Source organism: Leptospira ilyithenensis (genome assembly GCF_004771005.1).
Classification (GTDB): Bacteria; Spirochaetota; Leptospiria; order Leptospirales; family Leptospiraceae; genus Leptospira_A; species Leptospira_A ilyithenensis.
The window spans coordinates 115,344-161,268 of the sequence record NZ_RQHV01000007.1; the positions used below are offsets into that span (position 1 = coordinate 115,344).

Consider the following 45,925-nt stretch of genomic DNA (forward strand, 5'->3'; position numbering starts at 1 on the left):
TAACGATGCAACCGAATCGAAATCTTCCAACCCACCTAAAAATGCCCGTTTTCACGATAAAAAAGTTTTAGTAGCGGAAGACAATCCCACAAACCAAATCGTAGCGTTGGGTTTGTTGAGGAAAATCGGAATAGAAGCAAAACTTGTAAATAATGGAAAAGAGGTTTTGGAAGAACTATCCAAAAATAGTTACAATCTGGTTTTAATGGACTGTCAAATGCCGGAAATGGATGGGTTTGAGGCGACAGCTAGAATTCGTTCTCAGACGGAGGAAAATTTCCAAACGAATATTCCCATCATTGCACTTACCGCCTACGCTATGAAAGGTGATCGTGAAAAATGCATCAATGCAGGTATGAACGATTATCTTTCCAAACCGATTCAGCCGACGGAACTTGCATTATTGATTGAAAAATGGTGTTGATCCGACACTAGCCGCAGCCGCCTGACGAACTTTGTTTATCAGCTGAACAAAAAATAGAATCCGAATGTGATTCCCAAAAGCAATCCCGCAAGCAATCTATCTTCTTTCCAAAATGCCTGTATCCTTTTTCCCTTTGGTTACAAACCAAGTAGAGTTCAATCCGTTTCACGCAGAACGTTTGTTTGATGGGACCTTTGCTTTGGCGCAGGAGTTGGGTTTTTCTCCTATGGTTTGGTCTCCTACAGCAGGGGAATCATATTCTCCCCGAAAGAAGATAAAGAGAAAAAGGTCTTAGCCGTCCTTACTGAAATCGCAAACAAATACGGCAAACAACCGAATCCTATCCTAAACCCGGTGGTATATGATTTTTACTCCGCCTGCTTCTCTGCCTTCGGGAGAAAAATTTTCCGCTATGATAAGGATTTGATTTTCATCGATTTTTTGGATCGTTGTTTTCCATCCCCATTTGGAATCGGAAGAAGGATCTTCGTAATGACCTAAAAAGGAAATGTCCGTTTCTGAATGGTTTCCTTCCGAAAACATAATGGCTGTCCCCATTCCGAAACTTTCGATCCATACCGATTCGAATTTTTTCCGGTCGATATGGTATCCATAAATGGCGATCCCTTCAATAGGATCGTCTCCGAAGCTGCTTTTGTATTCATGCAGGATAAATCTTCCACCTAATACAAGTTTCATGGATCCGGAAACATCCGCTTCATTTACTATTTTTCCATTTTCGAACATGGTGAACATTCTTCCCTGCCACTCTCCCGCAAGAGAAGCGAGTTCTTTATGAATTCCTTCTTTCTTAGATAATTCGAATTTTTCTTTACTCATATGACTACATCCATTTTTTATTGTTAGTTGAAAGCTATTACCAGGGGATTTCTTTTTTATCTCTGAAGAATTTACCTGTTGCTCCCGTTTCAGGTAATAATGCCGCCCAAACAATGGTTTCTGCACCTTGTTCGATCGTGCGTTCCGCACTAGGACCTCCCATATCCGTTCTCACCCAACCAGGGCATACCGAATTGACTTTGATATTTCTTCCTATTGTTTCTTTGGAAACGATGATTGTCAGCGCGTTTATCGCAGATTTGGAAATCCGATAGGCTGGATAACCCCCGCCCATATCCGACATTTGTCCCATCCCTGAGCTAACATTAACAATACGACCAAAACCGTTTTCTATCATCATAGGGAGGAACAACTGGCAGAGACGAAGCGGGCCAACTAGATTTGTTTCCAAGGTTTTCCCAGTTTCTTCTCTGGTAGTTCCGCCGAAACCGTCATGATCCAGATAAACTCCTGCGTTGTTGATAAGTATGTCGAGTCTGGTATAAGTCTTTTTGATATAATCAAATAAACTCAAGGCGCTTCTTTCATTAGAGACATCCAAGGGAAAAAAATCGGCCTTTCCTCCTCTGCCTATGATCTCTTCCTGTGTTAGTTTTCCTTCCGCTTTATTTCTGGAAGTGACAATGACAAAGATACCTTCTGCGGCAAGATCAAGCGCCACTTGTTTGCCTATCCCTCGGTTGGATCCTGTTACGATTGCAATTTTTTCTTTCCGATTCATTCTGCCTCCGAGTCCGGATTTTTATCAGATTAAACCGAAAAATCAGGAAATACAATCTGATTTTTTCCAATACAAGAATGCGGTTCCCAATTCAATTGGGAAAATTCTATGATATCTACAACTTCTTTTCCGATTCAAATTCGCTGGGCGGACATTGACCAAAACCATCACCTAAGACATTCCGTTTATTATGATTATGGTGCGATTGCAAGGATTCAATTTTTATCAAACTACGGTTTGACGAGTAGTAAATTTACTGAATTGAAAACAGGGCCGATCCTGTTTCGGGAAGAGGCGATCTTCAAACGGGAGATTCATTTCGAAGATAAGATTACAATCAATGCCGTTTTGACAAAAGCAAGGCCTGATTTTTCCAGATGGAGCATTCAACATAGTATCATTAAGAACGAAGATATACTTGCCGCCGTGATCAATGTAGACGGTGCTTGGATTGATACTGAGATACGAAAATTAATCGTTCCGAGTGAGTTTGTAAAAGAGGCTTTTTCCAAATTCCCAAAGGCTCCTCAATTTGAAGTTTTGGATTGAAAAATTTATTAATTACTGTTAGTTTGTCCGGATTCATAAGAAAAATTCTTATCTTTTCCGCACATGCCAGGATACAGACAATCGGTTTTCTCCACGTCTAACCTGAATGATTTTGCATCCGCTTGTTTTATTTTGACACCTTGCCAAAATACGGATGCATCATCCTTTGCATAATCCGAATCCATGGAAATTTTGGAATCCAACGGATTGGGATAAGTCAACGGTTTGAAATCCTTTGTGTTACAGGAAAACGCATGGACTGCTAGAACATTGAAATAATAACATCCTCTTTTGTCTTTCGCATAGCTATCGTATAACAAGAATGTTTCGGGATCGGCGTCTTTGATTTTTTCTCCTTTATAGTAGATGGAATTTTTCGTTTTGATGATATCATAAAATTTCGAATCCAAAACACCGACAGAATCCTTATTTCTTTCTTCCAACTTGATTCCTTCATAATACAAATGTTTTTCGTCCGTTCCATAATCCGTATCGAGCCCCCGGCTTTTTAAGATTTGAAATGTTTTGGGATCGGAATCTTCCAAAGGAACTAAAACCAATTTGTCTTCCGTCCAAACTTTCAAATCCAAGGGAATAATGATGATCCAGGCTTTCGGAGAATTGGTTTTTAATTCGGTTTGAGTGGAAATATAATATACACTCTTCTTATCTGAAAAATGGGTATGATTCAAAATTTGAAAGGACTTCGGATCTATGTCCGTCAATCGGTTCTCTTTGTAATAGATATGATCGTTGTCTTTGGCAAAATAACGATCTAAAATGGTAAATCCTTCCCTATTCGTTGTATCGATTTTATTATTTTCATAATAAGGAAAAAACCAATACTTATAATAGTACCCATTTGAACAGGATACAAATAGAAGGATTAAAATTAGATAATATTTTCCGAATTGCATTATGGATTTTTCAGACTCTTTCAGTTTTGTAGATAGTAAGAAGATTTTATTTTCAGGAAATGGAACTCATTTGCGAAATTCAAGACAATCTTCCCGCAAATGAGCAAAAGTAATTGATTCCGGTTTATTTGAGTTTAGCCAAGTCTTTGATCCATTTTGTGGTCTCAGTTTCGATAAACTTTTTGTCAGTGACGACCCATCTGGACATCAGTACATGCATTCCATCTTCCACTCTGACTTCCCGATTCAAAGGATTCGGATTTTTGTCGGCGCCAAACTGAGTAAAGGCGGATCTCATTGCAGAGACGCTTGCGGTAGGATCCTGTTCCGTTTCCGATTTATAATAATATAGAAGCAGTACCGGACTTGAAATTTTTCCAAATACCTCAGGAACTGCGGCATAATTTTTCAAATCGTTTACACCAACTAACGCAGAGTAATACTGTTCGGGATACCAATAGTCGTTTCTTTGCGGTAATACCTTCGGATTGTCGTTATGACTTGAGCTTCTGATTTTACCTTTAAGTATATGTACAAATGTCAAACCGCCGGGATAATTGTACAACCCGAGCCCTCCCGCAGTAGGAGCATAAAAGGGATTTCCCAATACAAGTCCGTCTACTTCTTCCGGAAATTCGGAAGCGAGCCAAGTGCCTAGTAGTCCTCCGAGCGAAGATCCGAATACAACCACTTTGTCCCCTTGGCCCTGCATCATATGCAACGCTTCACTGGCAGAATCCAGATAATCCGAAAATTTTTGCGCTGCCTGGTCTTCTTTGTTGGTTCCGTGACCCGGGAGTCGGAGCAGATAGGTATTTGCTTTGAAAGTTTTCGCCAGTTTTTCCATCACTTCTTCACCTTCTGCCCGTGAGGCGCCGAAACCGTGAATGTATAAAAAAGCCAAAGGAGTTTTTTTGCCGAAGCTAATGTATTTTTCTTCGTTGCCCGGTCTGTGTCCCTTTTCCTTGCTCAATCGGAGTTTTGTCTGGTAAAATTCTTCAAAACTGATTTTAGGAACATCTTTTTTGGGAGTATAATTCGGTCTCCCGGCACAAAAAGAAAAAATGACAAAAACGGCTGTTAGTGTGACAAATCGGAGAAAAAATCTTCTCCTGGAAATTAGAGCATTCTTAGCATTCATAACTGCCATAAGGTCTCCCGCTGTCAAAATCCTGTAAAGACGGAAAAATTGTGGAAATTTATATCAATAGAGAATTGCGTTCTCTTTCGGTTTCCGCCAGGAAAAATCCTTTGCACGAGAGAGCGTGTACGGAAAAAGGTAGTAAATACCCCATCGTTAGAAGGAACATCCCTGAATGTATACCCAATTCACTGAACAACAACTGGAAATCAGAGACTTAGTTCGCAATTTTGTTAGAAAAGAAATCCCTCATGAAGTTGCTTTACATTGGGATGAAAAAAATGCCCACCCCACCGAACTCATCAATAAAATGCGTTCCGAACTTGGAATTAACGGTCTAGTCATCCCGGAAGAATACGGCGGATGGGGACTAGGTGCCATCGAACAGTGCCTCGCCATTGAAGAATTATCTCGTGGTTGTTTGGGGATTTCTCTGGGGTTTGCCTATACTGGTCTTGGAATCCTTCCTATTTTGAAAGGTGCCACGCACGAACAAAAATTGAAATGGCTTCCTCCCATCGCTGATGGAAAATTAGGAGTTTCATTCTGTTTATCCGAGCCAGGTGCCGGTTCCGACGTTCCCGGTATGAGCACTCGTGCTGAGAAAAAAGGGGACAAATGGATCATTAACGGTGCAAAACAATGGATCACCGGTGCTTCCGATGCACAGGCATTCACTGTATTTGCTTATACAGACCGTAACCGAGGAACTCGCGGAGTATCCTGTTTCTATGTTCCGAGAGATGCAAAAGGTTGTATCGTCGGTAAAAAAGAAGATAAATTGGGAATCCGTGCATCTTCCACCCACCAAGTTATTTTTGAAGATTGTGAAGTTCCTGAAGAGAACTTGATCGGAAAGGAAAACCTTGGATTTGTTTACGCGCTTCAAACATTGAATGCTTCCCGTCCGTTCGTAGCCGTTATGGGTGTGGGTGTAGCACAAGCGGCACTTGATCATGCAGCGCGTTACGCACGTGAAAGAGAGCAGTTTGGAGTTAAAATCTCCACTTTCCAAGCAGTTCAACACATGTTAGCCGATATGGCGATCAAAGTGGAAACTGCAAGAGAAATCACTTACAAAGCAGCTCGTTTATCCGATGCCAACGATCCTACTCTACCGAAATATTCCGCAATTGCAAAAGCTTACGCTTCCGAATGTGCGATGCAGTGTGCTACGGATGCAGTTCAGATCTTCGGCGGATACGGATATACGAAAGAATATCCGGTGGAAAAACTAATGAGAGATGCAAAAATTCTTTGCATCTTCGAAGGAACCACTCAAATCCAAAAGAACGAAATTGCAGCTTACGTAATCAAAGACGCAGCTTCCAAAAAAGAATAATTTCTACGGATAGTTTATCTTTCCTCCCGAAGGCCGCTAGGACACTGAACAATGTGGAATAGCGGTCTTTTTTTATTCAAATTCACTCTTCAACTTCTGTCGAAAAGATATTAAAAAACCCAATGCAAAAAATTATTAAAAAGCAAAGACGAATACGGAGAATTGGTGATCGCTTTCGCCAAAACCAACCAAAACACCAAGAAAGTATTAATCAGTGTTTTGCGATCCGCGGAAGAAGTCGCCGTTCTTTCGGAGAAAATACATTCTGCGATTCAAAATATTTCCGCATCTATAAAAGGGATCGTATCCATGTCGGAGAAAGCCTCCAAGGCTGCTGACTCCGGTTTCCGTTATAAATGAAACAAGGCAGGATTTATTTTTCGCAGTTTACAAAGAAGCAAATCAAAAAGGTTTTTTTAAATAAGAGATAGAGTTGATCTATCCTGCTTGCCCGCCATAACAAGGTTATGCGGGCGAGAGATCTGTGGTAAATGCGAACCGATTTAATCTGTTAAGTTTAAAGCGGATCGGTTTCCGGTACGACTGTAGGACCATTCTCCTGATTGGAATTCAAAGGTTTGGCATTTTCGTTCGTATTCGTAGATGAATTGTTGTTTTGAGGAATGTAAGGATCGTTTGTGTTCTGGTCGGATGAAAAAGGATTTTTGAATCCGTCAGCACTGTTCAACCAGGTATTGTCTTCTTTCGGTTTGTCTTCACTCGGAAAACTGTCAATCGGTCGGATGGTAATGGAAATGTATTGGATCGCCTTTTCGTCTTTTACCGGATCCAGATATGCCAGACTGTCATTTCTCCATCGGTAGCGGGCCCTAGGTTCCATCCTGAATGTTTTCATAATCAGATCCAAATCTCTTGCATAAACTCCATATTGTTTTCTGGGGGTCTTTGCCTGAATCACATAATACATGTTACCTTTCTTATGAAATAAAAACCTATTGGAAACAACTACTTTGTTTTCCACATAATGTAGAACTAAAAATACAGTTTCATCGAAACCGGGGATTTCTTCTTCCAGGCTTTTTTCCCGAACCACTTTCAGGTCGGGATACTTTTGCAAAAATGTATCAATCGATTCTTCGATGAAACGATCCAAATCGTAATCTTTGGTTCTGCGAACCACATCGATTTGAAGGATTGCCTCTCTGTTTGCTTTTGCAAATTGAATTCTGGCAGTATCATGGTTGCGAAGCACGGCCTTCGACCAACCTCTCGGGTATTCAAAGGCAAATCCCAAAGAATCTTCGATCCAAGTTCCTGCAAAAACGGGAACACTGAAAACCAGTAGTAGGGTGGTGAGAAAAACGCGCGCATTCATCATATTTAATATCGGCCTAATCCCTCTCTATTATTTATACTGGGCTGTACCTTTTCGCAAGTCCCATTTGGGGATTAAGTGTAAATCTCTCCAAGATTCCTCGGAATAGGCTTCTATGGAATGAAGTAAAGGCCCCAGAGGGGATTCATGGTAGGGAAGCCGCTGCAGCTTTCGCAGAATCTTGTAAAATAAATCAAATATGGGAACAAAAAAAGGAAGCACTGGCAAACCAAGGAGCCCCCATCTCGGCTTTCTATGAGTTTTAAATTCTTCTATGACCTGCTGGATGGTAACGGATTCCGGATGGGATAAGACATAAACCGGTTGGATGGAAGCACCTGTCAAAGCTCTGTCGATCCAAGCTGAAATAGCAAGGTTCAGATCTTCTATGTGGATGATGGATTTCGGGCTTTGATTTTTGATTTTGGGATAAAATCCTTTTTTGTACAAAGAAAATAATTTTTGTATGAAACTTTTTGAACTCAACCCATAAACAGATGCTATACGGAATATGGAATAGGGTATCCTCGCGTCTCTAAGATACTCTTCCGCTGCTATTTTTGATCTTGCATACACAGTGGAACCTAACATGGGACTTGTGGTATAAATCGGTTCTTCTTGCGCTCCGTATACGGATACTGAACTTGCGAGTAACATCGCTTTGGAATGTTTTTCCTTTGCAAATGCTGCCAGATGTTTGGTAGATTCCGCATTGATTGTGAAAAAATCTTTTTCGGATAATTTCGATCCCGATACCGCCCCTGCCAAATGTATGATCAGATCGATCGGCTCGGCAATCTGAAAATCTTTTGTCGATTGGATTGCGGTTAAATCCCTTTCGTAAAATTTAAAATTCTTATGATGCCGGATGGTTTCCGAGATCCTTCCGTATTCTTTGCCTATGGCAATGATTTTATACTTTTCTAAAACGGATTCAATGAGTCTTCGTCCTAGAACTCCTGAACCTCCTGTGATTAGCACATTCATCTTTTTCATAAGATCTATAGAAAATAAATTTGGGACCAACCCACTACCGCTCCCAACGCGGCACCCACAAGAATCAAAAGCATCTCGTCTTCCTGGAAAGCGGATCTGAGTATCGATTCAAATTCATCGGGAGGCAAACTTGCCATTCTTTCTCCCATCGTTTTTTCCAGTTCCATTGCCTCTCCCAAATAAGTCTCTAATTCGGAAGAATTTTGAATGGCAGTTTCGGACATTGTCTTTGCAATCTTTTCTTTCACGACTTCATAGTTTTCCCATCTACCCGAGGCATAAAGAATCGGTTTGGCAAGTGTAGTGATATTGTCGACTTGTTTGAGTATTGCCCTGCGAATGGTTTCTAAAATTTCACCAGCTGCCTTTCCGAAAACCAATTCTTCCATGATATTTTTAGGTGTGAGTATTTTTTCTGCAACTAACTTTGCATAAAGTAGAGAAACTGCCCTTTGGCGTTTTAGAAAAAGTCCCTGGTAAGTAAATATTCCCAAAATTTTTGTAGGGTAGAGCGGTCTGAATATCATTTCCAGCGCCAGATAATTTGTCAGATACCCGACGATTACACCTTGCAGCGGCAAAGTCCACCAAATGGGGAAATACATCCAAATCACCATTTGAATGAGCCCGAGCAAAAATCCGAAATAAAATCCCGACCTTTCGATGAATTTGAATTCAGGTGCGCCCACTTCCTGAAAAAGTTCAACCACCAAACTCACATTATCTCCCGATAGCTTTTTCAAAACCAATGTTTTTACATCAAACAAGGAATCAATATCAGCTTGTAGTTTACGGATTACTTTTCGGATGGTAAACCCGGTTTCTCTTTTTACTTTATGATAAATTTCCTCTTTTACCAAATCGGGCAACATAGGCCAGATTCTGGAATCCATACTTTCCGCAAATTCATACATGGATTCTTTGATGGAGGGATCAATCGAAGGTAAAAATTCCTTTTCAGCGCGAACGGGATCGACTTTTAAAAACACTTCTTGAATGTTTAACAACCGTTCCGTGATTACGTCCACGGACTTACTCGCCATCTTATGGGCTTTTCTGGGAATGATCCCCTGCCAGCCCAAGTAAGGAGGAAACCCCCAAAATTTGATAGGGTAAAATGTCATCTTCAGGGCAAGCCAATTGGTCACCCAACCTACGAACCCATAAGTGAACGGAATGCATAATAGTTTCAGGGTTTCCAGACTCACTAGTTCGTGCGGCATTGTGGAATCCAAAGGATGGGGGATTTCCCATAATGAAATCCATTTCTCATCTCCATTTACGAAAAAAATCGTATTTTTTATACTCAATGCGACATAGTATCGGCAAATATTTGACACAAAAGACAAAAATTGTTTGTGTTTTGTACAATTAAAACTAGTATCTACGCAGAAATGAAAAAGTAGCGAAATTCCGTACTTTTAATTTGTAAAAGAAAGCGAATCTTTTGAGGGGAAAATTTATGAACCAACGAGGGATATTTTTATTAGTACTTACCCTCTCTTTTCTGCCAGTTGGTTGTTCAAAAAAGTCCAAATCGATGCCTTTTTGGTTTTTACTTGGTTCAGGTGGAGCGGGCAACGCAGCAGATTCTGCCTCAGGAGCCACTCCTGCCGATTCCAATGGGGTTTCTCTTCCCGCGTCCAGTGATTCTACCGTTCCCTCTTCTTCCGGGGGAGTCCCTGAAAATCAGGCACAACAGGAAGTTCCGACTTCAGGCCCGGCTAAAATTACAGGTGTTATCCGACCTGTCGTTTCAGGTTCCACTGCTACGGACGTATGCGGGCAACCCGGGGCACCTTCCGCTCCCAATTGTTTGGATTTAACATTAATTAGTATTAGAATTGAAGTTGCAAATGGAAATTCATACAGCTTAGTCGCTTCTTCCAATGCGGAAGCGGATGGCAGTTTTGTCATCGATGTGGATAATCTTCCCAATAATAATTATAGGGTTTTGATCAATACCGGCAACGGTTTGAATTACAGTTACCAGGATTTTTCCTTTGTTTTCGATCCTACACAAAACGGTTTTACCTTAGTGGATGTAGGGGACTTGAAAGCGGAAAGACTCTACTATACATCGGGTCAGGCACAGATCACAGGATCTATTTCCACTCCTGGCTTTTCCGGGGACGGAGTGACCGTTCCCAGCGGACCTCTTGTCGATATAACTGTTGTTTTACGGGATGGTGAAAATAATCTTGTAGGAACTACTACAACTGCGGGAGACGGGACTTTTTCCTTTAGCATTCCCAACCTGCCTAATGGAAATTATACGATCGAATACCAAGGTTCCTCCGTTACCTCAAACGGCCAGCCGTTCGCAAATAATTCGGAAACCATTCACTTTACATTCCAAGGAACCAACCCTTCTGTTACGACTGTTGTGGCTTTGGGAGAAACAACCCTTCCTTGGATGGCGGCAACGGATAGCAGTCTTACCTTAAACGGATCGGTGATAGGCAGTGCGGTTTCCGGAGATTCCGTAACCGCATTTACGATTAAAATCAAAAACGAGCAGGGCGCCGTTGTTGACTCTACAAATCGTTCCGGTAATGGATCCTTTCAATTGACTGCATCGGGATTGCCCAATGGAGTTTATTATATTGAAGTCTCCGCAAACAATTTTTTCACAGTATCTCAATCCTTTTTGTTCACAGCGGCACCGGATGGAGGCATGAAAAATATAACTCTGCCTTCTCCTATCGGAATCATTGCCCGTCCTTCCAATGTGGTTGGTTATGTAAGAGACGGAAATTCAAATCACATTCCCGGTTCTGCGATCAACTTCAAACCGGACAGGACGCAAGCTCCTTCCAATTTGGTATATCTGACCGGCGATCCCCTGATCGGAAATGCCGCCAAACTTTGGATTGTTGAATCTCTTTCCGCAGTTGCAGCAGTGAATTGTGCTATAAACCCTTCCGGTTCTCCCTCTATTTGTTCCTGCGCGATTGCTCCGACAATATCCTGTTTGGTGGCAGTACAGGGAGCCGGTCCTTGGAATTATTCCACTTGGGGCAACAAAGTTTACGAAGTCCGTCCTTCCGACAACCAAGTGTATTTTAGCGCAGTAGCGGGAAAATGGGCATATTATATTTCCGCTCCCGGTTTTGAAAACTGGTGTGGTGGAAATTCTTCACCTTGTTCTTCCAATCCGCAAACGATTACCCTCAATGGAAACGACCATAACGCAGGTAATGTGTCAATGACTTCGATCACAAACAGATCGCAGATTTCTGGAACAATTGTTGTGAGAGATACCGCACCTACCAATCCGAGCTTGTATTCCAATCAAACAGGACTCTTTGCGGTTCTTTTGGGAAATACTACAGCAAGCGGACAGCCGCTTGCTCATATCGCAGTGACTTCCGGAGGAAGTTTTGCTTTTAACGGTTTTTCTTATGTGGTTACACTTCCTGCCGGTTTGGCTTCGGATACGGATCGGGTCGGCTATGCTTTGCAGACTTTGAAAACAGGCGGAGCCAGCACTCTTGCGGGTGCGGATTCGATTGCAGTTGATAACGATCAAAATGCATCGATTGATGTGATTGCAGCCAACCAATACTATTTCCGTCAGTCCTCCTATCAACTTGTGATAGTGGATACTGTCGTATCTTCACCTAGAGCCAGTTATCTGGCGGCTACTTCGTTGAGTGTTGACAATTCCAACGTAGCAACCAACCAGTATGCTTCGACACCTGTCACATTCACAGTGAACGGAACAGCGGTTCATAATGTTCGGGCAACTCTTTCCGGAACTGTAACCGATGCCATTTCCACGGGAGTGGTGAGCGGTGCCACTTTAACTTTAGGTAGATTTGATTCAGGAAACTTTGTCGCCGATGTTAGACGGGACTGTTCCGGTGGATTTGTAAATGATTCCTGTACGGTAGCTGCGGTTCGAACTGCGGGACAGGATCAGGTGATCGGATCGGTTACTTCTCAATCAAACGGCAGTTATGCTTTCTCGTTTGTTCCGCAGGGAACTTACACCATTCGTGTGGAAAAAAACGGGATCGTCACCTACTTCCCTGTGGAAGTGGGAAGCGGAGGAGGAACTGTTTCCGTAAATACTCCTGTGATCACAAGTGACGGGAAAGGCCATCTTTCCGGGTCTGTTCGCACACCCGGAGGATTTGCATTTTCGGGAACTTATTCTCTTGAGATTGTTGATCCGAATGCGGGAATCATTCGTCCTACGACAGGAGTTCAACCTGCATCCATTGCAACAGGAGCGACTACGTTTTCGAATGCAAACCAATATACCATTTTCAATATCAATGCGGGTAGATGGAAAGTTCGGTTCGTAGCAAGCGGTTACAAAACCGTAGAAGGAATCGTGGATATCCAAGCGGACGCAACAACCAATTTTGATATCATTACCTTTGTCCCGGGAACCCAAACTCCAGGTGCCATCTCTGGAAGAGCTTTGTCGGCTTTGTACAATACGGGAGTTTGTGATCTAACGGCTCGTATACGACCGGGAGTCAACGTGAAATCCGGTTCATATGCGATTGATGCCAATGGAACGACGATTCCTTCCGTAAAAACGGCAACTGACGGATCTTATGCGATTCCGAATGTTCCTCCCGGAAACTATACTTTGGAAGCAACCGGTTCGGGAAAAAGAGGGAATTGTACAAGTTCCGTGGAAGCTTATTCTACAACCTTCCGCACAGTCATTGCCGCAGGAACGGAAACACCTTCCAATCAGAATATCTTAGTCTCACCGGTGCTTGGAGATTCCGAGATGAGAGTTGTTTTATCTTGGGGAGCAAAACCCAAAGATTTGGATTCCCATTTGCAATACAGCGCAACCAATAGCGGAAGCAGAATCGTATGGAACAGGAAAGCCCCTCTCGGTGCAGGCAATGGAGAACTGGATTATGATATCACTACGGGATACGGGCCGGAAACGATTTCCTTAAAAGGGGCAATTTGGTCGCAAGACGTACGTTATTACAGTATTTACAACTGGTCGGGAGAGGCCAATATGGGTGTTTCCGGCGCCACCATACGGGTGTTTAAGGGAAGTATCGGGGAAGTAAGAAATTATGCGATCAGTCCGAATCATTCCAACAGATGGTGGAAGATCTTTTGTATCGGTGCCGATAAAAACATCACGGATGTAGGAACTTCCAATTGTAATGCTTCGGGGTTTTTGGAACGATCAATGTATTGATCAAATCACTGTTATTTGGCTAGCTTAGAGATTCTTAATACCAGAGGGGTTATTTCCCTCTGGTTTTTTTTGTACTTTTGATTTTTGAGAGTCGATTTCGAAAGTCTTCTATTTGAAACTGGTTGAGTATTGACCGTTGTTCACGGCCACATCCAGGTTGAGATCGTACAATTCACTCAAATGTTTTGCAGTGAGTACATCCTCTTTTTTACCGTAATTTAATATCTTTCCTTCTTTCAAAAGCAGAACCGAAGAAAAATCCTTTGGTATTTCTTCCAAACGATGGGTAATTAAGATTCTGGTTAGACCGGGATTTTCCTTTTTGATTTTCGAAATGCTCCCGTTCAATTCGAAACGCGCAGTAACATCGAGAGCCGCAGCAGGTTCGTCCAGGATCAGAATTTCTTTTCCTTTACCGAGTGCTCGCAGCAAGAGGACTTTAGATTTTTCACCTGAAGATAGAGTCGAGTAAGTTTGTTTTGCCTTATGAGTAAGGTTGAGCAGAGAAAGTCTTTCTGTTGTTTTTGCTTTCTCTTCATCCGTTGGGTCGTTGTACAGACCTAAGGTGGAATAGAATCCTGTCAAAATCATCTCTTCTACCGTAAGGGATTTTTGTAATAATTGTTCTTGGTGGGAAGGTTGTACGATTCCGATTTTGGTTTGGATCGGTTTCAGCGCGGTTGTTCCGTATTCTTCGTTCAATACGAAAACGGAGCCGGTCGTCGGCCAAAGATAACCAAACAACAGATTGATGAGAGTCGTTTTGCCCGCACCGTTTCGGCCGAGTATGACAAGAGACTCTGCCTTGGGAACGGAAAAAGAGATATCGTCCAAGATACAGTTTCCATTTCGAAAAAAGGAAACATGGGAGAATCGAAGGAAATTATCCATTCGATTTTTTGTATAGCGTTTCTACTTTTTTGACTTTTTCCGAAAAGATTTCCAAACTGTCCAAATTAAATTTTGCGAGTAGGTTTTTGTCGATGGCATAAAAACCTTTTTTCTGTTCTTGGAAGTCACACATCATATTTGCCATGTAAATGATTTCCACCAAATCGCGTAAATCGACCGGAGCCATAAAAGGTTTGTGATGGTACTCAATGGCAACACGAAGATCTGACGGGAATTCCCATTTTTCCGCAAGTAGTCCGCCTAACTGAGGATGGCTGAGACCGATGGACATCTCTTCCAAAAGGGTGGAGTTTCCCGAGTCGGAACCTCTTTGATAGGTTTCTATCTTTTTGAAGAAGGCCCGATCCACAGATAATAATACGAATTTTCCTATGTCATGTAACAAGGCACTGACGGCAATCGTATCTGCAATTTTATTTCCATGCAGGTGATCCGTAGCAAGGAATCTTGCATAATAACTGCAACGATTGGAATGTTCCCAAACATCCTGCATTTTTCCGTATTGACCATCCATGATTTTACGAACGCCGGAAACATAGAGAAGGTTGCGAAGGTTTTTTAAACCTACAACCTTGATGGCTTGCAAAATGGAATTCACCTGACTACGATTAGCAAAAAATGCGGAATTGGAAAGTTTTAAAAGATCTGCGGCTAGTGAGGGATTTTTTTCGATTTCTGCTGAAATCATATTCAAATCCGCATCAGGGTTGTTGCAAAGCTGGATGACTTTTGTCAAAGAATGAGGGAGGGGAGGTAATCCTTCTATTTCATTCAAAACTTTGGTTTTGAGAGTCGTTGTAATTTCTACCGCAGAAGTCACATCAGGCACTGATAGCGTAGCTCTTGTTAGTTTGTCATTCGTGTGAATTCTGAATTTATCCGAGCCTATACCCGAATTTTTAAGTAATAATTGAATGAGTACGATTCCAAGTCCCGCTGATTCCTGACTATCGGATACGTCTGAAAAAGCATCTGCAAGATCGTTGTAATTTTTAGCGACTTCGATCCGTTTGTTGATCCTTGCTAATTCTTCCTGAGTGATGGGTGCGTTGTTTTCCACTGCAAAATGAATGCTGTTGCCATCCACTTTGATAAGAAGTCCGATATAATAATTTCCACCATCCAAATGCGCCAATTGTTCATTCCAACGGAGAATGATATTTTCTTGGAATCTTTCCATACCCTTGATATAATCGTTCGGATTTTGGATGTCCAATTTTTCACGTAAAAAATAGTCCCGTTTTGCGTTGGCCTTGTTCGCATTCATCAGAAGTTCTTTTAAAACGGTAAAAACGACTTCTACCAAATACAGTTTGTCCATGTAGCCCATAACATGAACCAAAAGGGCGTAAATTTCCTGGTTTTGTTCTTCTGTAACGAAGTAATAATGAAGCCTTGATTCTTTGGTTGTCTCTAGTTGAGAGATGATTTCCTGAAAATTCACTGTTCTTTACTTATCCCAGTAACACCCTTTTTGAATACGTTTTGGTGCTTTGCGTTATTTTTTTCACGGGGGCGAGGATTTGTCCCAGCCCTTTGGTATCATGGTTTCTATAAGGAGATCTTTATGAAAGCACATTTAGATGGAAAAGGAAAGAATGAGGTATCGGGTTCTTTGGATCTGGAAAATCTACATACATTGATGGAGGAAAGATTGGAAAGGATTCTGGCTGAAATTTCGCAAAAGAAGCCTGGGAGGAAAATAGTTTATATCCCTACAATGCCTGCTAACAAAGAGAAAGCAGAATGGAATTTGAGTGAAATCCCTATACTATTCGGGGCTTAAATCAACTTCCAGCGTTTTAAAGTAGAGATAGAAATTGAATCGGGAAATTCTTGGAAAGCCTTTTCCCACAACCAGGAATCTATTGCGGGAATCCCCCGAAAACTTCGGATCCACCATTCCTTATGCTCGGAAGAGGTGTGAACAACGGTCGGTTCTTTTTTCGTAACGGATTTATATTCTTCCATAGAAATAACTTTTAGGTCATTATCTTTTTTCCAAATCGACTCCCAGGCGATTTTGTTTTTGCCTTTTCTTTCTTTTCCGTAAATTCCAGTTTGTAATTTTTCCAAAGGATTTCTTCTAGTTACCATAGGCAAACGATAACTTTCATAACCGGTTCCTCTGCAATGCGATTTGCCCTGTTCTTCCTTAAAACCAACTCCAACTAATATAAGTTTATCTGCTCCGCCTTCCTTTGCAAAAGACAAAGCCATTCCTGCCAGATTCAGACTTGGATTTTTCAAATACGGCCAATCCGATTTTTCGGATTTCGGATCTTTTTTCTTTTCCCACATAAACTGAATTAGTTGGTCAAAAGGGTGGTTGGTGTTGATCAGATAAACCGGATTCGTTAAGGAAAATAAATAGGAATTTGCGCCAAGCCAGGTAAGGATGGGAATCGTATTCGGAATAGACGGCAAAAAGTGGAATAAGGTTCCGCGACCCGGATCTAAAGAGAGAATCGCATCGGGAATGATTTTTTTTGCGAGTAGAAATTGAATATTTGTATCTGCTGCGATCAAAACACATCGGGATCTTTCTTGTGGCAGATTTTCCCATTCCGATTCCAGGGAAGGACTCGCTCCTAAAAAAAATACATCTTTGTCTTTTAGATTCAAACCTTGGATCCATTCCCGTTTGGAAATGTTCGTTTCCGAACTGAGTTTCAGATTTTTTAAATAATTTCCAGTCCATAGTTTTTGAAAATGGGATTTGGTGGAACGGTTTACGGAAGATCCGCTTTCACTTTTTTGCAGAAGAAAACTTTTGAATCGGGCAATCTCATCTTCCGCATGACGGGCATAATATGGAAACGGATGGATCTCATATCTTATTTGCGGTCTGCCGATTTCGATTTGAAAGGATTCCAATATTTCTTTTGCCTCTTCGGTTACGAGATCGGGAGGAAGAAGGCGGAATTTGATATTTTGTTCGGTAAGTTTCTCTGCGATTTGATTCCAAAGTGTTTGAAAAGCAGGGTCCGAGTGAATTTCCGGAAAAGGCTCCCAAAAGAGTAAAAATGGAAAATGGATTTTGGATTCGAGTAAGGACTCTATGTGATGCAAAGCACCGAGACCGATCAAACAGGCTAAGGAATTTTCGTTAGGAGAGAGAGATTGGACAAATCGCAATCCTTCCTTTTGGGGATCGAATCGCGAATGTATAAATGTATTTTGTTCGGGGTGAAAGAAATTTAGAAGTTTGTGATTTTCAAAGATAGCTTGGAAAGCGATGGCTTCTAGTCCTTATCTTCTTCCTCATCGTCATCATCGTCCGAATCATCATCCTCTTCGTCATCATCGTCGTCCGAATCATCATCGTCATCGAAGTCATCACCGAATTCATCTTCCTCTCCATCCAATGCTTCCGGTTTGCGAGCTTCTTCTTCGGGAATGAAATCTTCTTCGATGTCTTCTTCCGCATGAGGCGCAACGGAACTTGTCAGAGTAGAGGTAACCCCTGCAATTTTGTCTTTTTCGGCTTGGAGTTTTTCGCGTTCTTCTTTAGAGAGATATTTCCATTGAACTAAATCATTTGTAAGAGCATAAAGTGCTTGTACTGTGAGCTTTCTATTTTTAAGTTTCTTAGGGAGAGTGATTTTGTCGATTTTGTCGATCACTCCAAAGCCAGCGACACAGGTTTCGTATTTTTTTTCACGGCATAATTCAATTAAGGATACGATATCAAAGTCTTCTTTGTTGGATTGGCTCATTTTTTTATGATTCCCCAGAGATAGGAGTGGAATGTTAAACCAGTCTGGGAGCGCAAGCTCCCGTGTCAAGGGGAATCTTGGAGAAAACAGGCTTTACAGCCTACCTCCTGGAGACAGAATAGGACGGAAAAGATCTTAGAATGGGACAAATATCCTTCCCCGCCTTCCTAATCACCTTCTTATTTCTCGGGTTCTGTGCTCCCACCAAATCTTCCTATTTCGGGGAAGAAAACTGGGTCGCAACCACGAGTGACGGCACAGAAATCAAATTCTCCCAATTGGAAAAAGAACAATTGGCTCTGAACGTCTATGCCCCCAACTGTGCCCCTTGCCAAAGGGAAGTTCCCACATTAAATTACCTTTCTCAGGAAATTGAGACCAAATTTCCTACAAAAGCAATCTATATGGTAGTGGATCCTTATCAGATTGTTCCCGATTTACCAGCTGACGCGAGTTGGGGGGAAGCTTTTTCCAAAGCCAAAAAAGTCATGGAAAAAGAAAAATCGGATTATAAGATACAGATTCCTATTTTATTTATGAAACATCCCTTTACCATTATCCCCAATTCCCTAGTGAGCGGAACACCCGAAACATTATTATTCGAAACCAGACCTCTGCGGTTGTATTATAATTTCATAGGTTCCATCTCGGAAGAATCCAAACAGGAAGAAATTGAAAAAGATCTGAAAGTTGCCTTCTTTCGTCATCAGTTCGGGATGGGTTTATGAGAAGTTTGATGATTCGTTTCAAAGACTGCGAAGGCCCGGGCGTGCTTGAACATGTGTTACGTGAAAAAGGGTATCGGGTCAGTTATCATAATGCTTATGACGAAAAACTCCAACTCCATCCTTCGGCCCATTTGAATTTTGATCTGATCGTTTTATTGGGTGGTTCCCAAACTGTAGCCGACGATTCCAACGATTCTTTTTTTGCCCCCTATTATGAGTTAGTTGAAAGTGTTCTTGTCACTCCCGGTCGTAAATTGATAGGGATTTGTTTAGGCTCCCAGATCATTGCACGGGTATTAGGCGGCAAGGTAATTGTCGGAGACAAAGGTCCCGAAGTCGGATTTGCTCCCGTAAAGATCAAAAACAAATCAAATCGGATTTTTGCCGGGATCGATTCTTCCGAAATCCAGGCATTTCATTTGCATGAAGATGTATTTGCCATTCCTGAGGGTGCCGATCATCTTTTGGAAGGCGGATTTTATCCCAACCAGATGTTTTCTTATAAAGACAAGGCATTCGCATTCCAAACTCATATCGAGCCGACTTTGCCTATGTTACGCGTTTGGCAGGACGTTCATAAGGAATTCATTGCCAAAGGCGCGGGGGACTTTTCCAAATTGGCAGAAGACCAGAAAACAATGGAATCTTCCGCTAAGATCGTATTTCGCAATATTCTAAATATATAATGGATGATTTATGTTTCAAAAAATACTGACATTTCTTTTTGGTAGCAAATACGAGAGAGATTTAAAAAAACTTACTCCGATCGTGGAATCTATCAATACGTTTGAGCCGAAAATACGGGCTTTGAGCGACTCGGATCTCTCCAATCAAACTGAAATTTTTAAAGAACGTTTGTCTAGGGGGGAATCTTTGGATGAAATACTTCCCGAAGCATTTGCAACCGTTAGGGAAGTTTCTTACCGTACTTTGGGTATGCGCCACTTCGACGTGCAGATGATGGGGGGAATCGCTCTTCATTGGGGAAACATCTCCGAGATGAAAACGGGGGAAGGTAAAACTCTTACTTCCACTCTTCCCATTTACTTGAATTCATTATCCGGGCAAGGGGTTCATGTTGTAACGGTAAACGACTATTTGGCGAAACGCGATGCCAATTGGATGAAACCGATTTATGAATTTCTAAAAATCAGTGTGGGTATCATCCAACACGATATGGAACACGAAGAAAGAAAAGAAGCATATAACTCGGATATAACTTACGGAACCAATAACGAGTTCGGTTTTGATTATTTGCGGGACAATATGGTTTCTTATAAAGAACACAGAGTCCAAAGAAATCATAATTTTGCAATCGTGGATGAAGTGGATTCCATTTTGGTGGATGAAGCGAGAACTCCTCTTATCATATCCGGGCCTGCGGAAGAATCCACTGACAAGTATATCAAAGTGGATCGCATCATTCCCCGATTGATCGAAGGAGAAGACTATGAAGTGGATGAAAAAGCAAAAAACGTATTACTTTCCGAGACGGGAGTTCATCACGTAGAAGAGTTGTTGTCCGTAGATAATTTGTATCATGCGGATAATATCGAGCTAGTTCACCACGTTCACCAGGCTTTAAAAGCACATAAGATCTTCGATAAAGACAAGGATTATGTGGTTCAGGAAGACCAAGTAATTATCGTAGATGAATTTACCGGTCGTTTAATGAAAGGTAGGCGGTATTCCGACGGACTTCATCAGGCATTGGAAGCAAAAGAAGGCGTGTCGATCGCACGCGAATCCCAGACACTTGCCTCCATTACATTTCAGAACTTTTTTAGAATCTATAACAAACTCGCGGGTATGACCGGAACTGCGGATACGGAAGCGGAAGAATTCAAAAAAATCTACAGCCTGGATGTGATCGTAATTCCATCCAATGTAAAAATCCAAAGAATCGATTTGCCGGATCGTGTTTATAAAACGGAGAAAGAAAAATTCGATGCAGTAGTCAAAGATATCCAGGACAAGGTTACGAAAAAACAACCTGTTCTCGTCGGAACGATCTCCATAGAAAAATCCGAAGTTCTCTCTCGCTTATTGACTGTTAACGGATTACCACATAATGTGCTAAATGCGAAACAACACGAACGGGAATCCGAAATTGTCGCCAACGCAGGAAAACCGGGTGCGATTACGATTGCAACCAACATGGCAGGCCGTGGAACGGATATCGTTCTCGGCGGAGCTCAAAAATACAAAGACGATTTGGAAAAATTGGACGAGATCGCGCATAAGGCGGGAATCCATTCCGGAAACGGAATCCAAACGATTTATGCTTTCAGGGAACTTCTCGTTAAACAAAAGTTTGACGAAAGTGAGTCGGCACTTGCAAATATCGAACACATTCAAATTCGTAAACAATGTTCCGATATTCTGGAATCCGCCCGCAAATGGAGAAAAGATCATGATTTGGTGATCGGTGCCGGCGGACTTCATATCATCGGATCGGAGAGACATGAGTCCCGCCGTATTGATAATCAGTTGAGAGGTCGTTCGGGAAGACAGGGAGATCCGGGGTCTTCCCGATTTTATCTTTCCCTTCAGGATGATTTGATGCGCATCTTCGGTTCGGACAGAATCGCCCGAATCATGGATACATTAAAGATGCCGGAAGGACAGGAATTGGAACACAGTATGGTTTCCAATGCGATTGCCCGTGCTCAGAAACGAGTGGAAGGCCATAACTTTGATATTCGTAAACATTTGTTGGAATACGACGACGTGATGAATCGCCAACGAATCTATATCTATGGAATCCGTAACGAATTGTTGGATAAGGGAAACATGTCCGAGAAGATTTTCGATTTTCTCGATGAAGTGGCGGAAAACCAAATCATTACCTATTGTGAAGGCAATAATGTTTCCTCTTGGGAAACGGAGCCTTTGAATGAATGGTTGTCTTCCATCGGGATTCAGTTTCAACTAGACCTAGAAACTTATAAAAAAGCATCTAATCCTCAACTTAAACTTTTTGAAGATATTTCTTCCGCTTTCAAAGCAACTTATCAAGGTAAGGTGGAGCGGGTCGGAGAAAACATCTGGCGTTCGATTGAAAGCAACGTATTTCTGGATATCCTGGATCATAGATGGAAAGATCATCTCTATGCGATGGATCATTTGAAAGAAGGTATTTGGACTGTAGGTTACGGAGAAAAAAATCCTCTGGTAGAATACAAACTCCAAGGCTTTAAGCTTTTTGATCAATTGGTGGATAACCTAAAAGTGGAAGTGGTGTCATTTCTTTTCCGACTGGAAGTGAGTGAATCGGACAAATCGAATGTGGGGACGGAATCTCCTAAAGAATATAAAAAAGTAGGAATGGAATCCCGTGAAGAAGTGGATATGTTTGGGAATGAAAAAAAATCAAATCAAACCAAACCTCAGGTCACAAACACAACGAGCTCCGGTGGCGGTTCCGAAAGAAGATCCAGTCGTAGAAAAAAATAATAGAATTTGATCGAATAAGAAGGCTTTCGAAAAAAAGAAGCCTTCTCTTCCTTCTTATTTCACTTTAAATTTTGCAGTGGTATCGGCTATGTTAGCGGATATATCCGTGATCTGGCCGGCTAACTGCATTTAAATCTTCCGAATTATGTGCAAGCAATTCCGCTCGTTTTGCAAGTTCGTTTATAACCAACTGCATTTCTTCCGATGTCTGTTTTTGTTCCTGGCTTGAAAATTCTATCATCTCTGCCATACCTTTCAATCCGTTCAGTTCTGTTATAACAAGAGTTGCGCTCTTTGCTTGTACAGACATCAAAATCAGGTTTTCGAATATTTGATAAATTTTTCTAGTGCTTCGAATTTCTTCGATTTCCTTCTCCGAAAAACCGATGGTCTTGTTCTGTTCTAAGAATAGAGAGATAAATAAAAAAGAATAGGGATGACTAAGGGCAGCGGTAATAAAAAAAGTCTGCTCTTGATGGAGATTTTTTTCAGCATTTAAATTTTACCTTACTGGTCAAATATTAGCAGCTTTCTTAGAAGAAGGGCTTATTTTTTAGGAAAATTGCCTCGATTTTGTCATTTTATTGCAAAAATGTAGCAAATCTTTTTAGAAGGACTACCCGGAAAGAGGTTCTCATTATTGCTTGGAAGATTTGATTCCCTATATTACCATAGAAATATGAAGAACTTAGCAATTATGACAATTACCGGTTTTGCAATTTTGAATTGTTTTTCCTCACAAGACGTTCAGATGAAAAATAAACAAGCATTATACGATAATTGTATGGAAACGTTTAAGGACGAAGGAAAGTGCAAGTCTTTCCTTGAAAAATCCGAAGCCGACTTAAAATCTTCGGAAGAAATCCGAAGGGAACAGGTTGCCAAGCTTTCGAAAGAACAACTGGCCGGTTTGAAGTTAAGGCAAGACATCAAAGATACGTTGGCGTCCAAGAACAATCTGTTTGTGAAAGAATATCTGGGTGAGCCGGACGAAATCAAACACTTCGGAGATCGTGAGTATTGGGTATACACCCGTCCGGTTAGCAAATACAAACCCGATTCCGACCCTGACGAAGAAATCACTGTTATCTTCCGTCGAACTATGGTAGAAAAGGTGAATCATATAAAGCCTGCTTCGCATGAAGAATCTCTTTTTCAATTTAAGAAAGTCATTCCGCGCAAGAAACCGGAAGGAGACAAAGAAGGTGAAAAGACAGAGGCAGAACAAAAGTAATATATTAATCGTTTCGCACTCCACGCTCCTGTGCGCGTAACCTCCGTGTTACGACGCACGAGCTTCGGCCGTCCTGGCCTCGCCACCGCGAGAAGTGCTTCACTCAGCTTTAAGAGTAGAGCAGTAAGCTAACTTCTATTATCTTGGCGCCATTTCCGGCTCTCCCTCGACGAGGGCGCTCGGTCGATCCGGGCGAGGGGGGTTTATTTCAAGACTATCACTTTTGCGAGATGAAATTAAAAAACCGATATCTTACTTGCTAAATCTAAAAACGTAAATACTTTGCTCCCAAGTAAATCTGATCCATAAATTTCCTCACCGCCTAGTAATTTGAATTTATTTTGCGATGAATTAATAATATAAATTTGGCTAAATTCAATCTTTGCATTTCCTTCCAATAAGTCTTTAGCTTTGATTTTTTTGTAGATCTTTTTCTGAATTGGCGTATAATTGAAGTTATATTTTGTTTCTGTCCCAATGTGTTGAATCACTCTTATTGGCTTATCATTTTTAATTGAATAGAGAGCATACTGCGCTTGATCATCATCAAACTTAATTTGTAATGAATCAGAATATAATAATTCATTTGTAATAGTTAATGGACAATTTTCAAACTCGTGATAGGCATATATATTATCTATCTCGCCTAGATTATTTGGGTAGTCATAAGTAGCACATATTGCTTTGCTTTCCTTTATAATTTTCAAGGGAGGGAGTTCTATGCCAGAGTAATGATAGTAGCCTTCTTCATTTGTTTTTTTTATAGCTTTTATTTTTGATCCAATAAAACCTTTAGTAGATTGATTGTATCCAGCAATCGTTTGTTCATTATTTAAGATAAAAGTAGAAATAGTTTGAAAATTACTATTTAAACCTTCATAAAAGAAACTTTTTTTTTCATCAAAATCGACAAAACTGTATGCAATAAATATGATTTTCGGTTTTTTTTCTTTAAGGATATTCAAGAGATTCAAAAGACTTGAATGAAATCCTTGATTCTTCATATGCAATAAAGATTCACCATCTACATCTATAATAGTGATGAGTTTTGAGTCATTTTTTAGATTGGTTATCTTGATTTTGGATTCTAGATTATTTATTGCATTGCATCCAATAAGCAGTAAAAACAAAAAAAAGAGAAAAAATTTAATCATATTTTAAGCCCTTGGTTCCCTTGCACTTTCAGATGTTGGATTATTGGATGGATCTATCGGTTTCTTATCTGGTCCAAGTTTTTCCAAAAGATTTGGTTTGTTATTCTCTTCATCTTTTGTGGCTTTAATTGTTTTATCAAGATTTATAATACCGTTAGCTTTGATATAAGTGTCACCAATCTTGAGTCTTAGAGTTTTTCCTTTTGCGTCAATTATATGGTCACCTGAAGTTGGGTCTTTCCAAATTTGACCACTTTTTACACTGTCTACACTAGCCTCACCATATTTAGTAATGATGGCCTCCCCGTGTTTTAGAGCTCTTGCGTTTTCTTTTCCCACGTTTTATAAAGGAATCTGGAAACCGATTCTCCCCTTCAAGAAAGACATTTGCATTGTCCTTCAGATATTTGTCTTTGTTCTTTTTAGCATCTTCATAAGCCTGGTTCTTTTTGGTGTCTGGTTCAATTACCGCCTGTCTACTTTTTACATCAGTTGGAATTTTTGGAGATTGTGACTCTTCTTCTTCAGAACTTCCATTCTCATTTTCTTTCTTCCCTATATTTGTGCCTACTCCAGCAATAATATCAGCTCCCTCATTATTTTGGGCTTCTTTCTGCTTTTGCCGTGCTTCAGCCTGTTCTTGTAGAGATCCTCTTAGTTCGGATTGATTGGTGACAATCCCTTGTTTCCATGCATTCTTAGGATCATTGGCTGGATTAAGTGAAACTGATGCACCCGACTCGGAATCATAATTGATCTGTGTTGATCCTTGGCTAAAACCAGCGTTAAATCCACCTGTATTGAAGTTGTATCCCGCAGATACACTATAACCTTCTTTGGTGCTGTATTCTGCAGTGAGTCCACCGTTTTGAGTGATTCCCACTGTTGCACTACTACCGTTTGCATTATTGGTAGTGTGTTCCAGACCCGCACCATCTCTTTGGTTGAATGTGAGTGAATTACTGCTTCCGATGCTTCCATCTCTGTTAAAGTTGTTTTGGGTTACAAATGCACCAAACCCCTCATCCTTGTTATACGTGACTCCACCACTATAGTTTCCTGTAGTCGCACCTAAAGCTGCTCCAAAGCCACTGCCTTGGGAATAGGTGACTCCTGCGGTGAGTCCATTCTCTGTCTTGACTCCCAAGGCAACGCTAGCTCCCGATTTTTGGGTATAATTCACTCCTGCTTGGATGGATCCAATGGCTAATCCGGCACTAACCCCAAATCCTTCTTTTTCTGAATAGGATAACCCTAGTTTTGCTCCACCATAGTTCAATCCCGCACTAACAGTCGCTCCACCTTTCTCTGAGATACCGGCAGTAACTTTTGCAGGGCCATAACCGACACCTACGCTAGCCCCGAATCCATTTTCTGAATCATAAGACAATCCGACACTGACGGAACCGCCCGTATAACCTTGAACGATACCATTTACAACACCGCCGGCAGCACCAACTAACGCACCTTGTAGCCCACCACTTGCAGCGCCTTGCGCCGCTCCGATCGCTGCAACTGCTACATAAAGAGAAGCTCCACCTGTAAAAGGTGCAAGTGCCACAGCGGCAACTGTTGTTACTATTTGAAATTCTTTAGTTTCATAAAACTTCTCCTTCGGCTTACTCATCTTATCTAACTGTTGTGAGATGGCCCATGCAGGTATGCCTGTTGCTTCAGCGATGGCATTGGTAGCTTCTTGTTTTGCGTAGTCTTTGACTGCATCCTTCATCGACTTACCACCGACAAGACCGGAGATGAGTCCCGCTGGAAGTCCAGTTGCTTCCGCAATGGCTGAGGTGATGATTCCGTTGACTTTTTCTGTAACGACAGATTTAAAACTCTGTGCTAAGTTTTGTCCGCTTGCCGTTCCGGAAAGAACATCAAATAGAAAACCTTTGCTTTCCTTCTCAGATTCATTCGCTTTCGCCTGAGCCTGAACGTCTTTGATCGTGCCGTCCAGATATTGAGTGAACGCTCCATTAGCAGATGTTACTTCATTGGCTGCGAAAGTAGTTCCCATACCGTTGAGTTCGAAGCTATGACCCATTGCCCCTAAAGAGAATGCAGAAGGGATATTGAGATCCTGCATTCCATAACTCATCTCGATCGGTATGCCTTTGATATTTATCGTTCCTCTTAGCTCTCTGGAACCTAAGTGGCGTTGTGTGGAAACAGGCACTCCTTTGATAGATACCCAATTTTCTCCTTTGGAATCACCGGGAAGAGTTCCTTGTCGGAAATTGTATTTTGACTGTTTAAAGTTATCTCGAAGCCCGCCCATATTCGGAGCGTAATCGTTCCGCACTCCACGCTCCTGTGCGCGTAACATCCGTGTTACGACGCACGAGCTCCGGCATCCCTGCCTCCGCTACCGCGAGAAGTGCTTCACTCACTTTTAAGAGTAGAATAGTAAGCTATTTCTTGTTATTCGGGCGCTGTTTCCGGCTCTCCCTCGACGACAACGCTCGGTTGATCCGGGCGAGGGGGTTTGTGTTTGTTTATAGATTTTGTTTAAGTAGGAAGAGAAAAATAAAAGAGGATTTCAGGTCAATAACCAACTCTTCAAGTATGAAGAGTTGGTTTCAAGGCTGATTTAATCAAGAAGGAAGCTCGTTTCTAAAAATTGTTGTAAAGCTATTTTCTTTGAACAATTTACTGATCATTTTGTTTAAAATTATAGTTTTTACGAGGCTCAGGGAGTTTTTCATGTAAGAATCTGTTGTTTTGGGAAACCCGGAGGGGGAGAATTGAGTTTGATAGCTAGAAATTGTAAAATGCGATCTGGGATCGATAGATTAGGACAAATGGGTCGGAAGCCGACAGTTTGGTTCTCGGAATCAAATGATTCTCTGGTGTTTGTTATACGGACAAAGGAAAGGTTGAATGAACTGGGACCGGAAATAAGTACAACCTTGGACAAGGAAAAGTAAGGCGTATGTTTGGAATCGGATCCCGGGTGGAAGGAATAAGGTTCCAGGCCTGCCATTTCCTTATGGAAATCGGATTGAACTTGTTTTTGTAAGGTGATGATTTCTGAAACGATGTCTCTTTCTTCGTTTTCCCAAGTAGCTTCCGTTACTGAATCCGTGGGAAGAGGAGCTTCTTCTGCTAATCGGATTTGTTTTACCAACTGAGCTTGGCTCAGGTTTTCTGGCAGTCGCTTCGATCCCAGTTCGGATTCCCATATTCTGGCTTCCAGTTCCGATTCGAAACTAGCAGTGATTGTGCTAGTTTCTGCGAATAGATACCCGGGAGCGAAACATAACAAAATTAGCAGAAATAAGCTTCTACCTATTCGTAACTTTATTATTTTCCGTAAAAACTCCACGATAACGGCCATTACAACCTGATCATAGAAAAGGTAACAAGATTTTTTTAGAAATATTTGATTCCAGGGTGAGTGTTTAGAAATTAAGCAATTCGTCTGTCTGGTGAACTTGTGAATCTAATTTTGGTTCGTACAATAAAAAACCCGGAACGAAACCGTTCCGGGTTAATGTTCTCGGGACTTATATTACTAGTATGATCTAGTAAACAAGAGATCCGGTTAAATCTACAGTAGCAGTTCCCCCCGCAGGGAAAACATAAGCTTTAGTGCACTTGTTGAAAGCCGCACCAGTTGCAACTGCTTGTTGAGCCATTGCATACTTGAACTGTGTAAGGTTACAAGGTTGAATCGGATCAGCTACACCGGCAACAACACAAGCTTTCAAAGCATCATAAGTTTCTTTGCTTTTCAACTTTTCTTTGGCACAGCCAACGCCTGCATTGAAGAATTGGTTTCCCGCAACGCAACTGTTTGCTAGTGCATAGGCACCCAAACAAGTTTGCTCTATAATGTCAGGGGTCGTTGTGTTCCCTTGTGCAAGGTAAAGCAAAAGAGTAGGGTTGTCCTGCGCTTTCTCTCCATTTTTAGTGCAACCCGCTGTGAGCATCATGCCTGTTGTAAGAAGAGTTGCGATTGTAAGTAAGGTTAGTTTATTGTTTCGTTTCATTTTTATCCTCTCCTTAAAACTTCGCAACCGCACCGATGATAATACCGTTTTGATGGGAAGCTGGTCTTCCTGCTAAGTCTACGAATTGTTGACCCGGACCCCAGTCTCTTCTCAAGTCGATCTTAACTTGGAGATTTTCCGTTAAGTTGATCGTAGGTGTGAGTGTGAAAGTTTTGATTTGACCGTAGTTACTTGCGGCACGCATACCGATGTTTTCTTGCCACTTGAGGTCATAACGATCTACAGGTGTGAAAGCAAATAGAGCAGGGTTCACTGCCAAAGATCCACCGTAACGTTTGTCATCCAAATACTCAAATCTAAGCCCTAGAGCAAACATATCAGTGAACTGATACTTAGCTTGGAACTGGTAAGTTTGATATACTCTTTTGACTCTGTTTTCACGAGTTAGGCTTGTAGTATTTCCGAAACCTGCAGCCACTAAACCCGGATCCAATTCTGCAATTGAGATTCCCGGTAGGTTGTCTATAAGTTTTTGTCTAGTTACACCGCTTGCTTCGTATCCGAATGCTGCTGTGTTTGTTTGACCTGCTCTTTCACCGTAAGTATAGTCAAAGATCGTAGTCAATTTGTCAGTCGGTTTGAAGATCAGGATTACGTTTTGGAGCAACCAATGGTCAGTACCGAAACGAGATTGTTTTGGAATGGTAGTTCCCGCAAGGTTACTGGAATAGAAAAGAGCATTGTCTTGTCTACCCATGATGTTATCGTTTGCGCTTAATGTGTTCCATACGGCGGTAAACTTGTCACTGAACGCATACTTTACTTGTGTTCCGATCGCTCTGGTAGGGTTCGGACCATCTGCGTAAGCATGTTGTTGAGTGCTTGTTAGGCTGGATGTAGTGGACGTATCACCATAAGCCGCAAGACCGTTGTAACCGAATTGCTGACCGTTACCAGTGTATCCTGTTCCTTGCGCACTATTGTAAACATACAATGATGTGGAAAGTTTTTCAGTAACTTGTAAGTTTGCTCTCGCACCGGTGTGGATAAAGGGGATTGTGTTAAAGAACACATACCCAATGGTGTAGGAAATGTTGTCTTTCGAATCCAAAAGTTCCAGTCCGATGTGAGTTGCCATCTTACCGACGTCAACAGTCAAACCTTTCAATACGTTGAAGTATGCAGATACATAAGCTTGTTGGAGCAATTGCATGTTGTGCAAAGAGTTAGTCGTTTGGTAAGGACGCTCTTGGTACATGTTGTTTTGACCATTTTGCATATCCAAACGGAAACCCCAAGGGCTTTCTTTATCTGCAATCTTTTCCATAGACAACTTAACTGCGTTTACCGCAAATTGTTTGTTATATGTGTGAAAAGTTCCCGAAGTATCTTGAGTCGCACCTTGCCGGTTGTTGGTAGTGTAATTGTAATACACATCCACGTAACCGGAAAAATTGACTAGGTCGTACCATGACTTTTCTTTTTCCTTTTTGTCTTGGGAAAAGATCGAAGTCTGGCTGAATAGAATAACAACCGTAGTTGCTAAGAGAGTATATTTATTTCTCATTTGCCATTTTCTCCTATGTCGTTCTAGTGCAAGTAGTGTACCAAGGGAAGATTAGGAAAAAATTTATGTCCTGAAAAGAACAGGATTCACGCAAAACCAGTGCAGAATGAGCATTTATTACACATTTTTTTCTTGTAATAAATATCAGGATATAGGAAATCTTTGGAAAAAAATTACAGTTTGCTTACGAAATAAGCAGAGTGCTCGGTGAGGGTGGCAATTTGGTTGTTTATTGGATCTTTCCAAACCATTTCTAACAGAAATTGCAACAGCTCTCCATATTTTTGCTTAGGTAGAGAAGGGAAAAGGGTTTCGATATCTTTTCCATTCAAAGCAAGCTCGGAAAGTAGAAGAGGGGGTTTGGATTGCCAAATCGTAAATAGTTTTTCAAACCATGGTATGCCTTCCTTGTCATTTAACTTCGAGATGACAACTTTAAGACCCGCGAATACTTCATTTGGTTCCATTTTTTTTGTATTTATATGTTTGGCAATGGGTGCCAGGAACCGTTTTCGGATATCATAATCTTCTAAAGGAAGCGGCTTCATCAGATCTTGGCAGGTGGAAAAAAAGAATAATGCGTCTTTGATCAATTGATTGGAAAATTTCAGTTTTTTCAGGAACTCTTCGCATTCGGTCGGGTTTGCTAAAGGAAAGATGGCAAAAATCCACATACCTAGTATAAAACCCGAATTTTCTTTGGGAACCGAATCCAATGCCAATAAACTTTTGTTTTGCGGTGTGTGGCTTTCAGATAAAAAATTCGGAAAAAAAAGAGAGAGAGTTCCTTCTTCTAAAAGCAATTTCAACATTTCGGAAGGCTTTGGCCCGAGGAATGATTTTGTAATTTCTTCCTGCAAACGTTCCACTGAAATTTTTGCAGTAATCTGTTTTGTAATTTCTATCGCCTTCCTAGTGTTTGGTTCTATGGAAAAATCCAAAACACTCGCAAATCGCATGGCACGCACAGGTCTGAGACCGTCTTCCGAAAATCTTTTGACAGGATCGCCTATCGTTCGGATCAGTTTCTTTCGAATATCGACTTGACCTTCATGTTCGTCTATCAGTTCATCCGTTTCCAGGTTCAATGCAAGCGCATTCATTGTAAAATCCCTTCGTTTCAAATCTTCACTGAGAGACGAGCCGAACTCCACATGATCGGGCCTTCTTCCGTCCGTGTAATCTTTGTCTATCCGGAATGTTGTGATTTCATAATTTACTTTTTCCATCACTACGGTTACCGTTCCGTGTTGGATTCCCGTTTCTATTACATGCCGGAATAATTTTTTGATATCTTCGGGTCTTGCCGAAGTGGTAAGGTCGTATTCTTTCGGAACCTTTCCCATACAAAGATCCCTTACGGACCCGCCTACGAGATAGGATTCGAAATCTGCGTTTTTTAAAGTTTTATAAAGAACCTGAAGGTGAGACCGAAATGGTTCCGGGATGTGGATTAAGCCTACTGGCAAGATTTACAAGTGCCTCGAAAAACGATTTCCACCGAGTCAGTCGAAAAACCTTTCAGTTGTTTGGTGGATGGAATCCCGTTCCAAGGATCATCTATACATTCGATTTTGCCGCATACGTTGCAAATTAAGTGTCCATGAGCTAAAGATACGGTGCGTCCGCCTTCTTCTTTCAATTCAAAGTAGGTGAGTCTGTCGGCAGAGTGAAGGGAATTCAGGATATTTTTCTCTTCCAGATCAGCTAAGGCGCGATAAATGGTAACCCGATCCCAAGACTCGTCTTTAGGCAGCTTTTCCATGATCTCCTGGTGATTCAGAGGTCTTCTGGAATCTTGGAGGATGGATATGACTTTTTCTCTGTTTTTGGTTACTTTGAGCCCAATCTTTTTCAGAATATTGGAAGGATCGCCTGTCGCCATAATTTGTTTATCCTGTATGAGTGTGGATTGTCTATTCTAAAATCACAGATTGTTTCCAGATTTCCAAATAGCGGATTCCCCATTCCGGTTTTGTTCTCAAAAGCAGTTCGATTTCCTCGCCTTCTTCCTTAGGCAAAATCAGTTTTGTAAAGCTGAGATCAATTTGTCTGGACAATATGGCCTCCAATCGGCTCTGGCTCGCTTGGAAAGCTTCGGAACAGTCTTTTTCTTTTGTAGATTGCAGGATTTTGTTTTCTTCGCAGAACCGGGCAAGCCGGAAAACGGAAGCGGAATTTTTCAGCTCATCGAACTGGTCTTCCAAGGACTTTTGGCACTGAGTTAACAAAAAACAAAGAAAGAAAGTCCCGAGTTTCATTATTTTGCATCTTGCGCTAAATTGGCGAGGGCATCCGCTCTGGAGTTTTGTTCTCTCGGTATGTATTTGATCTCGAAAAATTCAAAACCGGATTTCAATTTCTCGCAGGCGATTTTGTATTGAAGCAAGTCCTTGTTTTTTACTTTATACTCACCTTTCATCTGTTTTACGACCAGCTCAGAATCCAATTTGAATTGGACTTTGGTTTCTCCAAGCTGAAGTGCCTTTTCCATTCCCCGGTGCAAAGCATCCCATTCCGCAACATTGTTAGTTGCGTTTCCTATCGATTCCGAGATGAAAAACACTTCCTCACCGTTCTTGGTTTGTCCGGAAACGCCGATTGCCGCAGGACCAGGGTTGCCTCGTGAGGATCCATCGCAGTAAATATAAAGCAGATCTTTCTCGTTCATCTAAGATAATGATTCCGTTTAGTACCCAGTCCTCAAGGAGAAAAGTGAAAAAGGCGAACTTTTCTTAAAAATTTTCTTTGGGGATGGAAAAAGGGCGGACGATTTTAAGGCTGCGTGGTATGGGGAAGGTATTGGGCGGCGGGTGTAGTTCCCCACCCAGATCGGGCGGGGATATATAGATGGCATCTAATATCCGTTACCCTATTCTGTCTGACTTTTAACCAAGGACCTTTTATGAATTCTCTCTCCGGCGCACTTCTTATGTTTGAGAACCGCCTAAAAAAGCTTAAAAAAGATCGCGAGAAATGGTCCAAGCGCACAGGCATTCATTCCTATCGTATTTATGATGAGGATATACCTCAGGTTCCGGTTATTTTAGATAAATATAGCGATTGTTTTGTGTTATATGACAGAAGCTCCTTGCGATTTCAAAACGAAACGGAACAAGAAGAGCGATTTAAGGAAATAGGACGGATTGTTCGGAATTCTTTCGGATTGGAAGACGAAAATCTTTTTTTGAAAAGAAGAAAGAAACAAAAAGGCAAAGATCAATATGAGAAGTTGTCCAGTGTTTCCAGGGAAATCTGGATAGAAGAAAATGGTATCCAATTTTTAATCAACTTGTCGGATTATCTTGATGCCGGTCTTTTTTTGGATCATCGTATAACAAGAAAAATGGTTGGAGAAAAGGTAAAAGGCAAATCGGTTTTGAATCTATTCTGTTATACCGGGTCTTTTACCGCATATGCCGCTGCAGGCGGGGCAAGCTCTACAGTTAGCATTGATTTGTCGAAGACTTATATCGAATGGGCTGGAAAGAATCTGGCAAAGAACGGTTTTAATTTGAGAAATCACGAACTTCTTTGCACGGATGTAATCAAATGGATCCGCGATGAGTCAAAAAATCCTTCTCGTAAAAAATACGACCTTATCGTTTTGGACCCGCCTACTTTTTCCAATAGCAAAAAGATGTCGGAGGAATGGGACGTTCAGGAAAATCATCGCAATCTTCTTTTGACTCTTTTGACAAAGTTCCTGACGGATACAGGGGAGATTTGGTTTTCAACTAACTTTCGTAAGTTTGAATGGAGGATTCCTGAAGAAGAATGGTCTGAACGGGATTTTCAATGCACCGATTTGTCTCTTGCCAGTATTCCGGAAGATTTTCGGGATAAAAAAATCCATAAATTATATCTTATTGCGCCTGCTTTGTGAAATGGCCGACCAGGGGCAAAAAGGCGAACTTTTCAAAAGAAAAATTGCGAAATTCGGAGTTGGATTTGCGGGAATAGGGCTTTTGTGTTAGGAGATTTCCGGCACAGCCCACGAGCTACACCCCCAATCCCCTTCTCCTGTGCCAATAGAAGCGAAGAAGTATTCGAAGAATCATCAGCGAAGCTGATCTCAAGGCGTGGGGGATTTTAACATTCTATATACAAACTATGTCGCATATGTCTTTTTCTTAGAATTCAAGCTTACTTATATGGAGTTAAAAAAAGCTGACGGATGTTAGAAGGGAAGTTCTTCACTTATCTAAAAATGGTTCAATCCGCTCTGCCAAAATCCTTCTGTTTTCGCCAGATTGCAAAGCAAGCACTCCCCGGAAGATCGCCTGTCTCTCGTTACTTTGTTTTTTGGAAAACGAACGGAGTTGATAAGCTAACGGAAGAAAGATGAGGTTGGCGAATGCGATTCCGTAAAATGTTGCGATAAAGGCTGTTGCAATTCCTTGCCCCAAAACACGTGTTCCACCTTCCAGGTTTTCCAAAACCGTTACTAGTCCGAGAACAGTACCTATGATTCCGATTGTGGGGGAGAAACCTGCCGCAGTTTCAAAAACTTTTGCGGAACGAAGGTCTTTTTTTTCGGATTCTTCATGAGCTTCCCAAAGAATTTCTTCGATGGTTCGGGGATCGGAACCATCCACAATCAATTGGATTCCTTTTTGAAGAAAAGGATGTTGCAATCGTTTGGCTTCTTCCTCTAAAGAAAGAAGCCCTTCTTTTCTCGCCTTTTCCCAAAATTTAAAAAAGATGGATTGTAAATCCAAAGATTCCTTTTCGAAAAGGGAGTTTCTTAAATCGCGTATCGCACGGCCGAGTTGTGACAGTGAAAAAGAAGCAATGGTTGCGCCTAGAGTTCCACCAACTATCAGTAAGAAGGCGGGAAGGTGCAGAAACGAACGAAAAGATGCTCCTTCGATTAGAATCGCAACGATGACGGAAAGTATGGCGGCAATGATTCCTAGTATAGTTGGGTGCATTATTGGATACGAGCCTCTCTCTTTTCAGGACGTGCGTATATTCTCCTGGAAGATTCCTTTTTTTCAATCACTTCATTTTTCAACCTACCCCAAATCACGGATTCGGGATTTTCCTTTACGCGGGCAAATATAAGCGGTTCCGCATCTTTCCAGTTTTCCTGGTTGAGATAAAGACGAACCTTTACTAACTCAAGTTCGTTGGCCAAATCGGTTTGGTTGTGATTGCGGTAGTATTTTTCCAATAGTGACATCGTTTTTAAAGCATTTTCGAAATCACTTAAGGACTCAAACATCGGAAGGAGAGTATTCCAAGCAAACTCCTGAAACTCTTCTTCGCCCGCAAGGTCTTCCAAGATAGGTATAAAATCAGGTTCAGGGGAAGTGAATTTCAAACTATTGTATGCTATGCGGAGAAGATCTTTTTTCGGGACTTCGAATTTCCGGGCCAACGTAATGGAATCAAGGGCCAGCTTGTTCTGACCGATGGAATAGTAAAAACTGGCATAATCCGCATAGGATTCGTAATACAACTGTTTGATTGTAAATGCGTCTTTTCGCAAATCACCGCTGGAAAATTTGATGATGGAATCCAGTGCGATCCTGGCTTCTTCAGTATTTGCATTTTCCAAACGCTCCTGAAAGTATTTCAATCTCCAATCTTTCGGAATACCTTCGGAAAATCCGATCGGCTGTTCCGTGTAAGGCGGATAATAAACATCGAAACTCCAAAACGAGACCCTCTTTAAGAGAGAAAGCGCATTGATATGGGGTGAGGGATTTTCTTTTTTCCGGCTGATGAATATGAGAAACGGATGTTTTTCTTTGCTCAACCTTTCGATATAGGAAATGATTTGGGATTGGTTGTTCTGCAAGCTCAAGATAATCGTTTTGTTTTTGATCTCGGTTTTTTTCGGTAAAAAAGGATCGGATTGAAACGGCAAGATTGATCTGTAAAATACAAACTCATCCGTTGCAATGTTTGCGTTTATAATTTTATAAGGAATCGGATCGTAAATTTCTTTTTTAGAAAACGGAGCATTGCTTCTGATGGAAGGCGGATGAAAGAATAGGATCGTTATCAGGCAAGTAACACCTAACATGATGAGTCTCGGAGTTCGGACGATGTGTTTTTGCATCAGATAAGGATAAACCAGGATCGGAACAAAACCTAGCGCGAGGAAAGATCGGATTCCCAACATAATATTCCAATGATACAAAATGAGAGATAATGCGGTGTATCCGAAAACTTCCAAACTTACGAAAATATATTCTTTTTTGCCTGACTCGTTCGGTTTGAAAAAACCTACCATACCGGCAAGCAGAATACAAAGTGCTATATGAAAATAATTCCAATAGGATTGGTATACAAAGAAGAAAAAGGCAATAACGAGTGTTGCGCGACCGATAAGGAAGACAGCCTTGGTTTCGTGCTTAATTCCTGTTAGTAGGGAAAGTATTCTCCCGAAAAAAACTGCGAATGAGATGGAAAGAATCAGCGGGATTTTCGGACCGGGTTGGAAATATACATGCAAAATGCAATATGAGATCAAAAGGGAGAGGGAGGATCTGTAAAATGGAGCGAATAGCGGATGTTTGCCGATTTTGGATCTGATTTTATAAAACCGGCTGGAAAACGCCGACTTCTGCAAAAAAGTGCTGAATAGATAGATTTCAAACAGAACGAACAAAACGGCTATGATGGTTTTTAGGGAATAATTATGATTTGGATCAAATAACGAGTGAAAGGTGAAAATCGTCACACCTAGAGCAAAACTTAAAAACCGATAATCTCTCAACGACCCGCAATACAATCCTGCGGTAAATCCTCCCAGGATCGCAGTGACTAAAATCAGCTCGAAAGAGAAAATATAATCTATCAAAAACTCCGAAGCACCTTCCTGAATCACCCAATAAGCTTCCGTACCGACCAAAAATAATAAAATAATTGTTAGCGGCCTTTGTAAATTCTGCGAATACTTTCTAAAAATAAAACCGAATCCGAAAAAAAATGCCAAAAGCGCCTGAAGAATGGGAAAAGCCGAATCGGTCGTATCCACCAAATTCAATTCGTTTGATGATGTATAAAAAAGCAGGGATATAAAGTATCCGAACGTTAAGCTTAACATAAACTCTAAAGAGGGAAAAAGGCCTGTTTCCCAGAATCGTTTCCATTGAGAATCCATAAAGAATTGAAGCCAAGGTTTCTAGGGTAAGTGAGAAGAGAAAGAGGAAAATTTAGATTTCATTTGGCAGTGCACAAAACGTTTGACTCCAGGGGGTAAGCTGCCGACATTGACAATAGCCATGCTAACGTTTTTGTCATTTTCTTTCCTTGCCATCTACGGCATTGACATTCTTCTCCTTTTTTACTTCGGGTTGCATACATACCTGATGGTTTTTCTTTATAGTCGCTATAAAGACAATTGTGCGGAAGACGAGACCAAACTATTATCCAAGTCCGACAAGAATCTGCCTACCGTCACAATTCAATTGCCAATCTTTAACGAATTTTATGTGATCGATCGTCTGATCGATGCTGCTTGTGCGATGGAATATCCCAAAGACAAACTGCAAATTCAAGTTCTGGACGATTCTACGGACGAGACGATTGAAAAAGTCAGATCTTTGGTTCATTCTTATTCTGGGAAAGGAATTTGGATCGAACACCTTCACCGCACAAACCGTCGCGGTCACAAAGCGGGCGCTTTGGATGAAGGTATGGCAAAGGCGAAAGGCGATTTCATTGCTATATTTGATGCAGACTTTACTCCTGAGCCTGACTTTCTGCTTCGTACCATGGGTTATTTTCAAGACCCTGTGATCGGAGTCGTACAGGCACGTTGGGGTCATATTAACGAAGATTATAACACTCTTACCAAAGCGCAAAGCTTCGGAATCGACGGTCATTTTATGATCGAACAAGTTGCACGCAACGGTTCCGGTCTTTGGATGAACTTCAATGGTACTGCAGGTATTTGGCGCCGTGCATGTATTGAAGACGCAGGTGGTTGGGAACATGATACTCTTACGGAAGACTTTGATTTGTCTTACCGCGCCGAGTTAAAAGGTTGGAAGTTCCGTTATATCAAAGACGTTGTTTGTAAGGCAGAAATTCCTGCTACTATGAACGCTTATAAGTCTCAACAATTCCGTTGGTGCAAGGGTTCTATCCAAACAGCAGTTAAACTGGTTCCCAGAATTTGGAACGCTAACGAACCTTGGAAGATCAAAGCCGAAGCGATTACCCACCTGATTAATTATTCGGTTCATCCTTTGATGATCATCAATATTTTACTGACTGCTCCTCTTCTACTTATGGAATATTGGGCAGGATTCAAATTGGATGATCTCCCGATTGAAATTTTATTCGGATCGGCAGCGATCCTTTCACTCGGATCTCTTGGCCCGGTGATTTTTTACGCATACTCCCAAAGAGAACTTCATAAAGACTGGAAAGGCAAATTGATCTATTTACCGGTTCTCGTTATGATTGGAACGGGAATTGCCGTTGTAAATACCTATGCTTGGCTCGAAGCGGTATTCGGAGTTCAGTCCGGTTTCAAACGCACTCCAAAACTTCGCATCGAAGGAACGGGGGACAATCTCAAGGAAAAAGTGAAATATGTGGTACCTGTGGATTACCGTGCCATCCTTGAGTTTTTTATGGGTGGTTATTGCGTATTCTGTATTTATGTTTCCTTTCTGGTAGGAAAACCATACGTCATCGGATTTATGGTTCTCTATTCGATCGGATTTTTTACCGTTTCTTTTCTTTCCGTCTCGGAATCCTTCTGGAAATTCAAGCCGGCCAGCAAAGAAGAAAAAGAGGCAAGTGCCCTCGCCTAAGTGGCTGGGGGTACTTACTTGACGAAACGGTCTATTTCTAAAAGCTGTACATTTCAAACCTAGGTCAGGGGTCTTCCATGAGTGAAAAAGTTTACTGCGCGAATTGTCTACACTGTGTTGTAGTTCGCCAATACGAATCGGAACAAGATAAATATATACTCCGCGTCAAGTGTAATAAAAAGAAGTGGTCTAAGCGTTCTGGAGAAGAAAAACTCTATAAATACTTTACTGTTGCCAGAAGAATGCAAACCAATTGCGAATTTTACGAAGAAATGGGAGAGATTTTGCCTTACATCAAAAACCTCAAAAAAGAACTCCCTATTAAAGATGAAATTTACATGGTGAAAGCAGTCTAAATCGGTGTGTTTTTTCCAAGACTTCCTCGAACATTTACCCGGAAGTTTCACAAAGCTGAAAACAAAAGAGAGCGGACGATCCAGGGAAGTTTCCTAATCGCCGTTCCTTCGGGGAGCAAAATTACAGAAATCTATCCCAAAAGGGTCAGCCTTGGGGAAGTTTTAATTGATTCAGGCGCCTTGCGCATTCTTGCTCCCGTGAATGGGGTCGCTACTCTTACAGAAGATGGGACCCATTTTCAAATCAAACAAGACGGGGTTTGGAAAACCAGCTCTCCCTTTCAAAATAGAAATTATTCGTTTGCTGAGGTATTGGAAAAATTCGTAGAGGGAGCTCTTGCTTCTCTCGATTTTCCGAATTTATCCTTACTCAAACTCTTTTCTTCTTTTTCGCCTGAAGATCATTTCAAAATAGTAATCTCACCTTTCACCCGTTATAACCATCTTTCTTTTGATGAGATGATTCTGACTGAGATGAAGGAACCTTTGGATCTGTTTCTATTACTTTTAAAATCTACATTCCCCAAGGCGGAGATTTTAAGTCATATCGACTCCGGCAAAATTCCCTATTCACACCCTCTGGGGATTCCCGAATTTTTTATTCATAAAACCACGGGAGAGAATATCCCTTTCGTCAACGAACAGATTCAAAACAATCGGATTTTGTTTTTGGGTCCTGAAACGATTTATCATATCTTGCGTTCCTTATACTATGACGAACCGTTCACCAGACGCCACCTGTCTGTCTGTTTGGTGGATAAGAAAGGAAGGATGGATACAGAATCCAGACAATTTCTTTTGACAAACGGACAATCTCTCGATTTTATCCGCCAAAATAACGATAAACGGTATAAAGTCGCAAGTTTTCAAAGTATGTTTGATTCCGTAAATGCATTGGATATCAATTCATTGGGCAATTTTAATATTTACGAACATTATTTGCTTTTGTTATACGAACGCCTTCCTGTGGTTCGTAACGAATTTGCATGTATCGATTGCAATGAATGCAATACCTATTGTCCTACAAATGCAAATCCGTTCGCACTCGTAAAAAAAAGATTTGAGGACTTTGAGAAGGAGTCCTGCATTGAATGCGGAATTTGCACCGTATACTGTCCTTCGGGCATTGACATACGGTCCAGGATCATAGAGGTGAAAGGATTTTAATGTTACGCAGCTTATACATACTTTCGGAAGGAAGTTGGGGAATTAAATCTTCAGAGATTTTTGCGGATTTGTTTTTTACTCTTTCTATTATCGTTACATTCTCTTTGTTTTTTATCTATCAGCCTTTTCTCTATCTTGCAGTCGGTTTGGAATTTTTGGTGATGGGCGGCGGCTTGTATTTTTATCTATTAAAGAAAAAAAATCAAATTTACCCGATTGCTCTACTCACTCAAATCATTCTGACGATTCTACTAGTTCCGATTCCGTTATTGCATCCGATTCTTGCCGTAATCGCTTTGTTATGTGGGTCTATTTTTTATGTTATTATAAATCAATTGTATTCGATTCGATTGGGACTGATCATTTATATTCTGTTTTTCTTTTTTCTTTGGGATATGTTGTTTCGTTTAATGGGAATTCCTTTGCGAGCAGACGAACAGACATCTCTTTTTTTCCCCGGAAGGGGAGCCCAGGAGGCAAATACCCTTGGTACTAATTTCGCATCTCCTTGGTTAGTTAGTCATAATCAACCGAATCCCCTGTTTCGGTCGAGTTTGGAATTTTTATCAACTTACATTCTGATCGGAGTGTCTTGGATCGCTTTTCGCAGACCTTTGTTATTTGTTTATTTTTTAGGTTGGCTAGCGATTTACTCTGTCATGGGTGTGCCTACGGGAAACATACCAATCAGCTGGATTGTGAGCTTTTCCTCGCTTTCCATTTTGGTGCATTTGGCGCCAGGGCGCAATTTTTACGGCTCTTTTTATATTTCAATCATTAGTTTTTGTATTTTGGTCCCGGTGTCTTGGCTGGCGGGCAAATTGGGAATCAGTCCTTTTTTAGTGTTCCTTCTTTTTTTTCCGATAGAAGCAATATTGGTGAGGGTTTTTCTTGGAAAATAACCTTCTTTTAAAACTATGGAAGTAGGATTTTTTCAATGAATCAACTCCTAGAGATTTTGGAGCCAAAAAATATTATTTTTGATTTCGAAGCCTCTTCTAAAGAAGAAGCAATTCGCAAAATGATTTCTCATATGGTAGGGACGTCCTCTTTGGATCCCGCATACCAAGAAGATATTATCACCTCTCTCCTCAATCGCGAAAAGTCCATGTCCACAGGCATTGGCAGCGGAGTTGCGATTCCCCATTGTTCCGTCCATTATGTGAACGAATTAAAATGTTCTATGGCAATTGCACCCAAAGGAATTGATTTTGAAGCTTTGGATCATTCCTTGGTTCAGATTTTCATTATGTTGATTGTTCCTAAAAACAAATTCCAGGATCATATCAAAACATTAGCACTCATTGCAAAAACTTTAAACATCCCAGAGGAAAGAGAGAAACTCATCAAAGCTAGAAATTTTGAAGAGATTCAAAAGGCGTTTCTTTCTCCCTCCTAACATAAGTCTGTGAAATCGGAAATTCTCCGTTTTGTTCTTTTCCTGATTTTGCTTAGCTTTATCGCCAATTTCATTTCCACCTATCGCGCAAAAGACAGAGAATTTCTGTATGCCGACGGAGGGATTTCGGAAACAAAAAAAATAGAACCTAACGTTCTTTCTGCGATCGGCACTTCCTATATCATGTTTTGGAAAAATATCGTTTGGGAAGGCGGAGGTAAAACCCAAAGCGGAGAAAACATCTATTCGCATATCGGCAGTAGGATTTTACCTAGTTTTCATCTTGCGCTTTTTGCGATTTTATTCGGATCGATTTTAGGAATTGTTTCTTCATTAACCGGCCTGTTTTTCAAGTCCAGATTTTTATTCAAGTCTTTGAGCTTTCTTTCGGAAACGATTCTTTCCACTCCAGTGTTCGTTGCCGCAGTGATTTTGTTATTACTCTTTTTCTATAAATGGGAAATCTTTCCTCCCGGCGGATATGAATCGTGGAATACGTATTATGTGGTATTACCCGGAATTGCTTTGGGAATGCGGGTATTTGCAAGGATTTATCTGTTTCACTCCAAAGAAGTGTGGATAGAATCTGATTCTCCTTACACTTTGCTTTTGAAAACGCGAGGTTATCCATGGAAACATATAGTTTTTAAGGAAATTTTTATAAAAGTTTTTCCGGTGACCATGATACTTATTGTTTTGGATTTCGGTTCTCTTATCTCCGGAGCGATGGTCGTGGAAGAAATATTCTTTTTTCCCGGAATCGGAAAGTCCTTGTTTTTTTCGATCAAATCTATGGATACAAATCTTCTTTCCACCTTACTCTTGTATACCGGTATCGTTTTTTATATTTTAAACCGCTTTGCCATGAAATGGCAGAAAAAATTGAGCGGTGATGAGGCGGATTATGGTTCTTCCTAAGCTATCCGTTCGCAATCTGGTTCGGTGTTTGACATTTTTTTTGGTCATTGCAGGAGTGATTTTTCATTCGCCGCCAAACTATGTTCAGTTGACAGATGTGAATTTGAGTCCTTTCCAAACTTGGGGCCATATTTTCGGTTGTGATCGTCTCGGGCGTGATAATTTCGCTCTTTTTTCCTATGGAGCATTAGCGACTGTTATTTTATGTGTCCCTGCCAAAGCTTTGACTTTGATTTTTGCTTCGCTTTTTTCGTTTTTATCTTATGTCGGGGAAGGGCGTTTTTCCATTCTGATTGAATCTTTGTTTTCGGTTTTTTTGTCTTTACCTTCCTTGCTTGTCGCGTTGATCATTATCGGAGTTTTTCCCGAAACAAAACTCACCATCATACTTGCGATCGTGCTATCCGATTGGGCCATGAATTACGAATCTTTGCAGGCAAAAATCAGAGAGGTAAAGGGAAGTGGTTATGTTTCGGCGGCTCTTGCGATGGGTGGTAAATCAAATCAAATATTTTTGTTACATTTTTTACCAGCACTTAGAATCCTGATTGAATACTTATTTTTGACGGGGATTCCCTCTGTAATTATGACGACGGCACTTTTTTCTTATCTAGGACTTGATACCAGCTTTTTTGATTGGGGGCCCGGGCTTGGAGAACAGATTTCTTTTTCCAAAGATTATTTTGAAAAAACTCCTGTTTCCGTTATTTTCCCCATATTGGGAATCATTGGTTTGGTGTATTCTTTTGGTCGAAGTGAGAACTGAAGTTAGGCGATGAAAAGTTTTACATCTTTTATTTTGATTCTCAGTTTTTTTGCCATGAGTGTTTCATCGCTTTTGGCTGTTGATCAATATTATAATTTTCCAAAACAATCCGTAAAGGGTAGTGTGGCTTTTGAAAAAAAAAGAAAGCTGTGTTTGTTTCCTTTTCGCACAGCGAATAAAGAAGCCAAATTTTCTTATCTTGCAACGGGACTTCCTTCGGTTCTATTTTCCGAATTGCGTAATATGGAATATGTTTACGTAGAATATCCTCATGCGGATATCATTTATCATTCGTTTGGTGCAAATCCGGAAAAAACCCTGCAAGAGAGAGTGGACTTCGAATCGGAAGGTTATAAAAAAAAGAAAAAGGACGTAACTACCCAGGAAGATTTGCAAGATCTCAGGGTCGGAAAGAAAGTCCTGCAACCGGACAAAGATCCCCGTTATATCAAATTGGAGCTCAAACAGATCTTTGAAACCAAGGCTCCTTTTTTCGAAGATGCATACTCCCTTTCCGGCAAATTCGGATGCGATTATACACTTACCGGCGAATTTTCGGCAAACGATCAAAGTTTAAAAATCAATGTGGAATTATTTGACGAGTATGAAGGCAAGGCGCATAAGTTTTCGCATAATACCAGTTTTGTTCGATCGTATCAGGAATTGAGTCCCTTGGGAGAAGAGATTCGCAAATACCTTCAGGGAAAAGAAACCACTTTGGTTCAAGTTGAAGTGAGCGGAGTGGAATCTTCGCTTATCTATCTGGATGGGATTTATCTGGGCAAATCTCCCGTTTTGGACAAAAAATTTCCAATCGGTAAACGAGAGTTATATGTATTCAAAGAAGGATATCATCCGCACAAACAAACGATTTATCTGGAAGCTGGCAAATCTTTTCATACCGATGTTAAGCTCGTAAAAATCGCAAGTAGTTCGTTCTTAACGGTAAATTCCAACGAAGAAGCGGATGTTTATTTAGGCGTAACCCACCTTGGAAAAACTCCCATTGAGAATGTTCCCATTCCCGTCGGAATGAATCGGCTTCGTGTTTCCAAAGAAGGATTTATAGATTCCTTCAGAGGAGTGGATGCCCAGGAAGGAAAATTATCTTCTTTCGATATAGAAATGAGACCCGGAAAATCAGAGATCTATTATCCGAACAAACAAAATGTATTTTTGGATCATAGCTATAAGGATTTTGCCACTTATTCGCTTTACGGAACACTTTTGTTTTATGCAGGTTATTTGTATTTTAATGTTACGGCGAATAAGGCTCGTGAGGCGGCGAGACCTCAGATTCAAATTACAAATTATGCGATTATTGACACGATGTATAAGGCAAACCAATCTGAATTTGCAGGCTGGTATCTATATCAATCGATGCTGATCAATGAAGCCGATTCCAATTATTGGCGTAATAAAAATGTCGCGGGAACCCTCCCGATCGAAAATCGTAAAGACCGCCAATTGGTTGCCTCACCGATGACAATCGGGATTGGAATCATGTTGGTGTCAGCTATCACATTTTATGTGTTAGGCTGGGATAATGAGTCTTTTGATTTCGGATTTATTCCTATGGGAACCGGAAAGAGTTCCGCCTCCGGTGCTACCGCAACATCCACCTTACCAGAGTCATACGGTTATTTCCAATACAACGGTAGATTTTAACACCTAAATTTTGCCTTGGCGCCTCGAAAGTATTCAATGAAGAATAATTTGACCGAATACCGATCGGGCTTTTCGCTTCAATCAAACGGAAAACATTCCACGCTCTTTTTCGCGGAACCTCCTGTTCCGACGAAAAAACTTCGGCCATCCTGGCCTACGTCACCGCGAGAAATGATTTCCGTGTTTTAAGAATGAATCACTGTAATTGATTTCCGCTGCAATCCCTGGCGCAACAATTGAATTTCGGATAAGGGTTGGGCAGGAGTGAATTTTTATGAATACTATCCCCGCCCTATCGACATTGGGTGGGGTTAACCACCCGCCACCCAATGCGTTCCGTTTAACATAAATAAAACGATTCGTCAACCTAACATTACAAAAGCTATAATTTATTTCAAAAAAGTTCGCCTTTTTGTCGTTAAACCTACCTCCAGCTGACAATCACTTTCTATGATTTCTCTTTCCTGTGGGCTAGTTGATGAGACATAATTCTGATTTCTTCTATTTTTTTACCGATTTTTTACATCCAAAAGTCCTATTTTTCAAAAAGAATCAGTGAATTTTTTATAATAAGTTCTTGACCACTCAGGTACATTTAGGATTCTGGTTTTTACCGAGATCGTCTTCGCGATGATCTGAATCGGGAGCTTGCAGGGAACTGTGATCGATAGAA

The 45,925-nt window shown here is 41.1% G+C and carries 43 protein-coding genes (1 of these 43 running past the window's edge); 19 read left to right on the forward strand and 24 right to left on the reverse strand.

What is annotated here, in order from left to right; translation table 11 throughout:
- A protein-coding gene (locus tag EHS11_RS02280) for a PAS domain-containing hybrid sensor histidine kinase/response regulator (protein ID WP_135762804.1) crosses the window boundary here: on the forward strand, positions 1-424 show its final stretch. It extends 1,538 nt beyond the left edge of the window; 424 of the gene's 1,962 nt are visible here — the last part of the coding sequence; its start codon lies beyond the left edge, outside the window; its stop codon occupies positions 422-424.
- A 345-nt stretch (positions 425-769) separates the two neighbouring features.
- Here EHS11_RS02280 and EHS11_RS02290 read toward each other — a convergent pair whose 3' ends face one another.
- Positions 770-1,264, reverse strand: a complete 495-nt coding sequence (locus EHS11_RS02290; protein ID WP_135762805.1) for a DUF1579 family protein — start codon at positions 1,262-1,264, stop codon at positions 770-772.
- Between the two features lie 37 nt (positions 1,265-1,301).
- Complete coding sequence (locus tag EHS11_RS02295) at positions 1,302-2,006, reverse strand: SDR family oxidoreductase (protein WP_135762806.1); 705 nt, start codon at positions 2,004-2,006, stop codon at positions 1,302-1,304.
- Positions 2,007-2,114: 108 nt separating this feature from the next.
- Here EHS11_RS02295 and EHS11_RS02300 point away from each other — a divergent pair, with 108 nt between their 5' ends.
- Positions 2,115-2,555 carry an acyl-CoA thioesterase gene (locus EHS11_RS02300; RefSeq protein ID WP_135762807.1) on the forward strand — a complete coding sequence of 147 codons (441 nt, stop codon included), beginning with the start codon at positions 2,115-2,117 and terminating at the stop codon, positions 2,553-2,555.
- 8 nt (positions 2,556-2,563) lie between these two features.
- Here the strand turns inward: EHS11_RS02300 and EHS11_RS02305 are convergent, their stop codons facing one another.
- Together EHS11_RS02305 and EHS11_RS02310 are read right to left on the reverse strand one after the other, a co-directional pair.
- Positions 2,564-3,517 (reverse strand): DKNYY domain-containing protein, encoded by a 954-nt coding sequence (locus EHS11_RS02305; protein ID WP_425460530.1) that lies wholly within the window; start codon positions 3,515-3,517, stop codon positions 2,564-2,566.
- Between the two features lie 79 nt (positions 3,518-3,596).
- Positions 3,597-4,622 carry an alpha/beta hydrolase gene (locus EHS11_RS02310; protein WP_246047527.1) on the reverse strand — a complete coding sequence of 342 codons (1,026 nt, stop codon included), beginning with the start codon at positions 4,620-4,622 and terminating at the stop codon, positions 3,597-3,599.
- Positions 4,623-4,788: 166 nt separating this feature from the next.
- Between EHS11_RS02310 and EHS11_RS02315 the strand changes: the two genes are divergently transcribed.
- Together EHS11_RS02315 and EHS11_RS02320 are read left to right on the forward strand one after the other, a co-directional pair.
- Complete coding sequence (locus EHS11_RS02315) at positions 4,789-5,955, forward strand: acyl-CoA dehydrogenase family protein (RefSeq protein ID WP_135762809.1); 1,167 nt, start codon at positions 4,789-4,791, stop codon at positions 5,953-5,955.
- A 165-nt stretch (positions 5,956-6,120) separates the two neighbouring features.
- Positions 6,121-6,315: a hypothetical protein gene (locus EHS11_RS02320; protein ID WP_135762810.1), complete on the forward strand. Its 195-nt coding sequence runs from the start codon at positions 6,121-6,123 to the stop codon at positions 6,313-6,315.
- Between the two features lie 157 nt (positions 6,316-6,472).
- On the opposite strand, the gene EHS11_RS02325 is transcribed toward EHS11_RS02320, so the two are convergent.
- From EHS11_RS02325 to EHS11_RS02335, 3 genes are read right to left on the reverse strand one after another with little or no spacing between them, the layout of a single operon-like run.
- Positions 6,473-7,294 (reverse strand): hypothetical protein, encoded by an 822-nt coding sequence (locus EHS11_RS02325; RefSeq protein ID WP_246047529.1) that lies wholly within the window; start codon positions 7,292-7,294, stop codon positions 6,473-6,475.
- Positions 7,295-7,321: 27 nt separating this feature from the next.
- Positions 7,322-8,287 carry an NAD-dependent epimerase/dehydratase family protein gene (locus tag EHS11_RS02330; protein WP_135762811.1) on the reverse strand — a complete coding sequence of 322 codons (966 nt, stop codon included), beginning with the start codon at positions 8,285-8,287 and terminating at the stop codon, positions 7,322-7,324.
- Positions 8,288-8,292: 5 nt separating this feature from the next.
- Complete coding sequence (locus tag EHS11_RS02335; protein ID WP_135762812.1) at positions 8,293-9,510, reverse strand: DUF445 domain-containing protein; 1,218 nt, start codon at positions 9,508-9,510, stop codon at positions 8,293-8,295.
- A gap of 239 nt (positions 9,511-9,749) precedes the next feature.
- Between EHS11_RS02335 and EHS11_RS02340 the strand changes: the two genes are divergently transcribed.
- On the forward strand, positions 9,750-13,472 hold the full coding sequence (locus tag EHS11_RS02340) for a Cna protein B-type domain protein (protein WP_135762813.1): 3,723 nt from the start codon (positions 9,750-9,752) through the stop codon (positions 13,470-13,472).
- 108 nt (positions 13,473-13,580) lie between these two features.
- On the opposite strand, the gene EHS11_RS02345 is transcribed toward EHS11_RS02340, so the two are convergent.
- The gene (locus EHS11_RS02345; protein WP_246047532.1) at positions 13,581-14,306 is read right to left on the reverse strand and encodes an ABC transporter ATP-binding protein; all 726 of its coding nucleotides are present in this window, start codon (positions 14,304-14,306) and stop codon (positions 13,581-13,583) included.
- A gap of 49 nt (positions 14,307-14,355) precedes the next feature.
- Complete coding sequence (locus tag EHS11_RS02350) at positions 14,356-15,828, reverse strand: HDOD domain-containing protein (RefSeq protein WP_135762815.1); 1,473 nt, start codon at positions 15,826-15,828, stop codon at positions 14,356-14,358.
- A gap of 123 nt (positions 15,829-15,951) precedes the next feature.
- Between EHS11_RS02350 and EHS11_RS02355 the strand changes: the two genes are divergently transcribed.
- Positions 15,952-16,170: a hypothetical protein gene (locus EHS11_RS02355; protein ID WP_135762816.1), complete on the forward strand. Its 219-nt coding sequence runs from the start codon at positions 15,952-15,954 to the stop codon at positions 16,168-16,170.
- Here the strand turns inward: EHS11_RS02355 and EHS11_RS02360 are convergent.
- A complete protein-coding gene (locus EHS11_RS02360; protein ID WP_167884316.1) occupies positions 16,167-17,522 on the reverse strand; it encodes a 6-hydroxymethylpterin diphosphokinase MptE-like protein in 1,356 nt (451 codons plus the stop codon). The genes EHS11_RS02355 and EHS11_RS02360 overlap by 4 nt on opposite strands.
- Positions 17,523-17,629: 107 nt before the next feature.
- Complete coding sequence (locus EHS11_RS02365) at positions 17,630-18,103, reverse strand: DNA primase (RefSeq protein ID WP_135762818.1); 474 nt, start codon at positions 18,101-18,103, stop codon at positions 17,630-17,632.
- 140 nt (positions 18,104-18,243) lie between these two features.
- On the opposite strand from EHS11_RS02365, the gene EHS11_RS02370 reads away from it, so the two are divergent.
- From EHS11_RS02370 to secA, 3 genes are read left to right on the forward strand one after another with little or no spacing between them, the layout of a single operon-like run.
- A complete protein-coding gene (locus EHS11_RS02370; RefSeq protein ID WP_135762819.1) occupies positions 18,244-18,831 on the forward strand; it encodes a TlpA family protein disulfide reductase in 588 nt (195 codons plus the stop codon).
- A complete protein-coding gene (locus tag EHS11_RS02375) occupies positions 18,828-19,517 on the forward strand; it encodes a type 1 glutamine amidotransferase (protein ID WP_135762820.1) in 690 nt (229 codons plus the stop codon). The genes EHS11_RS02370 and EHS11_RS02375 overlap by 4 nt, the downstream gene beginning before the upstream one ends.
- Positions 19,518-19,527: 10 nt before the next feature.
- Entirely contained in the window at positions 19,528-22,287 is a 2,760-nt protein-coding gene (gene secA / locus EHS11_RS02380; protein WP_135762821.1) for a preprotein translocase subunit SecA, read from the forward strand.
- Between the two features lie 91 nt (positions 22,288-22,378).
- Here secA and EHS11_RS02385 read toward each other — a convergent pair whose 3' ends face one another.
- Positions 22,379-22,597 carry a hypothetical protein gene (locus EHS11_RS02385; protein WP_135762822.1) on the reverse strand — a complete coding sequence of 73 codons (219 nt, stop codon included), beginning with the start codon at positions 22,595-22,597 and terminating at the stop codon, positions 22,379-22,381.
- 369 nt (positions 22,598-22,966) lie between these two features.
- On the opposite strand from EHS11_RS02385, the gene EHS11_RS02390 reads away from it, so the two are divergent.
- Complete coding sequence (locus EHS11_RS02390; RefSeq protein ID WP_246047534.1) at positions 22,967-23,521, forward strand: hypothetical protein; 555 nt, start codon at positions 22,967-22,969, stop codon at positions 23,519-23,521.
- A 236-nt stretch (positions 23,522-23,757) separates the two neighbouring features.
- On the opposite strand, the gene EHS11_RS02395 is transcribed toward EHS11_RS02390, so the two are convergent.
- The 10 genes from EHS11_RS02395 to EHS11_RS02440 form a co-directional block, all read right to left on the reverse strand.
- The gene (locus EHS11_RS02395) at positions 23,758-24,675 is read right to left on the reverse strand and encodes a hypothetical protein (RefSeq protein ID WP_135762823.1); all 918 of its coding nucleotides are present in this window, start codon (positions 24,673-24,675) and stop codon (positions 23,758-23,760) included.
- A gap of 3 nt (positions 24,676-24,678) precedes the next feature.
- The gene (locus EHS11_RS02400; protein ID WP_135762824.1) at positions 24,679-25,014 is read right to left on the reverse strand and encodes a hypothetical protein; all 336 of its coding nucleotides are present in this window, start codon (positions 25,012-25,014) and stop codon (positions 24,679-24,681) included.
- Positions 24,962-27,004, reverse strand: coding sequence for a hypothetical protein (locus EHS11_RS02405; RefSeq protein ID WP_167884317.1), 2,043 nt, complete (start codon positions 27,002-27,004; stop codon positions 24,962-24,964). Before EHS11_RS02405 ends, EHS11_RS02400 begins: the two co-directional genes overlap by 53 nt.
- Positions 27,005-27,379: 375 nt before the next feature.
- Positions 27,380-27,943: a hypothetical protein gene (locus EHS11_RS02410; RefSeq protein ID WP_135762826.1), complete on the reverse strand. Its 564-nt coding sequence runs from the start codon at positions 27,941-27,943 to the stop codon at positions 27,380-27,382.
- A gap of 259 nt (positions 27,944-28,202) precedes the next feature.
- On the reverse strand, positions 28,203-28,670 hold the full coding sequence (locus tag EHS11_RS02415; RefSeq protein WP_135762827.1) for a hypothetical protein: 468 nt from the start codon (positions 28,668-28,670) through the stop codon (positions 28,203-28,205).
- 13 nt (positions 28,671-28,683) lie between these two features.
- A complete protein-coding gene (locus tag EHS11_RS02420; RefSeq protein ID WP_135762828.1) occupies positions 28,684-30,198 on the reverse strand; it encodes an outer membrane beta-barrel protein in 1,515 nt (504 codons plus the stop codon).
- Between the two features lie 173 nt (positions 30,199-30,371).
- On the reverse strand, positions 30,372-31,667 hold the full coding sequence (locus EHS11_RS02425; protein WP_246047535.1) for a CCA tRNA nucleotidyltransferase: 1,296 nt from the start codon (positions 31,665-31,667) through the stop codon (positions 30,372-30,374).
- Positions 31,658-32,083, reverse strand: a complete 426-nt coding sequence (locus EHS11_RS02430) for a Fur family transcriptional regulator (protein ID WP_135762829.1) — start codon at positions 32,081-32,083, stop codon at positions 31,658-31,660. The genes EHS11_RS02425 and EHS11_RS02430 overlap by 10 nt, the downstream gene beginning before the upstream one ends.
- Before the next feature lie 31 nt (positions 32,084-32,114).
- Entirely contained in the window at positions 32,115-32,459 is a 345-nt protein-coding gene (locus EHS11_RS02435; RefSeq protein ID WP_135762830.1) for a hypothetical protein, read from the reverse strand.
- The gene (locus EHS11_RS02440) at positions 32,459-32,869 is read right to left on the reverse strand and encodes a ribonuclease HI family protein (protein ID WP_210413609.1); all 411 of its coding nucleotides are present in this window, start codon (positions 32,867-32,869) and stop codon (positions 32,459-32,461) included. Before EHS11_RS02440 ends, EHS11_RS02435 begins: the two co-directional genes overlap by 1 nt.
- 234 nt (positions 32,870-33,103) lie before the next feature.
- On the opposite strand from EHS11_RS02440, the gene EHS11_RS02445 reads away from it, so the two are divergent.
- On the forward strand, positions 33,104-34,084 hold the full coding sequence (locus tag EHS11_RS02445; RefSeq protein ID WP_135762831.1) for a class I SAM-dependent methyltransferase: 981 nt from the start codon (positions 33,104-33,106) through the stop codon (positions 34,082-34,084).
- 310 nt (positions 34,085-34,394) lie between these two features.
- Here EHS11_RS02445 and EHS11_RS02450 read toward each other — a convergent pair whose 3' ends face one another.
- Both EHS11_RS02450 and EHS11_RS02455 read right to left on the reverse strand, forming a co-directional pair.
- Entirely contained in the window at positions 34,395-35,132 is a 738-nt protein-coding gene (locus tag EHS11_RS02450) for a motility protein A (RefSeq protein WP_167884318.1), read from the reverse strand.
- Complete coding sequence (locus EHS11_RS02455; RefSeq protein ID WP_246047537.1) at positions 35,132-37,258, reverse strand: hypothetical protein; 2,127 nt, start codon at positions 37,256-37,258, stop codon at positions 35,132-35,134. Before EHS11_RS02455 ends, EHS11_RS02450 begins: the two co-directional genes overlap by 1 nt.
- Positions 37,259-37,436: 178 nt before the next feature.
- On the opposite strand from EHS11_RS02455, the gene EHS11_RS02460 reads away from it, so the two are divergent.
- The 8 genes from EHS11_RS02460 (at position 37,437) to EHS11_RS02495 (ending at position 45,252) form a co-directional block, all read left to right on the forward strand.
- Positions 37,437-38,978: a cellulose synthase family protein gene (locus EHS11_RS02460; protein WP_135762834.1), complete on the forward strand. Its 1,542-nt coding sequence runs from the start codon at positions 37,437-37,439 to the stop codon at positions 38,976-38,978.
- Between the two features lie 77 nt (positions 38,979-39,055).
- On the forward strand, positions 39,056-39,334 hold the full coding sequence (locus tag EHS11_RS02465; protein WP_109020131.1) for a hypothetical protein: 279 nt from the start codon (positions 39,056-39,058) through the stop codon (positions 39,332-39,334).
- A gap of 6 nt (positions 39,335-39,340) precedes the next feature.
- Positions 39,341-40,501 (forward strand): 4Fe-4S dicluster domain-containing protein, encoded by a 1,161-nt coding sequence (locus EHS11_RS02470; RefSeq protein WP_135762835.1) that lies wholly within the window; start codon positions 39,341-39,343, stop codon positions 40,499-40,501.
- Positions 40,501-41,403, forward strand: coding sequence for a hypothetical protein (locus EHS11_RS02475; RefSeq protein WP_135762836.1), 903 nt, complete (start codon positions 40,501-40,503; stop codon positions 41,401-41,403). The genes EHS11_RS02470 and EHS11_RS02475 overlap by 1 nt, the downstream gene beginning before the upstream one ends.
- A 35-nt stretch (positions 41,404-41,438) precedes the next feature.
- Complete coding sequence (locus EHS11_RS02480; RefSeq protein ID WP_135762837.1) at positions 41,439-41,900, forward strand: PTS sugar transporter subunit IIA; 462 nt, start codon at positions 41,439-41,441, stop codon at positions 41,898-41,900.
- 9 nt (positions 41,901-41,909) lie between these two features.
- Positions 41,910-42,818 carry an ABC transporter permease subunit gene (locus EHS11_RS02485; RefSeq protein WP_135762838.1) on the forward strand — a complete coding sequence of 303 codons (909 nt, stop codon included), beginning with the start codon at positions 41,910-41,912 and terminating at the stop codon, positions 42,816-42,818.
- The gene (locus EHS11_RS02490) at positions 42,805-43,584 is read left to right on the forward strand and encodes an ABC transporter permease (protein WP_135762839.1); all 780 of its coding nucleotides are present in this window, start codon (positions 42,805-42,807) and stop codon (positions 43,582-43,584) included. The genes EHS11_RS02485 and EHS11_RS02490 overlap by 14 nt, the downstream gene beginning before the upstream one ends.
- Positions 43,585-43,593: 9 nt before the next feature.
- Positions 43,594-45,252 (forward strand): PEGA domain-containing protein, encoded by a 1,659-nt coding sequence (locus tag EHS11_RS02495; RefSeq protein ID WP_135762840.1) that lies wholly within the window; start codon positions 43,594-43,596, stop codon positions 45,250-45,252.
- Positions 45,253-45,925: the final 673 nt, after the last annotated feature.

Coding starts and splice junctions, on each gene's coding strand:
- EHS11_RS02290 (WP_135762805.1), bottom strand. CDS start 1,264: ATGAGTAAAGAAAAATTCGAATTATCTAAGAAAGAAGGAATTCATAAA.
- EHS11_RS02295 (WP_135762806.1), bottom strand. CDS start 2,006: ATGAATCGGAAAGAAAAAATTGCAATCGTAACAGGATCCAACCGAGGG.
- EHS11_RS02300 (WP_135762807.1), top strand. CDS start 2,115: ATGATATCTACAACTTCTTTTCCGATTCAAATTCGCTGGGCGGACATT.
- EHS11_RS02310 (WP_246047527.1), bottom strand. CDS start 4,622: ATGGCAGTTATGAATGCTAAGAATGCTCTAATTTCCAGGAGAAGATTT.
- EHS11_RS02315 (WP_135762809.1), top strand. CDS start 4,789: ATGTATACCCAATTCACTGAACAACAACTGGAAATCAGAGACTTAGTT.
- EHS11_RS02325 (WP_246047529.1), bottom strand. CDS start 7,294: ATGATGAATGCGCGCGTTTTTCTCACCACCCTACTACTGGTTTTCAGT.
- EHS11_RS02330 (WP_135762811.1), bottom strand. CDS start 8,287: ATGAAAAAGATGAATGTGCTAATCACAGGAGGTTCAGGAGTTCTAGGA.
- EHS11_RS02335 (WP_135762812.1), bottom strand. CDS start 9,510: ATGCCGCACGAACTAGTGAGTCTGGAAACCCTGAAACTATTATGCATT.
- EHS11_RS02340 (WP_135762813.1), top strand. CDS start 9,750: ATGAACCAACGAGGGATATTTTTATTAGTACTTACCCTCTCTTTTCTG.
- EHS11_RS02355 (WP_135762816.1), top strand. CDS start 15,952: ATGAAAGCACATTTAGATGGAAAAGGAAAGAATGAGGTATCGGGTTCT.
- EHS11_RS02365 (WP_135762818.1), bottom strand. CDS start 18,103: ATGAGCCAATCCAACAAAGAAGACTTTGATATCGTATCCTTAATTGAA.
- EHS11_RS02370 (WP_135762819.1), top strand. CDS start 18,244: ATGGGACAAATATCCTTCCCCGCCTTCCTAATCACCTTCTTATTTCTC.
- EHS11_RS02375 (WP_135762820.1), top strand. CDS start 18,828: ATGAGAAGTTTGATGATTCGTTTCAAAGACTGCGAAGGCCCGGGCGTG.
- secA (WP_135762821.1), top strand. CDS start 19,528: ATGTTTCAAAAAATACTGACATTTCTTTTTGGTAGCAAATACGAGAGA.
- EHS11_RS02385 (WP_135762822.1), bottom strand. CDS start 22,597: ATGTCTGTACAAGCAAAGAGCGCAACTCTTGTTATAACAGAACTGAAC.
- EHS11_RS02390 (WP_246047534.1), top strand. CDS start 22,967: ATGAAGAACTTAGCAATTATGACAATTACCGGTTTTGCAATTTTGAAT.
- EHS11_RS02395 (WP_135762823.1), bottom strand. CDS start 24,675: ATGATTAAATTTTTTCTCTTTTTTTTGTTTTTACTGCTTATTGGATGC.
- EHS11_RS02405 (WP_167884317.1), bottom strand. CDS start 27,004: ATGTTACGCGCACAGGAGCGTGGAGTGCGGAACGATTACGCTCCGAAT.
- EHS11_RS02415 (WP_135762827.1), bottom strand. CDS start 28,670: ATGAAACGAAACAATAAACTAACCTTACTTACAATCGCAACTCTTCTT.
- EHS11_RS02420 (WP_135762828.1), bottom strand. CDS start 30,198: ATGAGAAATAAATATACTCTCTTAGCAACTACGGTTGTTATTCTATTC.
- EHS11_RS02430 (WP_135762829.1), bottom strand. CDS start 32,083: ATGGCGACAGGCGATCCTTCCAATATTCTGAAAAAGATTGGGCTCAAA.
- EHS11_RS02435 (WP_135762830.1), bottom strand. CDS start 32,459: ATGAAACTCGGGACTTTCTTTCTTTGTTTTTTGTTAACTCAGTGCCAA.
- EHS11_RS02440 (WP_210413609.1), bottom strand. CDS start 32,869: ATGAACGAGAAAGATCTGCTTTATATTTACTGCGATGGATCCTCACGA.
- EHS11_RS02445 (WP_135762831.1), top strand. CDS start 33,104: ATGAATTCTCTCTCCGGCGCACTTCTTATGTTTGAGAACCGCCTAAAA.
- EHS11_RS02450 (WP_167884318.1), bottom strand. CDS start 35,132: ATGCACCCAACTATACTAGGAATCATTGCCGCCATACTTTCCGTCATC.
- EHS11_RS02455 (WP_246047537.1), bottom strand. CDS start 37,258: ATGTTAAGCTTAACGTTCGGATACTTTATATCCCTGCTTTTTTATACA.
- EHS11_RS02460 (WP_135762834.1), top strand. CDS start 37,437: ATGCTAACGTTTTTGTCATTTTCTTTCCTTGCCATCTACGGCATTGAC.
- EHS11_RS02465 (WP_109020131.1), top strand. CDS start 39,056: ATGAGTGAAAAAGTTTACTGCGCGAATTGTCTACACTGTGTTGTAGTT.
- EHS11_RS02475 (WP_135762836.1), top strand. CDS start 40,501: ATGTTACGCAGCTTATACATACTTTCGGAAGGAAGTTGGGGAATTAAA.
- EHS11_RS02480 (WP_135762837.1), top strand. CDS start 41,439: ATGAATCAACTCCTAGAGATTTTGGAGCCAAAAAATATTATTTTTGAT.
- EHS11_RS02490 (WP_135762839.1), top strand. CDS start 42,805: ATGGTTCTTCCTAAGCTATCCGTTCGCAATCTGGTTCGGTGTTTGACA.
- EHS11_RS02495 (WP_135762840.1), top strand. CDS start 43,594: ATGAAAAGTTTTACATCTTTTATTTTGATTCTCAGTTTTTTTGCCATG.